Source organism: Nocardiopsis oceani, from assembly GCF_054777395.1.
The window spans coordinates 55,665-110,076 of the sequence record NZ_BAAHAR010000021.1 but is presented as its reverse complement, the minus strand read 5'-3'; the positions used below and the strand labels follow the sequence as shown (position 1 = coordinate 110,076).

At 70.6% G+C, this 54,412-nt stretch carries 56 protein-coding genes and 4 pseudogenes (2 of these 60 only partly in view); 34 read left to right on the top strand and 26 right to left on the bottom strand.

What is annotated here, in order from left to right; all coding sequences use genetic code 11:
* A protein-coding gene (locus ACYVDG_RS14290) for a hypothetical protein (protein ID WP_460751257.1) crosses the window boundary here: on the bottom strand, positions 1 to 240 show its 5' portion. Its footprint begins 144 nt before the window's first position; only the first 240 of its 384 coding nucleotides appear in the window; its start codon is at positions 238 to 240; its stop codon lies beyond the left edge, outside the window.
* Between the two features lie 113 nt (positions 241 to 353).
* Here ACYVDG_RS14290 and ACYVDG_RS14285 point away from each other — a divergent pair, with 113 nt between their 5' ends.
* Complete coding sequence (locus ACYVDG_RS14285; RefSeq protein WP_460751254.1) at positions 354 to 1,370, top strand: Gfo/Idh/MocA family protein; 1,017 nt, start codon at positions 354 to 356, stop codon at positions 1,368 to 1,370.
* On the opposite strand, the gene ACYVDG_RS14280 is transcribed toward ACYVDG_RS14285, so the two are convergent.
* A complete protein-coding gene (locus ACYVDG_RS14280) occupies positions 1,348 to 2,262 on the bottom strand; it encodes a GNAT family N-acetyltransferase (protein WP_460751250.1) in 915 nt (304 codons plus the stop codon). The two genes, ACYVDG_RS14285 and ACYVDG_RS14280, sit on opposite strands and share 23 nt — an antisense overlap.
* A 758-nt stretch (positions 2,263 to 3,020) precedes the next feature.
* Here ACYVDG_RS14280 and ACYVDG_RS14275 point away from each other — a divergent pair.
* Complete coding sequence (locus ACYVDG_RS14275) at positions 3,021 to 3,572, top strand: tyrosine-type recombinase/integrase (RefSeq protein ID WP_358508420.1); 552 nt, start codon at positions 3,021 to 3,023, stop codon at positions 3,570 to 3,572.
* Between the two features lie 35 nt (positions 3,573 to 3,607).
* On the opposite strand, the gene ACYVDG_RS14270 is transcribed toward ACYVDG_RS14275, so the two are convergent.
* The 3 genes from ACYVDG_RS14270 to ACYVDG_RS14260 are packed head-to-tail and all read right to left on the bottom strand — an operon-like array spanning position 3,608 to position 5,015.
* Positions 3,608 to 3,742, bottom strand: coding sequence for a hypothetical protein (locus ACYVDG_RS14270; RefSeq protein ID WP_358508418.1), 135 nt, complete (start codon positions 3,740 to 3,742; stop codon positions 3,608 to 3,610).
* Positions 3,739 to 4,362: a methyltransferase family protein gene (locus tag ACYVDG_RS14265; RefSeq protein WP_358508416.1), complete on the bottom strand. Its 624-nt coding sequence runs from the start codon at positions 4,360 to 4,362 to the stop codon at positions 3,739 to 3,741. Before ACYVDG_RS14265 ends, ACYVDG_RS14270 begins: the two co-directional genes overlap by 4 nt.
* A gap of 32 nt (positions 4,363 to 4,394) precedes the next feature.
* Complete coding sequence (locus ACYVDG_RS14260) at positions 4,395 to 5,015, bottom strand: class I SAM-dependent methyltransferase (protein WP_358508414.1); 621 nt, start codon at positions 5,013 to 5,015, stop codon at positions 4,395 to 4,397.
* A 43-nt stretch (positions 5,016 to 5,058) separates the two neighbouring features.
* On the opposite strand from ACYVDG_RS14260, the gene ACYVDG_RS14255 reads away from it, so the two are divergent.
* The 7 genes and pseudogenes from ACYVDG_RS14255 to ACYVDG_RS14225 all read left to right on the top strand — a co-directional run bounded on the left by ACYVDG_RS14255 (position 5,059) and on the right by ACYVDG_RS14225 (position 15,148).
* Complete coding sequence (locus ACYVDG_RS14255) at positions 5,059 to 5,451, top strand: ArsR/SmtB family transcription factor (protein ID WP_358508412.1); 393 nt, start codon at positions 5,059 to 5,061, stop codon at positions 5,449 to 5,451.
* Positions 5,444 to 7,411: a heavy metal translocating P-type ATPase gene (locus ACYVDG_RS14250; protein WP_358508410.1), complete on the top strand. Its 1,968-nt coding sequence runs from the start codon at positions 5,444 to 5,446 to the stop codon at positions 7,409 to 7,411. Before ACYVDG_RS14255 ends, ACYVDG_RS14250 begins: the two co-directional genes overlap by 8 nt.
* Positions 7,408 to 7,923, top strand: coding sequence for a signal peptidase II (gene lspA, locus ACYVDG_RS14245; RefSeq protein ID WP_358508408.1), 516 nt, complete (start codon positions 7,408 to 7,410; stop codon positions 7,921 to 7,923). Before ACYVDG_RS14250 ends, lspA begins: the two co-directional genes overlap by 4 nt.
* Positions 7,914 to 8,504 (top strand): cadmium resistance transporter, encoded by a 591-nt coding sequence (locus ACYVDG_RS14240; protein WP_358508406.1) that lies wholly within the window; start codon positions 7,914 to 7,916, stop codon positions 8,502 to 8,504. Before lspA ends, ACYVDG_RS14240 begins: the two co-directional genes overlap by 10 nt.
* A 142-nt stretch (positions 8,505 to 8,646) precedes the next feature.
* Positions 8,647 to 11,670: a Tn3 family transposase gene (locus ACYVDG_RS14235; RefSeq protein ID WP_358508404.1), complete on the top strand. Its 3,024-nt coding sequence runs from the start codon at positions 8,647 to 8,649 to the stop codon at positions 11,668 to 11,670.
* Between the two features lie 179 nt (positions 11,671 to 11,849).
* Positions 11,850 to 12,044 (top strand): annotated as a pseudogene (locus tag ACYVDG_RS14230) (DUF4158 domain-containing protein); the annotation flags it as partial.
* Between the two features lie 146 nt (positions 12,045 to 12,190).
* Entirely contained in the window at positions 12,191 to 15,148 is a 2,958-nt protein-coding gene (locus ACYVDG_RS14225) for a Tn3 family transposase (RefSeq protein ID WP_358508400.1), read from the top strand.
* Between the two features lie 107 nt (positions 15,149 to 15,255).
* On the opposite strand, the pseudogene ACYVDG_RS14220 reads toward ACYVDG_RS14225, so the two are convergent.
* The 4 genes and pseudogenes from ACYVDG_RS14220 to ACYVDG_RS14205 form a co-directional block, all read right to left on the bottom strand.
* Positions 15,256 to 15,649 (bottom strand): annotated as a pseudogene (locus tag ACYVDG_RS14220) (GNAT family N-acetyltransferase); the annotation flags it as partial.
* A gap of 101 nt (positions 15,650 to 15,750) precedes the next feature.
* Complete coding sequence (locus ACYVDG_RS14215; RefSeq protein WP_358508398.1) at positions 15,751 to 16,821, bottom strand: ArsO family NAD(P)H-dependent flavin-containing monooxygenase; 1,071 nt, start codon at positions 16,819 to 16,821, stop codon at positions 15,751 to 15,753.
* Between the two features lie 90 nt (positions 16,822 to 16,911).
* On the bottom strand, positions 16,912 to 17,991 hold the full coding sequence (gene arsB, locus ACYVDG_RS14210) for an ACR3 family arsenite efflux transporter (protein WP_358508396.1): 1,080 nt from the start codon (positions 17,989 to 17,991) through the stop codon (positions 16,912 to 16,914).
* Positions 17,991 to 18,302 (bottom strand): ArsR/SmtB family transcription factor, encoded by a 312-nt coding sequence (locus ACYVDG_RS14205; RefSeq protein ID WP_248772465.1) that lies wholly within the window; start codon positions 18,300 to 18,302, stop codon positions 17,991 to 17,993. Before ACYVDG_RS14205 ends, arsB begins: the two co-directional genes overlap by 1 nt.
* Positions 18,303 to 18,377: 75 nt before the next feature.
* Between ACYVDG_RS14205 and ACYVDG_RS14200 the strand changes: the two genes are divergently transcribed.
* The 3 genes from ACYVDG_RS14200 (at position 18,378) to ACYVDG_RS14190 (ending at position 19,769) form a co-directional block, all read left to right on the top strand.
* Positions 18,378 to 19,031: an arsenate reductase ArsC gene (locus ACYVDG_RS14200; protein WP_248772466.1), complete on the top strand. Its 654-nt coding sequence runs from the start codon at positions 18,378 to 18,380 to the stop codon at positions 19,029 to 19,031.
* A gap of 11 nt (positions 19,032 to 19,042) precedes the next feature.
* On the top strand, positions 19,043 to 19,462 hold the full coding sequence (locus ACYVDG_RS14195; protein ID WP_248772467.1) for an arsenate reductase ArsC: 420 nt from the start codon (positions 19,043 to 19,045) through the stop codon (positions 19,460 to 19,462).
* Positions 19,463 to 19,565: 103 nt separating this feature from the next.
* Positions 19,566 to 19,769, top strand: coding sequence for a DUF2180 family protein (locus tag ACYVDG_RS14190; protein ID WP_358508393.1), 204 nt, complete (start codon positions 19,566 to 19,568; stop codon positions 19,767 to 19,769).
* Positions 19,770 to 19,787: 18 nt separating this feature from the next.
* Here the strand turns inward: ACYVDG_RS14190 and ACYVDG_RS14185 are convergent, their stop codons facing one another.
* On the bottom strand, positions 19,788 to 20,834 hold the full coding sequence (locus ACYVDG_RS14185) for a tyrosine-type recombinase/integrase (protein ID WP_358508391.1): 1,047 nt from the start codon (positions 20,832 to 20,834) through the stop codon (positions 19,788 to 19,790).
* 128 nt (positions 20,835 to 20,962) lie between these two features.
* On the opposite strand from ACYVDG_RS14185, the pseudogene ACYVDG_RS14180 reads away from it, so the two are divergent.
* Positions 20,963 to 21,304 (top strand): annotated as a pseudogene (locus tag ACYVDG_RS14180) (recombinase family protein); the annotation flags it as partial.
* A gap of 15 nt (positions 21,305 to 21,319) precedes the next feature.
* The gene (locus ACYVDG_RS14175; protein WP_358508440.1) at positions 21,320 to 21,523 is read left to right on the top strand and encodes a helix-turn-helix domain-containing protein; all 204 of its coding nucleotides are present in this window, start codon (positions 21,320 to 21,322) and stop codon (positions 21,521 to 21,523) included.
* 69 nt (positions 21,524 to 21,592) lie between these two features.
* Here ACYVDG_RS14175 and ACYVDG_RS14170 read toward each other — a convergent pair whose 3' ends face one another.
* The gene (locus ACYVDG_RS14170; protein WP_358508389.1) at positions 21,593 to 21,895 is read right to left on the bottom strand and encodes a hypothetical protein; all 303 of its coding nucleotides are present in this window, start codon (positions 21,893 to 21,895) and stop codon (positions 21,593 to 21,595) included.
* A 20-nt stretch (positions 21,896 to 21,915) separates the two neighbouring features.
* On the bottom strand, positions 21,916 to 22,299 hold the full coding sequence (locus ACYVDG_RS14165) for an ArsR/SmtB family transcription factor (protein WP_358508387.1): 384 nt from the start codon (positions 22,297 to 22,299) through the stop codon (positions 21,916 to 21,918).
* A 116-nt stretch (positions 22,300 to 22,415) separates the two neighbouring features.
* On the opposite strand from ACYVDG_RS14165, the gene merA reads away from it, so the two are divergent.
* Both merA and merB read left to right on the top strand, forming a co-directional pair.
* Positions 22,416 to 23,855: a mercury(II) reductase gene (merA, locus tag ACYVDG_RS14160; protein ID WP_358508385.1), complete on the top strand. Its 1,440-nt coding sequence runs from the start codon at positions 22,416 to 22,418 to the stop codon at positions 23,853 to 23,855.
* Positions 23,856 to 23,882: 27 nt separating this feature from the next.
* On the top strand, positions 23,883 to 24,530 hold the full coding sequence (gene merB / locus ACYVDG_RS14155) for an organomercurial lyase MerB (protein WP_358508384.1): 648 nt from the start codon (positions 23,883 to 23,885) through the stop codon (positions 24,528 to 24,530).
* 37 nt (positions 24,531 to 24,567) lie between these two features.
* Here the strand turns inward: merB and ACYVDG_RS14150 are convergent.
* A pseudogene (locus tag ACYVDG_RS14150) lies at positions 24,568 to 25,335 on the bottom strand (Tn3 family transposase); the annotation flags it as partial.
* 53 nt (positions 25,336 to 25,388) lie between these two features.
* On the opposite strand from ACYVDG_RS14150, the gene ACYVDG_RS14145 reads away from it, so the two are divergent.
* On the top strand, positions 25,389 to 25,871 hold the full coding sequence (locus ACYVDG_RS14145; RefSeq protein WP_358508380.1) for a hypothetical protein: 483 nt from the start codon (positions 25,389 to 25,391) through the stop codon (positions 25,869 to 25,871).
* Between the two features lie 104 nt (positions 25,872 to 25,975).
* Here the strand turns inward: ACYVDG_RS14145 and ACYVDG_RS14140 are convergent, their stop codons facing one another.
* The 6 genes from ACYVDG_RS14140 to ACYVDG_RS14115 all read right to left on the bottom strand — a co-directional run bounded on the left by ACYVDG_RS14140 (position 25,976) and on the right by ACYVDG_RS14115 (position 29,545).
* On the bottom strand, positions 25,976 to 26,242 hold the full coding sequence (locus ACYVDG_RS14140) for a hypothetical protein (RefSeq protein WP_358508378.1): 267 nt from the start codon (positions 26,240 to 26,242) through the stop codon (positions 25,976 to 25,978).
* 71 nt (positions 26,243 to 26,313) lie between these two features.
* Positions 26,314 to 26,688: a DUF2784 domain-containing protein gene (locus ACYVDG_RS14135; protein WP_460751248.1), complete on the bottom strand. Its 375-nt coding sequence runs from the start codon at positions 26,686 to 26,688 to the stop codon at positions 26,314 to 26,316.
* A 68-nt stretch (positions 26,689 to 26,756) separates the two neighbouring features.
* Positions 26,757 to 27,230, bottom strand: a complete 474-nt coding sequence (locus ACYVDG_RS14130) for a Clp protease N-terminal domain-containing protein (protein WP_460751244.1) — start codon at positions 27,228 to 27,230, stop codon at positions 26,757 to 26,759.
* Positions 27,231 to 27,286: 56 nt separating this feature from the next.
* A complete protein-coding gene (locus ACYVDG_RS14125) occupies positions 27,287 to 28,291 on the bottom strand; it encodes a helix-turn-helix transcriptional regulator (RefSeq protein ID WP_460751241.1) in 1,005 nt (334 codons plus the stop codon).
* A gap of 43 nt (positions 28,292 to 28,334) precedes the next feature.
* Positions 28,335 to 28,547, bottom strand: a complete 213-nt coding sequence (locus ACYVDG_RS14120; protein WP_460751238.1) for a hypothetical protein — start codon at positions 28,545 to 28,547, stop codon at positions 28,335 to 28,337.
* Positions 28,511 to 29,545 carry an MFS transporter gene (locus ACYVDG_RS14115; protein ID WP_460751235.1) on the bottom strand — a complete coding sequence of 345 codons (1,035 nt, stop codon included), beginning with the start codon at positions 29,543 to 29,545 and terminating at the stop codon, positions 28,511 to 28,513. Before ACYVDG_RS14115 ends, ACYVDG_RS14120 begins: the two co-directional genes overlap by 37 nt.
* Positions 29,546 to 29,596: 51 nt before the next feature.
* Here ACYVDG_RS14115 and ACYVDG_RS14110 point away from each other — a divergent pair, with 51 nt between their 5' ends.
* Both ACYVDG_RS14110 and ACYVDG_RS14105 read left to right on the top strand, forming a co-directional pair.
* The gene (locus tag ACYVDG_RS14110; RefSeq protein WP_460751232.1) at positions 29,597 to 30,157 is read left to right on the top strand and encodes a CGNR zinc finger domain-containing protein; all 561 of its coding nucleotides are present in this window, start codon (positions 29,597 to 29,599) and stop codon (positions 30,155 to 30,157) included.
* A 193-nt stretch (positions 30,158 to 30,350) separates the two neighbouring features.
* Positions 30,351 to 31,514, top strand: a complete 1,164-nt coding sequence (locus ACYVDG_RS14105) for an epoxide hydrolase family protein (RefSeq protein ID WP_460751229.1) — start codon at positions 30,351 to 30,353, stop codon at positions 31,512 to 31,514.
* 11 nt (positions 31,515 to 31,525) lie between these two features.
* On the opposite strand, the gene ddaH is transcribed toward ACYVDG_RS14105, so the two are convergent.
* Positions 31,526 to 32,323, bottom strand: a complete 798-nt coding sequence (gene ddaH / locus ACYVDG_RS14100; RefSeq protein WP_460751226.1) for a dimethylargininase — start codon at positions 32,321 to 32,323, stop codon at positions 31,526 to 31,528.
* A gap of 144 nt (positions 32,324 to 32,467) precedes the next feature.
* On the opposite strand from ddaH, the gene ACYVDG_RS14095 reads away from it, so the two are divergent.
* Both ACYVDG_RS14095 and ACYVDG_RS14090 read left to right on the top strand, forming a co-directional pair.
* Positions 32,468 to 33,586 (top strand): NAD(P)/FAD-dependent oxidoreductase, encoded by a 1,119-nt coding sequence (locus ACYVDG_RS14095; RefSeq protein ID WP_460751223.1) that lies wholly within the window; start codon positions 32,468 to 32,470, stop codon positions 33,584 to 33,586.
* A 73-nt stretch (positions 33,587 to 33,659) separates the two neighbouring features.
* Positions 33,660 to 33,953 carry a YiaA/YiaB family inner membrane protein gene (locus ACYVDG_RS14090; RefSeq protein WP_460751220.1) on the top strand — a complete coding sequence of 98 codons (294 nt, stop codon included), beginning with the start codon at positions 33,660 to 33,662 and terminating at the stop codon, positions 33,951 to 33,953.
* Positions 33,954 to 34,031: 78 nt separating this feature from the next.
* Here the strand turns inward: ACYVDG_RS14090 and bioB are convergent, their stop codons facing one another.
* Positions 34,032 to 35,093, bottom strand: a complete 1,062-nt coding sequence (gene bioB, locus ACYVDG_RS14085) for a biotin synthase BioB (protein WP_460751216.1) — start codon at positions 35,091 to 35,093, stop codon at positions 34,032 to 34,034.
* Positions 35,094 to 35,433: 340 nt separating this feature from the next.
* On the opposite strand from bioB, the gene ACYVDG_RS14080 reads away from it, so the two are divergent.
* From ACYVDG_RS14080 to ACYVDG_RS14070, 3 genes are all read left to right on the top strand, one after another.
* Positions 35,434 to 36,858, top strand: a complete 1,425-nt coding sequence (locus ACYVDG_RS14080; protein WP_460751213.1) for a sugar porter family MFS transporter — start codon at positions 35,434 to 35,436, stop codon at positions 36,856 to 36,858.
* Between the two features lie 131 nt (positions 36,859 to 36,989).
* Positions 36,990 to 37,856 carry an AraC family transcriptional regulator gene (locus ACYVDG_RS14075; protein ID WP_460751209.1) on the top strand — a complete coding sequence of 289 codons (867 nt, stop codon included), beginning with the start codon at positions 36,990 to 36,992 and terminating at the stop codon, positions 37,854 to 37,856.
* A 5-nt stretch (positions 37,857 to 37,861) separates the two neighbouring features.
* The gene (locus ACYVDG_RS14070) at positions 37,862 to 38,260 is read left to right on the top strand and encodes a VOC family protein (protein WP_460751206.1); all 399 of its coding nucleotides are present in this window, start codon (positions 37,862 to 37,864) and stop codon (positions 38,258 to 38,260) included.
* A gap of 45 nt (positions 38,261 to 38,305) precedes the next feature.
* On the opposite strand, the gene ACYVDG_RS14065 is transcribed toward ACYVDG_RS14070, so the two are convergent.
* Both ACYVDG_RS14065 and ACYVDG_RS14060 read right to left on the bottom strand, forming a co-directional pair.
* Complete coding sequence (locus ACYVDG_RS14065) at positions 38,306 to 39,970, bottom strand: ABC-F family ATP-binding cassette domain-containing protein (protein WP_460751203.1); 1,665 nt, start codon at positions 39,968 to 39,970, stop codon at positions 38,306 to 38,308.
* 306 nt (positions 39,971 to 40,276) lie between these two features.
* Entirely contained in the window at positions 40,277 to 40,525 is a 249-nt protein-coding gene (locus ACYVDG_RS14060) for an SHOCT domain-containing protein (RefSeq protein WP_460751200.1), read from the bottom strand.
* Between the two features lie 183 nt (positions 40,526 to 40,708).
* Here ACYVDG_RS14060 and pabB point away from each other — a divergent pair, with 183 nt between their 5' ends.
* Both pabB and ACYVDG_RS14050 read left to right on the top strand, forming a co-directional pair.
* Positions 40,709 to 42,763, top strand: a complete 2,055-nt coding sequence (gene pabB, locus ACYVDG_RS14055) for an aminodeoxychorismate synthase component I (protein ID WP_460751197.1) — start codon at positions 40,709 to 40,711, stop codon at positions 42,761 to 42,763.
* Between the two features lie 106 nt (positions 42,764 to 42,869).
* Entirely contained in the window at positions 42,870 to 44,369 is a 1,500-nt protein-coding gene (locus ACYVDG_RS14050; protein WP_460751194.1) for an amidase, read from the top strand.
* A gap of 9 nt (positions 44,370 to 44,378) precedes the next feature.
* On the opposite strand, the gene ACYVDG_RS14045 is transcribed toward ACYVDG_RS14050, so the two are convergent.
* Positions 44,379 to 45,581: an erythromycin esterase family protein gene (locus ACYVDG_RS14045; protein ID WP_460751191.1), complete on the bottom strand. Its 1,203-nt coding sequence runs from the start codon at positions 45,579 to 45,581 to the stop codon at positions 44,379 to 44,381.
* A 58-nt stretch (positions 45,582 to 45,639) separates the two neighbouring features.
* Between ACYVDG_RS14045 and ACYVDG_RS14040 the strand changes: the two genes are divergently transcribed.
* On the top strand, positions 45,640 to 46,389 hold the full coding sequence (locus ACYVDG_RS14040; protein ID WP_460751188.1) for a TioE family transcriptional regulator: 750 nt from the start codon (positions 45,640 to 45,642) through the stop codon (positions 46,387 to 46,389).
* 88 nt (positions 46,390 to 46,477) lie between these two features.
* On the opposite strand, the gene ACYVDG_RS14035 is transcribed toward ACYVDG_RS14040, so the two are convergent.
* Complete coding sequence (locus ACYVDG_RS14035) at positions 46,478 to 47,437, bottom strand: NADP-dependent oxidoreductase (RefSeq protein ID WP_460751184.1); 960 nt, start codon at positions 47,435 to 47,437, stop codon at positions 46,478 to 46,480.
* A gap of 69 nt (positions 47,438 to 47,506) precedes the next feature.
* On the opposite strand from ACYVDG_RS14035, the gene ACYVDG_RS14030 reads away from it, so the two are divergent.
* Positions 47,507 to 48,469, top strand: coding sequence for a GlxA family transcriptional regulator (locus tag ACYVDG_RS14030; protein WP_460751181.1), 963 nt, complete (start codon positions 47,507 to 47,509; stop codon positions 48,467 to 48,469).
* A gap of 192 nt (positions 48,470 to 48,661) precedes the next feature.
* A complete protein-coding gene (locus ACYVDG_RS14025) occupies positions 48,662 to 49,357 on the top strand; it encodes a type 1 glutamine amidotransferase domain-containing protein (RefSeq protein ID WP_460751178.1) in 696 nt (231 codons plus the stop codon).
* 37 nt (positions 49,358 to 49,394) lie between these two features.
* On the opposite strand, the gene ACYVDG_RS14020 is transcribed toward ACYVDG_RS14025, so the two are convergent.
* The gene (locus ACYVDG_RS14020; RefSeq protein ID WP_460751176.1) at positions 49,395 to 50,120 is read right to left on the bottom strand and encodes a bacteriocin fulvocin C-related protein; all 726 of its coding nucleotides are present in this window, start codon (positions 50,118 to 50,120) and stop codon (positions 49,395 to 49,397) included.
* A gap of 498 nt (positions 50,121 to 50,618) precedes the next feature.
* On the opposite strand from ACYVDG_RS14020, the gene ACYVDG_RS14015 reads away from it, so the two are divergent.
* The 5 genes from ACYVDG_RS14015 to ACYVDG_RS13995 all read left to right on the top strand — a co-directional run.
* The gene (locus ACYVDG_RS14015) at positions 50,619 to 51,005 is read left to right on the top strand and encodes a nuclear transport factor 2 family protein (protein ID WP_460751173.1); all 387 of its coding nucleotides are present in this window, start codon (positions 50,619 to 50,621) and stop codon (positions 51,003 to 51,005) included.
* Positions 51,006 to 51,139: 134 nt separating this feature from the next.
* Positions 51,140 to 51,739 carry a PadR family transcriptional regulator gene (locus ACYVDG_RS14010; protein WP_460751169.1) on the top strand — a complete coding sequence of 200 codons (600 nt, stop codon included), beginning with the start codon at positions 51,140 to 51,142 and terminating at the stop codon, positions 51,737 to 51,739.
* A complete protein-coding gene (locus ACYVDG_RS14005) occupies positions 51,736 to 53,184 on the top strand; it encodes an FAD-dependent monooxygenase (protein WP_460751166.1) in 1,449 nt (482 codons plus the stop codon). Before ACYVDG_RS14010 ends, ACYVDG_RS14005 begins: the two co-directional genes overlap by 4 nt.
* A gap of 436 nt (positions 53,185 to 53,620) precedes the next feature.
* Positions 53,621 to 53,827 carry a hypothetical protein gene (locus ACYVDG_RS14000; RefSeq protein WP_460751163.1) on the top strand — a complete coding sequence of 69 codons (207 nt, stop codon included), beginning with the start codon at positions 53,621 to 53,623 and terminating at the stop codon, positions 53,825 to 53,827.
* 98 nt (positions 53,828 to 53,925) lie between these two features.
* Positions 53,926 to 54,412, top strand: partial view of a metal-dependent transcriptional regulator gene (locus ACYVDG_RS13995; protein WP_460751160.1) — the 5' portion only. 209 nt of this gene lie beyond the right edge of the window; 487 of the gene's 696 nt are visible here — the first part of the coding sequence; the start codon lies at positions 53,926 to 53,928; its stop codon lies beyond the right edge, outside the window.

The following is a 54,412-nucleotide window of genomic DNA, read 5'->3' as shown; positions in this document are numbered from 1 at the left end:
CACCCACAACCTGGTCTTGGCGCTCATGAGTCCCAGGACACGCGGCCCCTCCCGGTCGACGGTGCCCCGGTCCAGGGCGAACAAGTGCACGTCGTCGTAGTCGGCGCCCTCGATCGGCCCGAGGTCGATGTGGATGTCGAGCGGGGGGTCCAACAACCGCAGGTAGCGTTCGGGGGCGTTCAGGACGAGCAGCCGGTCCCCGGGTTCGACCCCCAACCTCCGGGCGAGTGTCTCCGACATTCCTCCTCCGTTCACGTATGTGGCCTCTTCGGCCACCGTACGGTTCCAACGCGCGCAAACCGAGGACCTTCCGCGTCTCGACCCCGACATGACCGTGTTTTTAGGATGCGGTTATGACACAACACAACGGCGGGCCGCGCTGGGGCGTGCTCGGGACCGGCGGTATCGCGCACTCCTTTGCCGAGGGCCTTCGGGCTGTACCCTCCGCCAGGATCACGGCGGTGGGCTCACGTACCCGGGACCGGGCCGAGGATTTCGGTTCGGCCTGGGGGATTCCCCGTAGGCACGGCAGCTACGCGGAGCTGGCGGCCGACCCCGACGTGGACGTCGTGTACGTGGCGACCCCGCACCCTTGGCACCACCCGAACACGCTCCTGATGCTCAACGCGGGTAAACACGTTCTGGTTGAGAAGCCTATGGCGATGAACGCCCTGCAGGTGTCGGAGATGGTGGCGGCCGCCCGCGCCAACGACCGCTTCCTGATGGAGGCGATGTGGACGCGCTACCTGCCCGCCTACCGGCTGGCCCGTGACCTGGTCGCCGAGGGCGCGATCGGGGAGCTGAGTTCGGTGTCGGCCGAGTTCGGCATCAACATCCCCTACGACCCCGACCACCGTCTGTTCAACGCCGATCTCGGCGGCGGTGCTCTGCTGGACCTGGGTGTGTACCCGTTGGCGCTGGCCTCTCACTACCTGGGGGAGCTGACCGTGGTGGGTGCGACCCGGCAGCTGTCCCCGGACCGGATGGTGGACACGGGCACAACGGTGCTTGCACGCGGGGAGAACGGCGTGACCGCCACCCTGAACTGCGCCTCTCGCTCGTCGCTGTCCAACTGGGCCGTGCTGGCGGGCTCGGCGGGCAGGATCGAGATCGAGAGCTTCTGGACCACCACCGGCTTCGTCCTGCACCGGGACGGCGCTGAGCCGGAGCGGTTCGACCGGCCCTTCCGGGCCAACGGCTACGAGTACGAGGCCGAGGAGGTAGCCCGGTGCCTGGCCGCCGGTGACCGGGAGAGCCCGGACATGACCTGGGCGGAGAGCCTGCGGCTGGCCGGGGTCATGGACCAGGTGCGGGACATGGGGGGCCTGGTCTACAGCAGGCCCACGGTCAAGGCCGTCCCTCTAGGGTGAGGCCGACCGCTTCGGTGGCGGATCCGTCCGCGGTGAGGTCCTTGGCGACCGGCGCCGGGGCGGTCCGCCCGCCAGCAGCGGGCGCGCGGTGTGCGCGGGAGGTCAGAATCCGGCCCAGGGTGGCACGGGCCAAGGGGAGCACGCCCATGCGCGCGACGACCAGCATGGCGTCTTTGGGACCCACATCGCGGGCGAAGCGGGCGTCCAGAGCGGTGTCACCGCTGCACGGGTCCACCCCGTAGATGTCTCCGTCGAACATGCGGTAGGCGTCGCGCACGAGCAGGGTTTCGGGGTCCAGCCGCGGGCCGTCGCCGAGCCATCCGGCGGCGTCGGTGGCGATGCGTCGCACCAGGTGCGGAACGGGTCGGTCCTGGCGGGGGAAGACGCGCGCGGGGCCCAACCCTTTGCGCCATCCGGCGTAGACGGCGGGGTGGCGGGTGCGCAGCACCACGTAGGTGTTGGCCAGGGGGTGGGCCAGGACCTCACGGCTGAGGAAGTGGGTCATCAGGGCGGCGGAGAGGCCGGCGCGCCGGTGGGACGGGACCACACCGGCGGCGTCCAGGTACAGGGCCCGGCGCGAGGCGAAGCGGCGCCGGTGGTAACCGCCCCAGGCGACGGGTTGCCCGTCGCGATCCAGTACCAGGGCGAGCGAGGAGACCTGGTCGAAGAAGCCGGAGGCCACGCGGGTGCGCCAGTATGCGGAGTGGTCGGCGCCGAAGGCCCGGGCCGCCAGGTCGCGTAGGACGGTGTGCAGCCGCTCCCGGCATTCGGGTGCCAGTTCCGACGGTGCGTCCCACCGGGCGATCCGGTAACCGGTCCGTAGCGGGCGCAGGACTGGGGGAGCACTGAGGCCGCGCAGTTCCGGGCCGGGGAGTCGGGTCTGGTCGGGCATGCGGAAGCCCCACTTCCATCACTCTACGAAAATAAATGACTCCCCAACGTAGCTTCTTTGGTGGCTTCCCGTGCCGACTTCGCCCAACCGGGGGTTTCCGGGGCTATCGGGACAGCGTTCCCTCGGCCTTCTCGGGGTCCGAGTAGGAACGGAACGGTGAGTCCCGGTAACTGTCACATCTGTTGACACCTCGCAGGCCATCATGTCGAGCGTCCTACTTCTGGAAATCGGTATTCCCGGAAGTAGACTGACCAGGTGACTTCTGGAAACACACCCCCTGTCGGGGAACAGCCCTCGTTTTCCACTTCTGGAAACACACGCGCTGGCCGACCGCGCCGAACCCTCGACCTCCCCGACGACCTGGCGGACGAGCACCAGGGGTTCGTCGCCAAGCTGGCCGCCTCCACCGACCTGGGAGAGGCGACCCGCGACAAGTACCGGCGCAACTCCGCCCACTTCCTGGACTGGCTTGCCCAGGCCCGCCAGGCCGGTGCCCTGGACGGAGACCCCCTCACCGACCCGGACGCGCGGGACTGGGCGGTGCGCGACTACCGCCGCACGCTGAAGAACACCCGCACCGCCCGGGGCACCCACCTGGCGGCGGCCACCATCAACAACCGGCTCGCCACCATCGACGCCTTCTTCGCCCTGCGCGGTTCCGGACGCCCGGCAGTGGTGCGCGAACACCTGCCCCGCCCCACCGCCCCACCGCCCCGTGGGCCCTGGACGCCCGCGCCAAGCTGCGGTTCCTGCGCACCGTGGCCCGCGACGCCTCACCCCGGGACCGGGCCATCTGCCACCTGGCCTACTACGCGGGCCTGCGCATCGCCGAGATCGTCGCCCTGGACGTGGCCGACCTGCGTCTGTCCGCGCGTCGGGGCAGTGTGCGGGTGCGCGGCAAGGGCAGGTTCGGCGGCAAGGACCGCGCCGTCCCGTTGCACGCAGAGGCGCGCTCCTCTCTGGAGCGCCTCCTGGACGACCTCGGCCGACCCGCCGCCGGGCCGCTCATCCGCAACCGCGACGGCCAGGCGCTGTCTACGCGGGCCGCGAACACGGTGGTGTGTGAGCTCGGTGCGATGGCCGGGATCGGACCGGCTGACGACGGCGAGGCGTTCGGCCCGCACGTGTTGCGTCACACCTTCGGTACGGATCTGGTGCGCGGTGGCGGCGACCTGTCCAAGGAGCCGGTGGACCTGGTGACGGTCGCCGAGCTGATGGGCCATAGCGACATCAACACCACCCGGCGTTACGCCCTGCCCACCGAAGCCGACAAGGCCGCCGCTCTGGATGCGCTCACCGTCGACCGGTGAGAGCACGGCGCACCGCACGATACCCCGTGCGCGTTCTAGGACAGCAGGAGGGTACCGACGACCACCAGGGTCGCGACGCTGATGGTGGGGATGACGGTCAGCGCGATACGGCCGACGCGCTCCTCCTCTGGTGTGGGCTCCTGATCGCTGGGGGCGCAGCAGCCGCTCACCGGGATCCCTTCGTGGTGCCGTGGTCGGTGAGACGGCCGATTCCGGGCAGGAAACGGCCGACGCGCGCGGCATAACCGGTGTAGGTGGTGCCGTGGGTGCGCAGAAGGTAGGGCTCCTCGATGGCGCGGACCTGCACCTGCACGGCGGCGGTGAAGACCGCCAGGGCCACCATCGACAGCACCGAGGACACGGCGAGCACCTGCCCGGCCAGCAGCACGCCCATGCCGGTGAAGACCGGGTTGCGCACGAGCGCGAAGACGCCGCGGGTGACCAGCTCGGTGCGCTCGTCCTCGTCCACGCCGATGCGCCAGGAGGCCCCCATCGCGGCCTGGGAGACGAGCACCAAGACCAGGCCGAACAGCATCAGGACCAACCCGGAGACTCCCACACTCGGCGGCGGGGCGGCCGTGGCCAGGTCGAACATCCCGGTCGCCGGTGCGGCCAGCCCTAGGACGAGCGCGCCGACGAAGAGCACACTTCCCCACCAGGGGGCGGTGAAGGCGGTGGTGTCCGGGCGGCGGAACCCGGTGTCACCGGTGCGCCGCCACGCGGCCAGGGCGCGCACACCGAAGGCCAGGGCCAGGCCAAGTAGGTAGAGGGTGAGAGCGGCCAGTGCCACGGGGGTCTCCGTTCAGGTGGGGTGGATGGGGTTCAGGTGCGGGTGGCGACGCCCAGGAGGTAGTCGCCGCCGATGCGGGTGCGCCAGTTCTCGCCGATGTGCAGGCCGTGGCGGGGCAGTTCGGCGAGGAACTCGCCCGCGCTGAACCGGTCGGCGCTGGGGTGGTCGAACAGCACCTGGTAGGTGGGGCGGGCCAGGGCGGTGGCGGTGACCTCGTCGAAGAAGAACCGGCCGCCGGGTGTGAGGACGCGGGCGACCTCGGCCAGGGCATCGCGCCAGTTGGGGATGTGGTGGATGATCGCGAAGTCGAACACCGCGTCGTAGGAGGCGTCCTTCCCGCCGCCGATGGGCCCGAAAGCGCTGGCCAGATCGGTGGCCGACCCTCGGGCCAGGTAGACGCGCTCGCCGTGGCGCTGAAGGCGGCGCCGTGCTCTGGCGAGCATCTTGGGGTCCAGGTCCACGGCGTCCACGGACGCGGCACCGAAGGTGTCCAGGATGAGCCCGGTGCCGTAGCCGGGCCCGCAGCCCAGTTCGGCGACGCGGGCCCCGGGGGTGCGTCCGCCCAGTTTGATGAGCAGGTTGGCCTCGTAGCGCTGGAGCAGTCGCCGGGGGCCGGAGTCGATCAGCGCCGACTCCACGCGGTTCATGAGCATGCCCACACCTTCCATAATCGCCGAAATGGGATATGATCGTTTCATGACGATGAATAGCACGGATGAGTGTCCGTCCACAACGAGTACGACCCTGAGCGCGGCCGAAGCCCTCTTCCACAGCCTCTCCGACGGCACACGGTTGGCCATCGTGCGCCGCCTGGCCCAAGGCGAGGCGCGGGTCGCCGACCTGGTGGCCCAACTGGGGCTGGCGCAGTCCACGGTCTCCAAGCACGTGGCGTGCCTGCGCGACTGCAACCTGGTCGACGGGCGCGCCGAGGGGCGGCAGGTGTTCTACTCCCTGACCCGCCCCGAACTACTGGACCTGCTGGCCTCGGCCGAGGTCCTGCTGGCCGCGACCGGCCGAGCGGTCGTGCTGTGCCCCACCTACGGAACCGACAACCAGACCACGACGATGACGGGGGTGCGCGGTGAGTGACGCCTGCGCATGCGACGGCGAAGAGTCCCGCACCGGCGAAGAAGCCGAAGAGCACGAGCCCGAGACGCTGTGGCAGGTGAGCGAGATCCGCTTCGCCGCCGTGGCCGCCCTGCTCCTGGGCGCCGGGTACGCCTCGGGCTGGGCCGGCGCCCCCGACCTGGTGGGACTGGTGCTCAAGACCGTTGCGCTTGCGGTGGCCGCCTGGACGTTCGTTCCCGGCACCGTGCGCCGCCTGGCCCAGGGCAAGATCGGCGTGGGCACCCTGATGACCATCGCCGCCATCGGCGCCGTGCTCCTGGGCGAGGTGGGCGAGGCCGCGATGCTGGCCGTGCTCTACACCATCGCCGAAGGCCTGGAGGAGTACTCCGTGGCCCGCACCCGGCGCGGCCTGCGCGCCCTGCTGGACCTGGTCCCCGACCAGGCCCGGGTGCTGCGCGACGGCGTGGAGCATACCGTGGACCCGGCCGACCTGGCCGTGGGCGACACCCTGGTGGTGCGCCCCGGGGAGCGCGTGGCCACCGACGGTGTCATCGCCTCCGGGCACACCAGCCTGGACACCTCCGCCATCACCGGCGAATCCGTCCCCGTCGAAGCGGCCCCCGGGGACGAGGTGTTCGCCGGTTCCATCAACGGCACCGGCGTGCTGGAGGTCACCGTGACCACCACCGCGGCCGACAACTCCCTGGCCCGCATCGTGTCCATCGTGGAGGCCGAGCAGTCCCGCAAGGGCGCCGGACAGCGCCTGGCGGACAAGATCGCCAAACCGCTGGTGCCCGGGGTGATGATCGCCGCCGTGCTCATCGCCGCCCTGGGGTCGCTGTTCGGTGACCCGCTGACCTGGATCGAACGGTCCCTGGTCGTGCTGGTGGCGGCCTCGCCGTGCGCACTGGCCATCTCCGTGCCCGTCACCGTCGTGGCCGCGATCGGTGCCGCCTCCAAGCACGGCACCCTGGTCAAGGGCGGAGCCGCCCTCGAAGCGATGGGGCGGGTCAGGACCGTTGCTTTGGACAAGACCGGTACCCTGACCCGCAACCGCCCCGCCGTCATCGAGACCGCTCCCGCCCCCGACCACACCACCGAGCAGGTGCTGGCGGTGGCCGCCGCGCTGGAGGAGCGCAGCGAACACCCCCTGGCCCGCGCCATCTTGGCCGCCGCCCCCGTACCGGAGCGCGCTGAGGGCGTGGAGGCCATCACCGGTGCCGGGCTCACCGGCACCCTGGGCGGGCGCACCGTGCGGCTGGGCCGCCCGGGCTGGATCGAGGTCGGCCCCCTGGCCCGGGACGTGGAGCGGATGCAGCACGCCGGGGCCACCGCCGTCCTGGTCGAGGACTCCGGCACCGTGATCGGCGCCATCGCGGTGCGCGACGAGTTGCGCCCCGAAGCAGGTGAGGTCGTGTCCTCCCTGCGCGGTGCAGGCTACCGGGTGGTGATGCTCACCGGCGACAACCCGGCCACCGCCGCCGCCCTGGCCGCCCAGGCCGGTATCGACCCCGGCGACGTGCACGCCGACCTGCGCCCCGAGGACAAGTCCCGCCTCGTGGGCGAGCTCCGCACGCATGGTCCCGTGGCGATGGTGGGCGACGGGGTCAACGACGCACCCGCCCTGGCCACCGCCGACCTGGGCATCGCCATGGGGGCGATGGGCACCGACGTGGCCATCGAGACGGCCGACGTCGCCTTGATGGGCGAGGACCTGCGCCACCTGCCCCAGGTCCTGGCGCACGCCCGCCGCTCCCGAGCGATCATGTGGCAGAGCGTGGGACTGTCGCTGGCCATCATCACCGGCCTGATGCCCCTGGCGCTGTTCGGCGTCCTGGGTCTGGCCGCGGTCGTGCTGGTACACGAGGTGGCCGAGGTCGTGGTCATCGGCAACGGCATCCGCGCCGGACGCACCCGCAAGCTGGGGCTGGCCCCCGGCGCCATCGCCGCACCGCGCGAGCGCGCGGAGGCCCAGGCGTGAGGCCGACGACACCGGCCGCGGCCGGCACGCTCCCCCGGTGGGGCGTGCTGGCCGCCGCGTCCGCGCTCACCGCCACCGACCTGGCCCTGAAGGCCTTGGCCGAACAGAGGCTGACCGGCGAATCCGGCCCGCACCTCCTGGGACTGCTGGAGTTGCGCCTGGCCTACAATCCCGGCGTCGCCTTCAGCCTGGGGGCGACCCTGCCCGCCTGGATCATCGTGGCCCTCACCGGACTCATCACCGCCGCCGTGGCCGCCTACACCTGGCGCACCGCTTCCACCGCCCCGTTCCTGGGCCGCATCGGCCTGGCCGGGGTGTTGGGCGGGGCGCTGGCCAACCTCATCGACCGCGGACTGGACGGCGTGGTCACCGACTACCTGCACACCGGTTGGTGGCCCACCTTCAACCTCGCCGACACCTTCATCGTCGTCGGCGCGGTGCTCATCGTGCTCACCGCCGCCCGCCACGGCGCGCCGGAACCGTCCGGCAAGGACCCCGCCCCGTGGACCTGATCATCATCGCCCAGGCCGTCGGCCTGTTCACCGTCACCAACATCGACGACATCGTGGTGCTCGCGCTGTTCTTTGCCCAAGGCGCCGGGCAGCGCGGGACCACCGCGAAGATCGTAGCCGGGCAGTACCTGGGCTTCACAGCGATCCTGGCCGCCACGCTGGCCGCCACCTTCGGCGCGGGTTTCCTGCCCGAGGCGGTGCGCGCCTACTTCGGGCTGCTCCCCCTGTTTCTGGGCCTGCGAGCGGCCTGGAAGCTGTGGCGCGGCGATGACGACGATGACGCCCCCGGTAGCAACAACGGTCCGGCCCTGCTCACCGTCGCCACCGTCACCTTCGCCAACGGCGGCGACAACATCGGCGTCTACGTCCCCGTCTTCATCACCGCCGACCACACCGGCCTCGCCGTCTACACGGCGGTCTTCCTGCTCCTGGTCGGTGTGCTGTGCGCGGTCGGCAGGTTCCTGGCCACCCGCGCCCCCATCGCCCGCGCGCTCAGCCGCTGGGGCCACGTTCTGCTCCCCGCTGTCCTCATCGTCCTCGGCATCGTCATCCTCATCGAAGGCGGCGCCTTTGCACTGTAGGACCAGCCCACCGGGTTCCTCGCCGGTATCTGGGCGATCGCGCCGAATCGACCACCCGATGGGCTTGCCCCTGGGACGATCCCCGTGCCACCTCCGCCCACCGCCCCAGGGCAGTGGCCCCCTCCACGGAAAGCACCCCCTCATGCCGGTCAACTTCCTCACCACCGCCCAGCGCGAGCGCTACGGCCGCTTCAACACCGTTCCCGATGAGTCCCAACTGGGCGCCTTCTTCCACCTGGATGCCGACGCGCGCCGCCTAGCGATGAGCGCCTACGGTCCGCGCAACCAGCTCGGTCTGGCCCTGCAACTGACCACCGTGCGCTTTTTGGGCACGTTCCTGGACGACCCCACCCAGGTGCCCGCCGCCGTCGTCGACTTTGTCGCCGAACAACTCGGCCTGGCCGCCGACGACCTCAAGGGGTACGGGGAGAAGAAGGGCCGCTGGGACCACCAGAAGCTGATCCGCGAACGCTACGGCTACACCCTCTTCGACCCGCATCAGTGGCTGTCGCTGGGCATCTGGGCCTACCGGCGCTCCTGGTCGGGCAACGAGCGCCCCAGCGTGCTGTTCGACCTGGCCACCAACCGCCTGGTCGAGGCCAAGATCCTGCTGCCCGGCGTGAGCACCCTGGAACGGCTCATCGCTGGGGTGCGCGAGCGCGTGGCCCTGCGCCAGTTCAAGCTCCTGTCCGCCGCCCCCACCCCTGAACAGCGCACAACCCTTCAGGCCCTGGTCAACGTGGCCGAAGGCGGGCGCGTCTCCCAGCTGGACCGCTACCGAAAAAGCCCCACCGACATCAGCGGCAAGGGCGTCGTCAAAGCCCTGGACCGCTACGCCGCCATCCGCTCCCTGGGCGCCTCCGCCTGGGACCTGTCCTCGGTTCCCCCGGGACGGATCGTGGCCCTGGCGCGCTTCGCCAAGGCCGCCCGCGCCCAAGCTGTCGCCCAGCTCGCCAACGACCGCAAGATGGCGACCCTGGTCGCCTTCGCCGCCACCCTGGAACCCACCGCAGCCGACGAGGCCGTGGAGGTGTTCGACCTGCTCATCGGCGATCTGATCCGTACCGCCGCCCACCGCGCCAACCGGGCCCGTATGCGCTCCATCAAGGACCTGGACGCCGCCGCCCTGGTGCTGCGCGAGGCCTGGCTCAAGGTCGTCGACTCCTTCCACGACCCCGACAGCGACGTGCGAGCGATCGTGGCCTGCATGGACACCGCACGCGTGGACAACGCCGCCACCACCGTCGGCGACCTGGCCCGCGAGCCCGACGAGGACGCCCAAGCCGAACTGATGGAGCGCGCCGCCACCATCCGCCGCTTCCTGCCCAAGCTGCTGCGCACCCTGGACTTCGCCTGCGGCGAGAGCCCCGCCGGCGCCGACGTGATCGACGCCCTGGACTTCGTACGGACCCTGCCCCAACGCCGCACCCGCGTCGACCCAAAGATCGTGCCCACCACCTTCCTCACCCCCGCCTGGCGGCGCCGCGTCTTCCCCACCACCGGGCCCAACGCCGGTGAGTTCGACCCCGACGCCTACACCGTCGCCGCCGCCGAACGGCTGCGCGAGTCGCTGCGCCGCCACGAGGTGTTCGTGCCCGGCCTGGGCAAGTGGGGCGACCCCACCGCCGGGCTTCTGGCCGGACCCGCGTGGGAGGGCGCCCGGGACGGCCTGTGCCGCGACCTGGGCCTGTCACCCGCACCCGGGGTGGACCTTCACCGGTGGGCCGATCGGCTGGACGGCGCCTACCGCCAGCTCGCCGACGGCCTTGCGGCCAACCCCTCGGTGCGCATCGAGCAGCGCGAGGGCCGCGACCACCTCGTACTGTCCGCCCTGGATGCCCTGGACGAGCCCGCCTCACTGACCGCGCTGCGCGCCGATGTGGCCGCCCGCGTCCCCGTCGTGGACTTCCCCGAAGTGCTGCTGGAGGTCCACTCCTGGACCGGGTGCCTGGACCGGTTCACCCACGTGGGCGGCCAGACACCCTCCCGCAAAGAGGACATGATCACCTCCATCGCCGCCGTGCTGTGCGCCCAGGCCATGAACGTCGGCATGCGCCCGATGGTCTCCGAGGCCAGCCAGGCCCTGTCCCTGGACCGGCTGTTCTGGACCGAGCAGAACTACATCCGCGAGGCCACCCTCACCCCGGCCAACGCCGACCTGGTCGACTACCACTCACGTTTGGACATCGTGGCCGCCTGGGGCGGCGGCGAGCTGGCCTCCGCCGACGGGCTGCGCTTCATCGTCCCGGTCAAGACCATCAACGCCGGACCCAACACCAAGTACTTCGGCAAGGGCAAAGGTGCCCGCGGGGTGACCTACTACAACTTCACCTGCGACCAGTTCACCGGCTTCCACGGCATCGTCATCCCCGGCACCCCCAAGGACTGGTACTACATCCTCGAAGGGCTGCTGGAGCAGGAGACCTCGCTGCGCCCCACCGAGATCACCTCCGACACCGCCGGGGCCTCCGAGATCGCCTTCGGTATCTTCCGTCTCATGGGCTGGCAGTTCTCCCCCCGCCTGGCCGACGCCGGATCGGCGACGCTGTACCGCACCGACCCCGCGGCCGACTACGGCCCGCTCAACAACCTCACCCGCACCCGGATCAACACCGGCCTGATCACCGACTCCTGGGACGAGATGCTGAGAGTGGCCGCCTCCCTGCGCTCGGGGGCGGTCAAAGCCAGCGAACTGTTCCGCTACCTGGCCGGAGGCGGCACCCCCACCCCGATCGGCCGGGCCCTGATGGAACTGGGACGCCTGGACCGATCGATCTACCTGGCCTCCTACTTCGACGACGAACTCCTCAGACGCCGGGTCAACACCCAACTCAACCGCCAAGAATCCCGCCACACCCTGGCCCGCAAGATCTTCCACGGCCACAAGGGCGAGCTACGCCAGCGCTACCGCGAGGGCATGGAGGATCAGCTCGGCGCGCTCGGCTTCATGGTCAACGTCGTCATCTTGTGGAACACCGTCTACATCGGCCGCGCCATCGCCCAGATCCGCGCCGAGGGCACCCGCGTGCACGCCGCTGACATCGCCCGCCTCAGCCCCCTGGGCAGCGAGCACCTGAACTTGTTGGGCCGCTACAACTTCAACCTCGCGCCCGAGATCGGTGCCGGGCGGCTGCGCCCCCTGCGCGCACCCCGCCCCGGCCAGTAGGGGGGGCGGACAAGATAAGCCAGAAAGGGGCAACGGCCTGGCCAGCGACCTCACCCTCCGCTGAGACGTGACGTTCTGCGCCCTTTCGGTTGCGATTTGGTGAAGCGTCGGAGGTGTCCTCTTCGACCGCACTACCGTGTTCGACGTTCGATGACCCCCTGGCCGGAAGAGGACTACCGGTGACCTCGATCGAGCGCACGGCCTACCCGCAGTTCAAGAGGTTGACCTCTGCGCGGATGCTGCACGTGTCCTTCACTCCCAACGCCGACGAGATCGGGTGGGCGCGCGAGCGCACCAGCGCCCCCGAGGCGCTGTTCGCCGTGGTGCTCGCGCTGAAGTGCTACCAGAAGATGGCGCGTTTCCCCCGCTCGGGGTGTCGGTAAGGAGCGTGTCACCAAGTGCCAACTAACCCGCGAGTAACTTACGGGTTCGCCGGACAACCCGCCCCAAGGCCCCCGAAGATCGGGGATAGCCGGGCGCACCGCCCGGCCAAGGACACGCGCGGGCAGGAGACGGTCGGGTGGCACGGGACCTGGACCTGGACGAACTCTTGGACAGCTTCACCCTCGGAGCCGACGAGCTCACACAGCTGCGGAACAAGAGCGGGGCGAGTCGGCTCGGGTTCGCGCTGACCCTGCGCTTCCTGCTCTGGCGCGGCCGGTTCCCGCGCGGCCGCGGCGAGGTGCCCGACAACGCTATCGTCCACGTGGCCGGGCAGGTCAAGGTCGAGCCTTCCGAGATCGCCTTCTACGACTGGCAGGGCCGTTCGGCCAAGCGGAACCGCACCGAGATCCGCGACTTCACCGGCTTTGGTGAGTGCTCGGTCGCCGACGCCGAGAAGGTTACGCTGTGGCTGGCCGAGAACGTGTGCGACCAGGAGCGCGACCCCGACCGGGTGCGTCAGCGCCTGCTGGAGCACTGCCGTGAGGAGCTGATCGAGCCGCCGGAGAAGACCCGCGTCGAGCGGATCGTGCGCTCGGCTCTGAGCCGGGCCGAGGAAGCGATGATGGCCCGCGCGGCGGGCGGGGTGCCCGCCGAGGTCGTGGAGCGGATGCTCACGCTGATCGGGCAGGCCAGCGACGACCCCGGCGAGGAACCGGCGCCCGGGGAGGGACCCGAGGTGTATGCGCAGATCAAGGACGCCCCGGGCAACGTCAGCCTCAAGACGCTGATCGCGGAGAAGACGAAGCTGGAAGCGGTGCGGGCCGTGGGTGTGCCGCACCGGGCCTTCGCGCGGATCCCGGCCACGATGGTGGCCGCGTGGCGGGACCGGGCCGCGGCTGAGGCGCCCTCGCACCTGCGCGGCCACCCGCCCCTGGTCAAGGTGTCTCTGCTGGGGGCGCTGCTGTTCTCGCGCGAGCGGGAGGTCACCGACACCCTGGTCGACCTGGTGATCGCTACGGTGCATCGGATCAATGCCCGCGCGGAGAAGGTCGTGACCGAGGAGTTCGTCCGCGACCTCAAGCGGGTCTCGGGCAAGGAGGACATCCTCTTCCGTATCGCCGAGGCCTCCGTGGGCTCGCCGGAGTCGCTGGTGCGCGAGGTGGTCTACCCGGCCGCCGGCGGTGAGCAGACCCTGCAGGATTTGCTGGCCGAGTTCCGGTCCAAGGGCACTAGCTACCGCCAGCACAAGCAGCGCGTGTTCAAGTCCTCCTACTCCAACCACTACCGCGCCGGGCTGCTCCAGTTGTTGGACGTGCTGGAGTTTTGCTCCTCCAACGACGTGCACCGCCCGCTGGTCAAGGCCCTGGAGCTGATCTGCCGCTACCGGGAGGTGTCCAACAACCGCCCCTACTACGACGCCGGTGAGCACATCCCCGTCGACGGGGTCGTCCCCTTCGAGCTGCGCGAGCTGCTGCACCGCACCGACAAACGCGGCCGGGTGCGGGTGCTGCGCACCGTGTACGAGTGCGGGGTCTTCCAGGTCCTGCGCGAGCAGCTGCGCTGCAAGGAGATCTGGGTGGTGGGCGCCGACCGGTGGCGCAACCCGGATGAGGATCTGCCGGCCGACTTCGCCGACAAGCGCGTCGAGAACTACCGCAAGCTCAACCAGCCGTTGGACTCGGGCGAGTTCATCGCTCGCCTGCGTGGCGACATGGTCAGCGAGCTGGCTCACCTTAACGACGCGCTGCCCCGCCTGGGGTGGGTGGAGGTCGCCGAGCGCAAGGCGGGGGCGATCAGCCTCTCTCCGTTGGAGGCGCGCGCTGAGCCGCGCAACCTGCGCAGGTTGAAGAAGGCGGTGCGCGCCCAGTGGGGTGTGGTCCCTTTGCTGGACATGCTCAAGGAGACCGCGTTGCGCACCGGGATGCTGGATGCCTTCACCGGGGTCGGCGCCCGCGAGGTGATCACGACCGAGGAGCTGTGGGAGCGCCTGATCCTGGTGATCTATGCCTACGGCACCAACACCGGGCTGCGTCGGGCGGCCGCGGGCGAGCACGCCTACTCCGAGGACGACCTGCGCTACATCCGGCGCCGCTACTTCACCGTCGAGGGGGCCCGGGGCGCTGCCCGTGCCATCGCCAACGCCACCTTCGCGATCCGCTCCGAAGCGCTCTGGGGGCAGGGCTCGACCGCGGTCGGGTCGGACTCCACGCACGTCAAGGCCTTCGACCAGAACCTGTTCACCGAGTGGCACTCGCGGTACGGGGGTCGGGGTGTGCTCATCTACTGGCACATCGAGGAGCGGTCGATGGCGGTGCACTCCCAGCTGCTGTCGTGCTCGGCCTCGGAGGTGCACGCCATGGTGGAGGGGGCGATGCGGCACGGCACCTCGATGAACGTGGAGGCCAACTACGTCGACTCCCACGGTCAGTCCGAGATCGGGTTCGGCATCACCCGTCTGCTGGGGTTCAAGTTGTTGCCGCGCATCAAGCAGATCAACCGCGTCAAGCTCTACCGGCCCGACCGCGGCGACCTTCAGACCTACCCGAACCTGCGCCCGGCGATGACCCGGCCGATCCGCTGGGACCTGATCGCCCAGCAGTACGACCAGATGATCAAGTACGCCACCGCGATCCGGCTGGGCACCGCCTCCACCGAGGCGATCCTGCGCCGCTTCACCCGCAACGCCTCCCACCCCACCTACGCGGCGATGCTGGAGGTGGGCCGGGCGGAGAAGACCGCGTTCTGCGCGCGCTACCTGCGCGACCGCGATTTGCAGTACGAGGTGGGCTCGGGGCTGAACGTGGTGGAGAACTCCCACGGCATCCACGGCGAGATCCTCTACGGCAAGACCGGCGAGTTGTCCTCCAACCGGCGCGAGGAGCAGGAGCTGACCATGCTCGCCCTGCACATCCTCCAGGCGTGCCTGGTGTACGTGAACACGCTGATGCTCCAACAGGTGCTGGCCGAACCCGAGTGGGAGAACGCGCTGACGGCCCAGGACCGGCGCGGGCTCACACCGCTGTTCTCCTCGAACATGAACCCCTACGGCGACATCCGTCTGAACATGGGCAACCGCTTGGCCTTGGGCGGCTGATCCACCTCATGTGAGGGCGGCTCAGCGGGCTGTGGGCGATGGGGCACCGGAGTGGTTCCCCCGGTCGCCGCAGGGTGGGCGGGCGCCGATACCTTCATGTTTGTGGGCTAGGGGGCCGGTTGGGCTTGCGGGCGTCGACGTTCGACCAGGACGGTGTCGCGCCAGGTGCCGTGGTGGGTGGTGCAGGGCCAGGCTGGCGCGGTTCTCGGGGAAGACCGAGGTCTGGGCGACCCCGGCGTAGACCGCGCGAGACGAGACCGGTGAAGCGGCGGCCCAGCGGTGCGCGGGGAGCCACCTGTCCTTCCGGTCCTCGACGGCGGGCGCCTCGGTCTCGAAGGTGGTGTGGCCGGTGGCGATGCCCTGGGCGTAGATACCGCGAACCGCTTCCAGGGCCGCGTCGGTCAGGGTGCGGGTGGTGACGCCGGCGAGCAGGTCGGTGGGGCAGCACGGACGTGCGTTCAACATGCCCATGACCGCGTCGGCGGCGTGGGGCAGGCTGGAGTCCCTGGACTACGCCGAACCCACCGATGCGCCGGGGGTCTACCGCGCCACCGCGCGCGGTGCGCGCGCCCACCTCACCGCGCGCGGTGCGCGCGCCCACCTCACCGGGTTCGGGGCGGCGCCTCGGACTCCAGCTCCCGGGTGATCTGGGCGACGGTCGCCTTGGCGGTGCGCGCCGCACCGATGAGGGTGGCCGAGGCGGGCCCGGTCCAGTCCCCGTAGCCCAGCAGGTGCAGGCGCGGTTCGGCCACCGACCGGGTCCCCTGCACCGCGACCCGCCCCTGTGCGCCTACTAGGCCCAAGGGGTGAAGGTGGTCGAGCACCGGGCGAAATCCCGTGCACCACAGAACGGCGTCGCACTCCAGTGCGGTGCCGTCGGCCCAGGCCACGCCGGTGCGGGTGAGGCGGTCGAACATAGGCTCGGCTTTGAGGGCTGCGCGCTCGCGTGCCCGGCGAACGCTCGGCACGACCACGATGTCGCCCAGGTCCGCCACGCCCGCAACGGGTGAGTGCTGTGCCCGGGTGGCGATGGCGAACAGGGCCCGCCCGTCGACGTCCTCGGGCAGGAACCGGGGCGGCCGGGAGGTGACCCAGGTGGTCGTTGTGACCTCGGAGAGTTCGGCGAGGATCTGCGCGGCGGAGTTGCCCCCGCCCACGACCACCACCCGCTGCCCGGCGAACCGTTCGGGGCCGCGGTAGTCCACCGTGTGGAGCTGCTGGCCCTCGAAGGCGTCCCGGCCCGGGACGTGCGGGATGTGGGGGGCGCTCCAGGTGCCGGTGGCGCTGATCACCCGCCGGGCCAGCCAGGTACCGGCGTCCGTGCGCAGCCGCAGCCGGTCCTCGGCCCGCTCGACCTGCCCCACCCGGACCGGGCGGTGGACGGGCAGGTGGTAGCGGTGTTCGTACTCGGCCAGGTACCAGGCCACATGAGAGGCCGAAGGGTACTCCTGCCCCTGCTCCTCGGGCATCCACCACCCCGGGAGCATGCTGTGCGCGGCCGGGGAGAACAGGCGCAGCGAGTCCCAGTACCGGGGCCACGCACCTCCCGGACGGTCGCCGGCGTCCAGGATGACGAATTCGGCCTTGGCGCGGCGCAGGAAGTACCCGGCGGCCAGGCCCGCCTGGCCGCCGCCGATGACGGCGACGTCGACCAGGTGGTGTTCGGTGGACATGTTCCTCCCCTTCTCGTCTTGCCAGGCGGTCCACAGCCGCGGGGAGCGCAGGACCGCGTCTTAGCGCTCTGCGCTCCCGAACGCGATCGTCTACCGGCGTGCGGGGGCGAAGCGCTTGCGCCAGGCCAGGGAGACGTAGACCAGGGCGATGAGCACGGGCACCTCGATCAGCGGTCCGACCACTCCGGCCAGGGCCTGGCCGGAGGTGACGCCGAACGTGGCGATCGCCACCGCGATGGCCAGCTCGAAGTTGTTGCCCGCCGCGGTGAAGGCCAGCGTGGTGGTGCGGTCGTAATTCATCCCGATCGCCTTGCCGAAGGCGAAGCTGCCGAACCACAGGATCACGAAGTAGGCCAGCAGCGGCACGGCGATGCGCACCACGTCCAGGGGCTGGCTGGTGATCCTCTCCCCTTGCAGGGCGAAGAGCAGGACGATGGTGAACAGCAGCCCGTACAGCGCCCAGGGGCCGATCCGGGGCAGGAACGCCGACTCGTAGCGCTCCCGGCCCATCCTGCGCTCGCCGAGCGTGCGGGTGAGGAACCCGGCCACGAGCGGGATGCCGAGGAAGATGACCACGTTGAGGGCGATCAGCCAGGGGGAGACGTCCAGTCCGCCGGTGTCCAGGCCCAGCCACCCGGGCAGCAGGTCCAGGTAGAACCAGCCCAGGACACCGAAGACCAGGACCTGGAAGACGGAGTTCAGGGCCACCAGGACGGCGGCGGCCTCGCGGTGCCCGCAGGCCAGGTCGTTCCAGATGATGACCATGGCGATGCAGCGGGCCAGGCCGACGATGATCAGGCCGGTGCGGTACTCGGGCAGGTCGGCCAGGAAGATCCACGCCAGGGCGAACATCACGGCCGGGCCGACGACCCAGTTGATGACCAGGGAGGACACCAGCAGCCGGGTGTCGCGGGTGACGGTGTCCAGGCGGTCGTAGCGGACCTTGGCCAGCACCGGGTACATCATGATCAGCAGGCCCAGGGCGATGGGCAGCGAGATCCCGCCGACCTCCATCGCCGCCAAGGCCTCGTTCAGGCCGGGGACCACCCGGCCCAGGCCCAGGCCCACGGCCATGGCGAGCAGGATCCACACCGCCAGGAACCGGTCCAGGACCGAGAGCCCCGCGACCACGGAGGTGCCCGCGACGGTCGTGTTGTCGGTCGGGGCCATCAGCAGGGCCTCCTGTTCTGGTCGGCGCCGGTGGAGCGGGCCGTGGCGGCCAGCCCGGACAGCCCCTCGGACAGGGTCTCCAGCGCCTCGGGGCGGAGCCGGTAGTAGGTGAACCGGCCGCAGGGCTCGGTCTCGACCACCCCGGCCTCGCGCAGGATCCGCAGATGGTTGGACAGGTTGGTCTGCCGCGCCCCGGTCTCCTCCATGAGGTGGTTCGTGCACAGGGTCTCGCGGGCCAGCAGCGTCACGATCCGCATCCGCAGCGGATCCGCCAACGCCCTGATCAGATCAGTATTCTCTGATATCAGCATGGCCTGATACTATCTCATCATTCGATGCTGATGCGACGCGTCAGTGGCCTCTTCTCTCACAGAGGAACCCCGACTATGACCACACCCGAGCCCCGACCGCTCCTGCACGAGCGCGTCGACATGGGCGCCGCCCGGCTGGCCGCACGCCACCAGGGGCGCTTTTCCACCGAGACCGTGCAGGCGCTCATCGTCGACTCCTACCAGCGCCTGGCCGCCACGGCCCGGGTCAGCGCCCACCTGAACGTGCTGGCCGAACGCCTGGCAGCCGAGCGCCTGGGCGCCCTGGCCGCCGTTCAGCAGGCGCCCGGTTCCCGCCCCGTGCGGGTGCTGTTCGTGTGCACCCAGAACTCGGGGCGCTCCCAGATCGCCGCCGCGCTGCTCGCCCACCGCGCCCCCGGTCAGGTCACGGTCTCCTCCGCGGGCACCGACCCCGTCGCGCAGGTGGAACCGGACCTGGCCCGGGTGTTGGGCGAGGTGGGGGCCGACCTGGGTCCCGCCTACCCCAAGCCGTTGACGGAGGAGGTCGTCCAGGCGGCCGACGTCGTCATCACCCTGGGCTGCGGCGACGCCTGCCCCGTCGTCCCGGGCCGCCGCTACCTGGACTGGCCCACACCCGACCCGCACGGCGCACCCCTCGCGGAGCTGCGCCGCATCCGCGACGCCATCGACACCCGCATCCACGACCTGGTGGATGACCTCGCTCTGACGTCCGCCACCGAGACGAAGTAGAGGCCACGACCATGACCGACTCCACCACACCGTCCGTGCTGTTCGTGTGCGTGCACAACGCCGGCCGCTCCCAGATGGCCGCGGCCTGGCTCACCCACCTGTCCCAGGGACGCGTCGAGGTGCGCTCGGCGGGGTCCGCACCCGCCGAGACCCTCAACCCCGCCGTGGTCCAGGCCATGGCCGAGGTCGGCATCGACATCACCAGTGAGCACCCCAAACTCCTGGCCATCGACGCCGTCGAAGCCTCCGACGTGTGCATCACCATGGGCTGCGGCGACACCTGCCCCATCTTCCCCGGCAAGCGCTACCTCGACTGGGAACTGCCCGACCCCGCCGGACAGGGCGTGGAAGCAGTGCGCCCCATCCGCGACGAGATCAAGAAGCGGATCGAGGAACTGCTCGCGGAGATCGCACCCGACTCCAAGCCCTGACACGGCACCCGGGACCCGGCGCCCCGGGTGCAGCCTCTGGCCGCACCCGGGACCCGGACCAGCGCGACGGCTCCAGAGCTCGAACACCGACGACAGGGGAACCATGCAGTGCTACGACTGCGCCCACGAAGGCAAACAGCGCACGGCAGTGGGCATCTGCCAAGTCTGCGGAGCGGCCCTGTGCGTCGACCACGCCCATGAGACCGCCCACGTCCTGAGCCGCCCCGCCAGCCCCGGGGCAGTGGAACGCGCAGAACCCGCACGCCGTCTGCTGTGCGAACGGTGCCGCCAGGCCCAGAACAGCTGAACGCGCAACGGACCCCTCTCACCGATCGCTGGTGAGGGTGTCCAGAGCACGGGCCTTGTCCGCCTCGCTGGGCAGGGTGTAGCGGCGGGTGGTGTTGAGGTCGGTGTGGCCCATCAGCTCGGCGACCAGGACCACGTCCACCGGCGCGGAGGCGAGGTCGCTGCGGCCGCGCACGAGGTCGGTGCCGAAGGTGTGGCGCAGCACGTGCGGCCCGAAGGCTTCGCCGTCGTCGGCGGGGCCGATCCCCGCCGCGGCGCCCAGGGCGGTGACCACCGCGTTGGCGGCGCGGGTGGACAGCGCCCCGCCGTCGCGGTTGCGGATCAGCGGGCCAGCGGTGGGTCGGCCGAGCCCGTCCAAGAGCTCCTCCAGGGTGGTCCGGGCCTGGGCGTGCAGGGGCACGGTGCGGTCCTTGCCGCCGAACCGCCCCTTGCCGCGCACCCGCACGCTGCCCCGGCGTGCGGACAGGCGGATGTCGGCCGTGTCCAGGGCGACGATCTCGGCGATGCGCAGGCCCGTGTAGTAGGCCAGGTGGCAGATGGACCGGTCCCGCGGGGTGGCGTCGCGGGCCACGGTGCGCAGGAACCGCAACAGCGCGCGCTGGTCCAGGGCGCGGGGGGCGCTGGGGCGTGCCAGGTGTTCGCGCACCACCGCGGGGCGGCCGGAGCCGCGCAGGGCGAAGAACGCGTCCACGGCGGCCAGGCGGTTGTTGATGGTGGCCGCGCCCAGGTGGGTGCCCCGGCCGGTGCGGGTGTTCTTCAGGTGCCGGCGCCAGTCACGCACCGCCCAGTCCCGCGCGGCCGCATCGGTGAGGGGGTCGCCGTCCAGGGCACCGGCCTCCCTTGTCTCGGCCAGCCAGGTCAGGAAGGAGGCGGTGCTGCGCCGGTACTTGTCCCGGGTGGCCGGACCCAGGTCGGTGGCGACAGCCAATCGTTCGGTGAAGGCGGTGAGTTCGTGCGCGAGGTCGCCGGGAAGGTCGGGGGTGTGGCGGGGCCGCCCGGTCCGTGTGTTTCCAGAAGTCGAATCGGAGGGCTGCTGCGGGCCAGGGGTCGTGTTTCCAGAAGTCACCCCCGCAGTCTACTTCCGGAAACGTCAGTTTCCAGAAGTACGACATCCGGCGCGGCCCCAGCTAAGTTACTCGCGGGTTAGTTGGCACCTGATGACACGCTCCTTACCGACACCCCAAGCTCGACCGCCAGCTCCGCGCGCTCGAAGCCGCGGGGTGCGTCAAGGTGTTCGCCGACGTCAAGTCTGGGAAGAACGCCCAGCGCCCGGAGCTGAAAGCGTGCCTGGCCTACCTGCGCCCCGGCGACACCCTCGTCGTCCCCGCCCTGGACCGGCTCGCCCGCTCCCTCCAGGACCTCATCACCCTCGTGGGCGACCTGCGCCGCGCCGGGATCGGCTTCCGCTCCCTGCACGAAGCCCTGGACACCACCACTCCCGGCGGGCGCCTGGTCTTCCACGTCTTCGCCGCCCTGGCCGAGTTCATCCGCGAACTCATCGTCGAGGGCACCCACGAAGGACTCGACGCCGCCCGCGCGGCCGGAAAACGCCTGGGACGGCCCCCGGCCATGACCCCGGAGCAGATCCGCCACGCCCGCGACCTGCTGAGCCGCCCCGACAACTCCGTGGCCTCCATCGCCCGCCTGCTCGGCGTCTCCCGGTCGACGCTGTACAAGCACGTGCCGGAGCTGTCCGGCGGACGCCGCACCGAACTTACCGGTGTTGGGGACCAGCGGTACAGCGGTTGGCGCTAAGCACTTGATCACGGCTGTCAGCTGCGGGTTTCGGCTTGCGAGAGACCTCGTCACGCGGCAGGGCGGAGGTCAGCGGCGGTGATCCTTGGCGCGGTCTTCGGTGCGTGTCGGTGAACAGCAGGCGTCGCGGCCGGAGCGGCGGCAACGGGCAAGAGTGGTGACCGCGACCACCACCAGGACGACGACGGTGGCGGTGGCGATCACCCATGGGTTACCGAGGAAGCCACCGATTCCGGTGAGGGCGCCAGCTGCGACGAGGGCGGGTCCGGCGCAGCAGACGATCATCAGGACGGCGGCGCCGATCCCGGCCGCCACCGTGCCGGTGCCGGAGGTTTCCTTGTCGCGGTGCGAGGGCCGGTCTGCGATGGGCATGCCGGGATCGCTCCCTTCGGTCAGTCCTGGTTTTCGGGGATGCGGGTGCAGCAGGTCAGGGCGGCGGCGTTGTCCGCGGCCAGCGAGCGGGCGAGCACGATCAGGTCGGCGACGCGCGGGTCGCCGACCGAGTAGCGCAGCTTCTTGCCGTCGCGGCGGGCGGTGACGTAACCGCAGTCGGTGAGGCAGGACAGGTGCACGGACACGCGCGGCTGGGAGATGCCTGCATAGGCGACGCAGTCGGCGGAGGTGCGCTCGCCGCGAAGGGTGTACTCCAGCAGCTTCAGGCGGGTGGGGTCCGACAGTGCGCGGAAGAACTTCGCCACCGTGTCCAGATGGGTGCACGGCACCTCCTCGGCGGCGTCGCGGACCGGGGAAACCAGGGCCGTGGTGCGGGTGGGCATAGGGCCTCCACAACTGGAATTATTCGCCTATCCGCATAGTATGGCCTCAAGAGCTATTCGGCAAAGCGCATAGAACGGTTCCGATCACACGGGGCCGCAGGCGAGGAGGTGCTGCGGTGAGCGCAGCGGACCACGGTTACGACCTGGCGGTCATCGGTTCCGGCGGCGGGGCGTTCGCCGCCGCGATCGCCGCGCGGCGCAAAGGGCATTCGGTGGTGATGGTCGAGCGGGCCACCACCGGCGGCACGTGCGTGAACACCGGGTGCGTGCCGTCCAAGGCGCTGCTGGCCGCCGCCGAGGCCCGCCGCAGCGCGCTGGAGGGACAGCGTTTCCCCGGCATCCGCACCGAGGCCGGGCCGGTGGCATTCGACGTGCTGATCGAGGGCAAGGACACGCTGGTCCAGGAGATGCGGGCACAGAAGTACACGGACCTGGCCGCCGAGTACGGCTGGGATATCCTGCCCGGCACCGCCCGTTTCACCGGCGACCGGGACAACCCCGCCCTGGACGTCGCGCCGGCCGACGGCGGCGGTAGCCGCCGCATCGAGGCCGCGCACTACCTGATCGCCACCGGCTCCGCCCCGTGGGCGCCGCCCGTCGACGGGCTTCAGGAGGCCGGTTACCTGACCTCCACCACCGCCATGGATCTCGACGCACTGCCCGAAAGCCTGCTGGTCCTGGGTGCCGGGTACGTCGGTCTGGAGCAGGCCCAGCTGTTCGCCCGCCTGGGCACCAAGGTCACCGTGGTGGCCCGTAGCCGACTGACCTCCGGTGAGGAACCCGAGATCTCGGCCGCATTGGAGGACGTCTTCGCGGACGAGGGCATCACCGTCCACACCCACACGCGTCTGACCGCGGTGCGCCGGAAGGCCGACGGGGCCGTGGCCACCGCGCGCACCGGTGACGGCCGCGAGCTTCAACTGCGGGCCGCCGAGCTGCTGGTGGCCACCGGACGTCGTCCGGTCACCGACGGCCTGGACCTGGACGCGGTCGGAGTCGAAACCGGTGAGCGCGGTGAAGTCGTCGTCGACGAGCAGCTGCGTACGGCCAACCCGCGGATCTGGGCGGCCGGGGATGTCACCGGGCACCCGCAGTTCGTCTACGTCGCCTCCGCCCACGGCGCCCTGATCGCCGACAACGCCTTCGACGGTGCCGGGCGCACGGTGGACTACCACCACCTGCCGCGGGTCACCTTCACGACCCCCGCGATCGCTTCCGCCGGCCTGACCGACGCCGAAGCCATCGCCCAGGGCTACACGTGCGACTGCCGCGTCCTGCCACTGGAGTACGTGCCGCGCGCGCTGGTCAACCGCGACACCCGGGGCCTGATCAAGCTCGTCGCCGACGCCGCCACCGGCCGCCTGCTCGGCGCGCACGTCCTGGCCGACGGCGCCGGCGACGTCATCGCCACCGCCGTCTACGCCCTGGCCAACGAGATGACCGTGCAGCAGATGGCCGACCTGTGGTGCCCATATCTGACCATGGCCGAGGGCCTGAAGCTGGCCGCCCAGACCTACACCCGCGACGTCACCAAGCTCTCTTGCTGCGCCTCCTGACCTCTTCCCCCTGAAAGGCACGACACTATGGACGTCGATCCCGGCCAGCTCGCCAACCGGCTCACCCGGGCCTTCAGCGCCGCGAGCAGCGCACAGACCCGCCCGTGGTTGTGGCGCGCCCTGCTGAAACTCCTCAGCCAGGGCCGGCCCGTCACCACCGGCGACCTCGCCGACGCCACCGGCCGGAGCGAAGAAGAGATCCGCGAGGCACTGACCACGCTGCCGGACACCGAATACGACCCGGTCGGCCGCATCGTCGGCAGTGGCATCACCCTCAGCCCTACCCCGCACCGCTTCACCGTCGACGGACGCCAGCTGTACACCTGGTGCGCCCTGGACACCCTGATGTTCCCCACCGTCCTGGGCCGCCCCGCCCAGGTCACCTCCCCTTGCCACACCACCGGCACCCCCGTCCGGCTCACCGTGGAGGACGACCGGATCAGGGACCTTGAGCCGGCCACCGCGGTCGTTTCCCTCGTCATCCCCGACGACATGACGTCCGTGCGCTCGGCGTTCTGCAACCTGGTTCACTTCTTCGCCTCCGCCGGGGCCGCCGCTCCGTGGCTGGCCCAGCACCCCCAGGCCACCGCCGTGCGCGTGGAGCAGGCCCTCGCCGTCGGCCGCCCGCTCACCACCACGTTCCAGGACCCGGACCAGGCCGGGTGCTGCCGCTGACCCCCGCTTGCCGGACAGCCCGAGGACGACCACAGGCTCACTCCTGACCGTCGTCGTCCTCGTCCAGTTCGACCGCTTCCGGGTCGCGCAGCGGCCGCAGACCGCCGCCCGCCGGGGTGGAGGCGGTGAAGCTGTAGCGGCCCAGGACGTTGAGGTTCTTGTGCTTCAGAGGGGACAGCCGTGCCACGTCCTCGTCCCGGATCTCGTGGCCCTCGGCCCGCAGCTGGGCGACCGCTGCGTCGATGTACCGCGTGGTCCAGAGCACCACGGCGTTGAGGACCAGGCCGAGCGAGCCGAGCTGGTCCTCCATCCCGTCGCGGTACGCCTGGTGAATGGTGCCCTTCTTGCCGTGGCAGATGTCGCGGGCGAGCTTGTGGCGGGACTCCTGGACGGTGAGCTGCTTGTACATCTGCCGCCGGTAGGTGTCGTCGACCGGGTCGACGACGGCGAGCAGGTGCAGGGTCTTGGCGATCCGCCCGTACTCGGCGAACGCCTGCCCCAGCGGGGTGGGGTGGGCCTCGCGGCCGAACATCCGCAGCAGGTCGTAGGCCCGAACCTGGTTGGTGACCAGCGAGCCGGCCACCCGCAGCATGTCCGGCCAGGCCGTGAGGACCTTCTTCACATTGACCTTGTTGCGGGCCAGCGCCTCCAGCGGCCCGTACCCGCCCGCCGCCTCGGCGCCGGGCATCTGGGCCTTCCAGAACCGCTGGTCCTCCAGGTCCTTGAAGCGCGGGGAGAAGCGGTAGCCGAGCATCTTGAAGATGCCGAAGACCATGTCGGAGAAGGCGTGCTGCCCACCGGCCACCGGCTGATGATCAGCATCTGACACCCCCTCCCCCGAAGAAGGAGAACCCCCGCGTGTTCCACGAGACCGTCGCCGTTGACCCCCGCCACCTCGCCGCCCTGCTGGATACCCTTGCCCGCACCGACCCCACCCCGCCACCGCTCCCGGCCGCCCTCCAGGAACTGGCGGACGCCCTGCACGGCCAAGCCCCCGACGCGACCACCTGGCTCGTCCCGGCCGAGGCGCTGTGGACGGCCCTGTACTACGCCAACGCCTTGGACGTGTTCGGCCTGGACGAGTGCGACGCCGCCACCTACACCCACCCCGCCCTGCGGGCCGAGGACCACGTCCAGCGCCAGCTCCTGGCCCAGGCGCCGCGCACCGACGCCGCCATGGAGGCCGTGGCCGAGGCCGGCTGGTCCTGCTCCAGGCCCAGCGCGAGTTGCACGCCTGCTACCTCTACGAGAGCGCGAGCGGCGCTGCCTGACCTGCGAAACGACCTACCCGTGCCCGACCGGGCGCGAACTGGGCCTGGGAGAACAACCCTGACCACGTAGCTACTCACGGGTTACTTGTCCTGTTGCCGGACCTTCGGGAGTGCGGCCTGAAGATGCCCGTTGCCCCTTTCCGGCGTATCTTGTCCGCCCCCCAGTAGGGCCCCTCACTCCTGGGAACCCTCGCTTGCTGCGGCGAGGGTGCGCCGTACCTGCTCGTGGGAGACGGACGAGAACGCCGCGATACGGCGCAGTCCCCACCCCTCGGATCGGGCGTCGCCCATCGCCGCGGCCGTCGCCTGGTCAAGGGTCTGGTCCAAGACCGCTCGCAGCTCGGCGAGCTTGCGCAGCCGCACCGCCGGGGCCAAGTCCGCGAACTCCGCGCACACCCGCTCCACGTCGGCTCTGACGAAGTCCACCGCGTCACCGTCCATGCCGACAGGGTGGCGTGTCCCACTACGGGTGTCAACAGATGTGACAGCTGTCGGGACTCACCGTTCCGTTCCTACTCGGACCCCTTCTCCGACCGCTTCCGGTACATCTTCCAGGCGAGTACCCCGTAGCCGATCGCGACGATGCCCGCGATGACGAACCGCGACGTCATCAGGTGGTCCTCCGGGTAGAAGACGCCCGTGATGTGGTAGTCGATGAACCCGTACTCCATGATCTCCCGGCCGGTGTTGGCCCGCGACCAGTTCTCTATGTCGGTGAGGGGGCACGGCCAGCCGATGGTGACGATCCCGAGCGCGTAGGCGCCCACCGGAAGGTGCACCCAGAAAGTCCAGGCCCATTTCCAGGTCAGGAGCGCGCCGAAAACCACGTAGGCGTAGAAGAAGTAGTGGAGGACCATTGCGGTGTGGCCGATGAGGAGGTCTGTCATGGCAGCCAACCTAGAAGGAGAAGGTGTTCCCGCTCATCGGTGTTCCTACCCAGGTTGTGTGAGTACACCTACTCATGTCTCCCGTCGTGTGGGGGTTCACCCGTCAGTTTGGCGAGGATCTCCCTGTGGGCCTTGGCGGTGTCGACGTCCAGGCGGCGCAGGACTCGAGCGGCGACCCCGTCCCCGAGGTTCAGCAGCCCCAGGAGCAGGTGGCCGGTGTCGATCTCGGCGTGCCCGAGGCGGCGGGACTCCTCCAGGGCGTGGCCGAGCACCCGCTGTACCCGCGGGCTGAAGGGGATCTCGCCCTCGGGTACCTGGTGGCCCGGGGGGATGATGCGCACGAACTCCCGGCGCACCGCGTGCGGGGTGAGGCCGACCAGCGCCTGTTCCTCGTGGTCCTCCGCCTCGCGGACCAGACCGGCGAGCAGGTGCTCGCTGCCCAGGTAGCTGTGCCTGACGGCCTGGCACTCCTGCCCGGCGAGTTCCACCGCCCGTAGCGCACGGTCGGTGAGCGGGGGATCGTGCCGTGGTGTCTCAGTCACGAGGTGCCTTCCCTGGGTGGGGCGGGCCTCAACGCTTAGCACACGGGGCAGCGGTTCTACGGTCCTTCGGGTACTTGCCCGCCCGCTTGCTCCTGCGCTCCTGCCGGTTCCTGCCCGGCGCGGGTGAAGCGCTCACCCAGGCGGGCCATTGCCTCGCGCAGCTCGCGCGGTTCCTCGACCTCCATGTCCATGTCGAGCATCCCCAGGAAGCAGGCCATGTCGTTCATGTCCTCGCCCGCGCACATCAGCACACAGGAGTGCTCGTCGACCGCTTCGATCCGCCCCATGGTGGACGCGTAGGTACGCTCGGCCTCCTCCGCGGAGACGAACAGGCGAACCCGTGCCTGGTTCGACCACATGTGCAGGTTCAACCGCTGCGCCAGGTAGGCGGCCACCCCCTGTTCGGGAGGGTCGCGCGGGGGCACGCGCGGTCCCGTGGGGGTGCGGGGGCGCATGCGGTCCACCCGGAAGGTGCGCCAGTCCTCGCGGTCGGTGTCCCAGGCCACCAGGTACCAGCGCCGCCCCAGGGACACGAGCCGGTGCGGTTCCACGAGGCGGCGGGTGGCCACCCCCTCGTGGCTCTGGTAGTCGAAGCGCAGCCGCTCGCTGTCACGGCAGGTGGCGGCCACCAGTGTGAGGGTTTCGGAGTCCACGGTGGGCCCCTCGCCCGGCATCGGCACGGTGAAGGAGCCCAGGGCGTCCACCCGTCGGCGCAGCCGGGAGGGCAGCACCTGCAGGAGTTTGGCCAGGGCCCGCACCGAAGTCTCCTCGATCCCCGAAACCCCGCCCTGGGCCGCGGTCCGCAGACCCACCGCCACCGCGACGGCCTCGTCGTCGTCCAACAGCAGCGGAGGCAGGGCGGCACCGGCGCCCAGCTGGTAACCGCCGCCGCAACCCATCGTGGCCCGGATCGGATAGCCCAGTTCCCGGAGCCGGTCCACATCGCGCCGGACCGTGCGCGCGCTCACCTCCAGGTGCTCGGCGAGGTCCACGCCGGGCCAGTCCTTGCGGGTCTGGAGGAGGGACAAAAGCTGGAGCAGCCGGGCCGACGTCGACTTCATGTCCCGATTCTGCCAGTCATGCCGGTCAGTTCCGGTCCGCAATTCAGCCGCTGCCGAGGTGGGCGTCCTGGCGCCGCCTGGGATCGCGGTCGGGGCGCACCGCCAGATAGGCCAGGGCGGCGCAGACCTGGACGGCCGCGGCCACCGCCAGGCAGGCGGGCAGGGACAGGTCCGCGAGCGGACCGGCCAGAGCGGCGCCCGCGGCGAAGGCGCTGACCTTCAGGCTCGCGGCCGTGGTGAACACCTGACTGCGCAACCGTTCGGGCGCCTCCCGGTGCCGGACCGCGAACAGGCTGGTGAGCTGGGCCCTTCGGCCGCACCCACCACGGCGACCGCCAGGACCAGCCAGGGGCCGGAGGGTGCCAGGAGTACACCGCCCACGCCCGCGGCCTGAACCAGCACACACACCAGGACGAGGGTCTCAGGGCGGGTCCGCAATGGTCGGCGTGCCAGCACCAGGTTGGCCAGCAGGGCAGACGCGGCCATCACCGACAACAGCATCGCGCCCCGCTCCGCCCCTCCCAGTAGGCGCTCACCGAGAAGCGGAGTGCTGACCACGAGCATTCCGGTCCCCGCGATGGAGACCGTGGAGGCCAGCGTGACCCGCAGCAGCGCCCGGTTGCCCACTACCGCGCGCGCACCGGCGGCCAGCTCACCGAGCACGGGAGAGGGGTCGGGGCGATGGACCTGGGCGGGCAGGGTCCAGGCCGCGGGCACCGCGAAGGCGATGAGCACCACCGAGGCCACCACCGCGGCGGGAGCACCCGCCCAGGCCGCCACGACCCCGGCCAGCGCCGGGCCGACCAGGCTGGCCGTGCTGAAGGTCATCGCGTCCCAGGCGTTGGCCCGTGCCAGGCGCTCCGGAGCCAGCACCCGGGGCAGCTGCGCGGTCCACCCGCCCGACAGCGCAGGCCCCAGAAGACCGATGCCCAGCGCCAATGCCACCACGGGAGCGAAGGGAACGCGGTCCAAAAGCAGCGCCACCGCGGCCAGTCCCGCCGCGTAGACGCCGAGGATCGCGGCCAGGAGGCGGCCGGGACGCGACGCCCGGTCCAGCAGGACGCCCACAGCGGGTCCGCCGACAGCAGCGGCTGCGGTGATCCCGGCCAGCAGCGCCGAACCGGTGGTCGCGGCGCCGGTGGCCGCCACTCCCAGGAGCAGCAGGGCGGGCCCCGACATCTCGTCGCCGGCGCGGGCCGCGGCCGCGGCCGCGGCGAACAGGTACCGGGCAGCCCGTAACGCTTGGTCATCCACAGGACGCTACGAGGTAACGCCATACTACGCCATGGGAATTACAATGCCACCATGAAGCCACCCAGCGTGGTCGCCATAGGCGCGACCCAGGCCGTCGTCGACCGCGCCACCGACCTGATCGGCACGCTGTCCGCCGCGGACGTCACACCCGCTGACGTCGCCGTGGTCCTGCGCGAGCACGGGGAGCCCGACCCGGCACCCACGCCCGAGGACGTGGCGTCGCTGCGCGCGGCCGCCGCCGAACTGCGGTCAGTGCTGGCCGCCGACACCGTGGACCTGGCCGCCGAACGGGTCAACGCCCTGCTCGCCCGCACCGCGTACCCGCCCCGGCTGTCCAACCACGGGGGCGCGCACCGTTGGCACCTGCACGTGGACAGCGACGACGAACAGGCACCGTTGGCCGAGTGGTTCCTGGCCTCCACCAGCCTGGTGCTGGCCCAGCTCATCGGCGAACGGCAGCGCCCGCCGGGCGGGGTGTGCGCGGCGCGCGGCTGCGATCGGGTGTTCGTGGACACCGCGCACGGAAGCCGGCGCCGGTACTGCTCGCCCCGCTGTGCCGGCCGCGAACGGGTGGCTGCCCACCGCCGCAGGGCTGCCAACGCCCGAGGCTGACCCGGCTCAGCCGGTGACGGCCACCGTCTCCACCTGAGGATTCCCTTGTGCCGAAGGCTTAGCTGGCCCAACCGGTCGGCTGTATCGAGCGTTCCGTCACCAACGGCGGCGCGTGATGCGTTTGGTAGAACGCCGAGCAGTTCGGCGGGGATAGAGGACAAGAATTGACCTCCACTTTTTCTATCGTGGAAGTATGACGAACAGCAGCGAGATCCGTCCCTTCCAGATCGACATCCCCGAGTCCCAGCTGAAGGACCTGCACTCCCGGTTGGACGCCGCGCGGTGGCCCGCCCCGCTGCCCGGCGACGACTGGGACACCGGCGTAACGGTGGCCTGGCTCCGCGACCTGGCCGATTATTGGCGCCAGGGCTACGACTGGCGCGCCGCGGAGGCCGAGCTCAACTCCCACCCGCAGTTCACCACCATGGTCAACGGGCAGAACATCCACTTCCTGCACGTGCGCTCGCCCGAGCCGGACGCGCTTCCTCTCCTACTCACCCACGGCTGGCCCGGCTCGGTGGTGGAGTTCCTCGACCTCATCGGGCCCATGACCGACCCCCGCGCCCACGGCGGCGACCCCGCCCAAGCCTTCCACGTCGTGGTCCCTTCCCTGCCCGGGTTCGCCTTCTCAAGCCCGATCAGCGCAGGCGACTGGACCTTCACCGGCATCGCCCGAGTCTGGGTCGAACTCATGGAGCGGCTCGGGTACGAGCGCTTCGCCGTCCACGGCAACGACCTCGGAGCAGGCGTATCACCCGAGGTCGGCCGGGTCGCCCCCAACCGGGTCGTGGGAGTGCACGTCAACGGAGGTCCCAGCCGTCCGACGCCGCCGGAGTACGTCCCCGAGGAGGTGTCCGCCGCGTTCACCGACCTCGAGCGCGACCGCACCGCCCGGATCGGGGAGTTCATGGAGCGTGAGTTCGGCTACATCTCCATTCAGAGCACGCGGCCGCAGACGGTGGGTTACGGGCTCGTCGACTCCCCGGTCGCCCAACTGGCCTGGATCATGGACAAGTTCCGCGAGTGGACCCATCCCCGCCATACCCTGCCCGAGGAGATCATCGGCAAGGACCGGCTGCTCACCAACGTGATGCTGTACTGGCTGACCGGTACGGCCTCCTCCGCCGCCTTCGTCGGTTACGCCCAAGCGAACGCGTGGGGTGAGGCCGAGAGCAACTCCGGGGTGCCCACAGGCGTGATCGTGTTCGCCCACGACGTCGGCATCCGGAGCCTCACTGAGCACGAGCACACCATCACGCGTTGGACCGACGTCGACCGGGGAGGTCACTTCGCCGCCCTGGAGGAGCCGGACACGCTGTTGGCCGATATCCGGGAGTTCTTCGCGGGCCTGCGCTGAGGAACTGCGGATCAGCCCCCCGGAAGCGGCGGGCGGTCGGGGACCAGCACGCTCAGGCAGGTCACGCACGCCTCCAGCTTCTCGAACTCGGAGATGTCCACCGGCAGGACCCGCCAGTGGTCCGCGGTGAGCTGGTGGATGGTCTCGGGCGCGGCGGCGCTCACCAGCACGTCCCGTCCGCCCAAGGGCAGCACGTGTGCCCCCGGCTCTTCGAGGGCGCGCCGGATCGGCGGCAGGGCGGTGGTGTCGACCAGCTCGGGGAGGCCGACCAGGGAGCCGTCGGGAAGCGCGGTGACCGCGGACTTCAGGTGCAGTGCCCTGCCCAGGCCGACCCGTTGGATCTTGCGCCCCAGGGGCGCCAGGAGCTGCTCGAGCTGTCGGGCGCCCTCCTCGTCGGTCCGGTCGCCCACCCCCACGTAGACCTTCTCGCCGACTTGGAGGACGTCGCCGCCGTCCAGGGTTCCGGGTGCTTCGATCCGGGCCACGCGCAGGCCGAGGGTCTGCGCGGCCGCCGCTACACCCTGGGCCTCGCCCCGGCGCTCCTGCGCACCGGACCGGGTCACCACGGCCAGGTCCTCGCAGACCACCAAGGGGTCTTCCACGAACACCGAGTCCGGGTGCTCCGGCGCCGGATCGACCTCGTGCACGCGCCAGCCCGCTGAGGCCACCGTCTCTTGGTAGATGGTGTACTGGCGTACGGCCAGCACCGGATCCACCGGTGTCCGGGCGATGTGCGTGACGATGCCCTCCTCCAACCGGGGGCTGGGGCGGCGCATCAGGGCGACACCGTGGTAGTTGTATCCGTCCACGCGACCTCCTGGAATAGGAAAGAGAAGGGGGCCGGGTCCCGTCGGGGATGCCGCAGCCTATCGCGCCCACTTACCCGGTTACCGGGACCGGCACGCGGACCGAACGGCTTGTCCGGAGGCCCCGGCCGGGGCAGGGTGGGGCGCATGGACGCAATCGTGGTCGGCGGCGGGATCGTGGGAGCCAGCGCGGCCTTCCACCTGACCAAGAAGGGCGTGTCCACGGCGCTCGTGGACCCCTCCCGATTGGGGCAGGTCACCGCGGCCGGCGGGGGAGTGGTCTTCCCTTGGCCCTTTCCCTGGGACGCGCCGCCGGTGTGGGACTTCAAGGCGCGCGCGGCCGAGCACTACCCGGGGCTCATGGCCGAACTCGCCGAGGACGGGCAGGCTACCGGCTACGAGGTGGTCGGCGGGATGTCGGTGGACCGAGAGGGCGGCGACGGCGGGTTCGAGCTGCTGCGCTCCCTGTCGGAGCGCCCGGAATTCGCGTCGATGGGGCGTGTGGAGCGGCTGGCCGAGGGCGAGCCGCGCACGCACTTCCCGCTGGTGCCCGAATCCTACGGCGGGCTGCATGTCGAGGGCATGGCCCGGCTGAACGGCCGGTTGGCCCGGGCCGCGCTGTTCAGCGCCGCCGAGGAACGGGGACTGCACTACTTCAAGGGCGATGCCCGGCTGCGATGGGACGGGCAGCGGGTGACCGGGGTCCGGGTGGGCGGCGAGGAGTTGACGGCACCGGTGGTGATCGTGGCCGCGGGCGCGTGGTCGGCCGACCTGCTTGCGGAGACCGGCGTGGACCTGGGCGTGCGCCCGATCCGCGGGCAGATCACCCACTTCGCGCTCCCGGGGACCAACACGCGGGGCTGGCCGGTGGTGCGGTTCGGTGAGCGCGACTACTTCGCCCTGGCGTTCGGCCCCGACCGGGTGGTCACCGGAGGCACCTTGGAGCCCGAGGCGGGCTTCGACCACAGGGTGACGGCCACGGGCCTGCTGCACAACCTGTCCACCGCGCTGGAGGTGCTGCCGGGGCTGGCCGATGCCACCGTGGCCGAGACCCGGGTCGGTTTCCGGCCCGGCACCCACGACGGCGAACAGCTGCTCGGGCTGGTCGAGCGTCTGCCCGGGGTCGTGGTGGCCACCGGCCTGGGCACGCAGGGGCTGACCTTCGGGCCCTTCCAGGGGTTGGTCGCGGCCCGCTTGGCCATGGGGGAGGACCCCGGTGTGGACCTGTCCGCCTTCGTCCCCGACCGTGCCCAGGTCCCGGTCTGAGTACCGGTACCCACCTGCCGTTTGAGTAGGAGTGCTCAGGCGGGGGCTGGCCCGTCGCGGGCACGATGGGGGCATGAACACGCCGACCCCTCAACCACGTACCACCCCGCAGTTCTACCTCCAGGCGATGGTCGCCTTCGCCGTCTCGGCCGCCGGTGTCGGTGCCGGGATCATCTACCTGCCCGTCGACCCTTGGATCCGCGCCTTCCTGGGCGTGAGCGTGCTCTTCGTGATCACGTCCACGTTCACCCTGGCCAAGTGCGTCCGTGACCGTCAGGAGGACGTGGCCATGGCCGAACAGGCGCAGTACTACCAGCAGGTCCCCCTGTGGCAGGGGGAGCAGGGCCAGGTCCAGGCGCGGTCCTGAGCCCAGAGGTCCTGAGCACCCCAAGTCCGGTCGGTGCCGTGGGGGACACGGCACCGACCCCACCGGGCACGCCAGCGGTCAGGCGTTGGGCGGAAGAGCGGTTCCAGCGCCCCGCTGGCGTGTCCTGAGCAGGTCGTGACGCTGGTCCGGAAGCGTCGGCTCGCCGGCGCCCTGCACCACGAAACCCGCGTCGGCGATCATCTCCAGGTCGTCCTTGCCCGCCTGGCCCTCGCTGGTGAGGTAGTCGCCGAGAAAGATCGAGTTGACGACGTGCAGGGCCAGGGGCTGGAGGGAGCGCAGGTGGATCTCGCGGCCGCCCGCCAGGCGTACTTCCACGTCGGGGAAGACGAACCGGGTGGCGGCCAGGATGCGCAGGCAGCGCTGCGGGGTCAGGTCCCAGGTGCCCTCTAGGGGTGTGCCGTCGAAGGGCATGAGGAAGTTGACCGGTACCGAGTCCGGGCTGAGCTCTCGCAGGGCGAACAGGGCGTCGATGAGGTCGTCGTCGGTCTCCTTCATGCCCGCGATCAGGCCCGAGCAGGGGGAGAGGCCGGCGTGCTTGGCCTGTTCGACCGTCTCGACCCGGTCGGCGAAGTCGTGCGTGGTGCAGATGTCCGCGTAGCGCTCTTCGGAGGTGTTGAGGTTGTGGTTGTAGGCGTCGACCCCGGCCTCGCGGAGTTGGTCGGCCTGTCCGTCGGAGAGTAGTCCGAGGCAGGCGCACACCTCCACGCCGGGGTATTCGTCCTTGATGCCCTCGACGGCGGGTGCGAGGCGGGACACGTCCCGGTCGGTGGGTCCGCGTCCGCTGGCCACCAGGCACACGCGGCTCGCCCCGGCCTTCACCCCGTGGGCCACGGCCTCACGGGTCTCGTCGGGCTTGAGCCAGGTGTACTTGACGATTTCGGCCTGTGAGCCCAGGCGCTGGGAGCAGTAGAAGCAGTCCTCGGGGCAGAGGCCGCTCTTCATGTTCACCAGGTAGTTGAGCTTGACGCGGCGCTCGAAGTAGCGCCGACGGACCCGTGCGGCGGCGGCGACCAAGTCCATCAGGTCGTCGTCGCTGCTGGTCAGCACCTCCAGGAGTTCGTCGCGGGTGGGCGTCTCACGGCGAAGGGCCTTCTCGGCCAAGGGGTCGAATGTCGTCACGCATTCGATCCTGGTGCCTGGGAGCGCACCGGCACAGCCGACGAACCCGCCAAGAATCCGCTCGAAGTCTTGTGTGCCTGGTGGGGTGCGCACTGACCAGGGTGTGTCCGCATCCGGCCACGACGCGGGTTACCATCAATAGTCATCCCATTCAGTGACTTATGGCACCCCCGATGACACCTTAGGGAAATCTTCAGTAGTAAGGTCCCCACCGTCCAGCTGAGAGCCAGGCGTCCGCGCATGTTTGGCCACGTCAGCGTTGCGTTCACGCGTACCCAAGACCCGTGCTGCATCGTGGTGCCAGCCCGGGCCGTCGGGCGTGCTCAGGGGAGGAAACAGAGTGAGTCGAGTCAAAAACGGCGGGGGAGGCGTGTCCGGCCAGGACGCCAGCCTCGTCCACGTGACCATGATCGCGGCGGCCGCCGCCATGGGCGGGTTCCTTTTCGGCTACGACAGTGCTGTCATCAACGGCGCCGTCGATGCCATCCAGGACCGGTTCGACGTGGGAGCGGGGGTTCTCGGCTTCACCGTCGCCTCTGCCCTGCTGGGTTGCGTGGTGGGTGCCGCCGCGGCGGGAGGGGTCGCCGACCGTCTCGGCCGGATCCGGGCCATGCAGATCGCGGGTGTGCTGTTCGCGGTCAGCGCCATCGGTTCGGCCTTGCCGTTCGGCATTTGGGACCTGACGGCCTGGCGGATCCTGGGCGGTGTGGCCATCGGCCTGGCCTCAGTGATCGCGCCGACTTACATCGCCGAGGTCTCACCAGCCGCCTACCGCGGCCGGTTGGCCTCCCTGCAACAGCTGGCCATCGTGCTGGGCATCGCCAGTTCCCAGCTGGTCAACTACGCGATCGCGCAGGCGGCCGACGGCAGCGCGCAGAACATGCTGGGCCCGGTGCAGGCATGGCAGTGGATGCTGGGCATCGAGGTGCTGCCCGCCCTGGTCTACCTGGGACTGAGCCTGGTCATCCCCGAGTCTCCCCGCTACCTGGTCCGGGTGGGGCGCGTGGACAAGGCCCGTCAGATCCTCAGCGACGTCGAGGGCGGCGGAGAGGCCCGCATCGACCGGCGCATCGGCGAGATCCAGACGGCCCTGGGCTCGGAGGTGCGCCCCAAGCTGCGCGACCTCACCGGCCGCTACGGACTGCTGCCGATCGTGTGGATCGGTATGGCGGTCTCCGCCTTCCAACAGCTGGTGGGCATCAACGTCATCTTCTACTACTCGAGCTCCCTGTGGCAGTCGGTGGGTGTAGCCGAGTCCGAGTCGCTCCTGCTGAGCCTGTTCACCTCAGTGGTCAACATCGTGGGTACGGTCATCGCGATCCTGCTGGTGGACCGCATCGGCCGCAAACCCCTGCTCCTGGTGGGTTCGGCCGGTATGACGGTGGCCCTCGCCCTGGCCGCATACGCGTTCAGCAACGCCGTGGTCCAAGGCGACGAGGTGTCCCTGTCGTTCGGCTGGGGTGTGGTGGCGCTGATCGCGGCCAGCTCCTTCGTGCTGTTCTTCGCCCTGTCCTGGGGTGTGGTCGTGTGGGTGCTGCTGGGCGAGATGTTCCCGCTGCGCATCCGGGCCGCCGCCATGGGTGTGGCCACCGCGACACAGTGGCTGACCAACTGGCTCATCACCGTGAGCTTCCCGAGCCTGCGTGACTGGGATCTGGCCGGCACGTACATGATGTACTCCGGTTTCGCCCTGCTGTCGTTCTTCTTCGTTCTGAAGTTCGTCAAGGAGACCAAGGGCAAGACCCTGGAGGAGATGAAGGGTTAGCCGACCATCGGGGCTCTGACGCTCTTGCTTACAACGCGCTCCTGAGGAGGCACGTGGGAGGGGGTGACCGGCGCCGGTCACCCCCTCCCCGGTCTATAGGACTCGCGCGGAGGCGGTTGTAACCTGACACCGTGGACGGCGGGGAACGGGGCCCGGCCTGGGATTTCGCTCTGGCGGCCCCGAACAGCGCACCGGGGGTGGCCACGATGGTCGGCTACCGGGGTCTCGACGTGCCCGACACGGTGCACCTCGGGCTCCCGTCAGCCTCCCTCACCTTCATCCTCAGCCTCGACCAGGGTGTCGAGGCCGCCGACACTCTGGACAGGATGGCCTACGCACGGCCCAATCCCATACTCCTCAGCGGCCTGCACCTGAGGGCGAGCCACGTCCAGCAGCGCCCGGGACAGGCGGGGGTCCAGCTCGCCGTGCACCCGCTCGCCGCCCGCACCCTTTTCGGCGTACCGGCTTCTGAGCTGAGCGTCAGCGACTACGACGGCGCGGCACTCCTCGGCCGACGTGCGGCCCAGGTCCAGGACCGCCTGACCGGTGCCCGCGGCTGGGACGAGGCGTTCGCCCTGATCAGCCGCTACCTCGTCACACAGCACCGCGACAACGAGGACGCGGCGCCGCGACACGAGGTACTGCACGCCTGGCACCTGCTGAGACGTACACACGGACGGTTCCCGGTGGGGGCGCTCGCGCGTGAGGTGGGAGTGAGCGCGCGCCACCTGGGCACGCTCTTCCGGCGCGAGGTCGGCCTGACACCGAAGAGCACCGCTCTGCTCATGCGCTTCGAACACGCCCGCGCCCTGATGACCGAGAGCGTACGCCGACACGGCCGTGTCGACCTGGCTCGCGTGGCGGCCGAGGCCGGATACAGCGACCAAGCACACCTGGGCGGGGAGTTCGTCCGCTTCGTCGGTGCGCCGCCGAGGACCTGGCTGGCAGGAGAGTTCCGAAACATCCAAGACGGCGCTCACATCTCCAGCGCAGAATGAGACGCATGAGTAACACGAATCCCACCGTCTGGGTGACGCTGCAAGCGACCGATGCTCCCAAGCTCATCGACTACTACGTCGAGACCTTCGGTTTCGTCGTCGCCGCCCGGCACGACGACGGCGACACCGTGGCACACGCCGAGCTCCTGTGGCCCGAGGGCAGCGGCGGCCTCATGCTGGGCTCCCACCGCCCCGGTCGCGAATGGTCGCGTGCGCCCGGAACCGCGGGCACCTACGTCGTGGTGTCGGACCCGGACGCCCTGTACGAGAGGGTGGTGGCCAGCGGAGCCGACGTCATCATGGCCCTGGGAAACACCGATTACGGCTCTCGCGAGTTCGCGGTGCGCGACCCTGAAGGAAACCTGTGGTCGTTCGGCACCTACCCGGGCGAGCCGATGCCCTGATTCCGGGCCCGTGGCCACCGCGGTGGCCACGGGTGTTCGGTCAGGTCAGGCTGAGGAGTCGGCCCCGAACAGGTCTCGCACCTCCTCGGCGGTGGTTTCCCGCAGTTCCTCGTCGAGGAGGAGCCAGCGGGTGATGCCGACGGCCTCCAGGAAGGGCAGGTCGTGGCTGGCCACCAGGAGCGCGCCCTCGTAGGCCTCCAACGCGCCGGTCAGCTGCCGCACGCTGGACAGGTCCAGGTTGTTGGTCGGCTCGTCCAGCATCAGCAGCTGCGGGGCCGGTGCGGCGAGCATCGTCGCCGCCAACGACGCCCGGAAGCGCTCGCCTCCGGACAGCGTCCCTGCGACCTGCTCGGCCCGCGACCCCTTGAACAGGAACCGGGCGAGCTGGGCCCGGATGTGCTGGTCGGTGACGCCCGGGGCCAGTCGGGACACGTTCTCGAAGACGCTCAGCTCCTCGTTCAGGACGTCCAACCGCTGCGGCAGGAAGCGCAGGGGCACCGACACCTTGGCCTCACCCGACACCGGGGCACTCTCCCCGGTGACCGTGCGCAGCAGGCTGGTCTTGCCCGCCCCGTTGCGCCCGACCAAGGCGATCCGCTCGGGTCCGCTCACCAGCAGGTCCCCCTCGGTCAGCCGCCCGAACCGGGGCCGCAGCCCGCTGAGCGCCAGAACCGCGCGACCGTTGGGGACCGCGGTGTGCGGCAGGTCCACCTTGATCTCTGCGTCCTGGCGGACCGCGTCGGCCGCCTCCTCCCTGCGTTCGCGCGCCTCGTCGAGCCGGTCCTCGTGGATGCCTCGGAGCTTGCCCGCGGACTGCTGGGCGGACTTCTTCAGCTCGTTGGCGACGATCTTCGGTATCCCGCCCTGGGCGTCCAGCCTCCTGCTCTGGCGCTGGCGCTTGGCGAGTTTGAGCTGGGTCTCCTCAAGTTCGCGCTTCTGTCGGCGCAGGTCTGCGTCGGCCGCGCGCAGGGTGCGTTCGGCCGCCTCCTGCTGGACCGCCAGGGCGTCCTGGTAGTCGGACCAGCCGCCCCCGAAGATCGTCACGGCGCCGGTACGCAGTTCGGCGATGCGGTCCACACGCTCCAAGAGTTCCAGGTCGTGGCTGACCACGATCAGGGAGCCGGAGCGCCAGGTCTCCACGGTGTCGTACAGGCGGCGGCGGGCGTACAGGTCGAGGTTGTTGGTCGGCTCGTCCAGCAGGAGCACGTCGGGGCGCTCCAGCAGTACCGCGGCCAGGCGCAGCAGGACGGTCTCGCCGCCGGAGAGCTGGTCGACGGTGCGGTCCAGCTCGATGCCGTCCAGACCGAGCGAGCCCAGGGTCGCCAGGGTGCGCTCCTCGATGTCCCAGTCGTCACCTACGGTCTCGAAGTGTCGTTCCGAGGCGTCCCCGCCCTCGATGGCGTGCAGCGCGGCACGTTTCGCGGCGATACCCAGGGCGTGGTCGACCCGCATACCGGTGTCGAGCGTGACGTTCTGCGGCAGGTAGGCGAGGCTGCCGCCGACGGTCACCGAACCGCGGGCCGGGGCCAGACGGCCGGCCAGCAGCCGGAGCAGGGTGGACTTTCCAGCGCCGTTGGTGCCGACCAGGCCGGTGCGGCCCCTGCCCAGGGTGAGGGACAGGCCGTCGAAGACGACGGTGCCGTCGGTCCACTGGAAGGACAGGTCGGAGCACGCGACGGCGGCACTCGTGGCGGTGCTGGTTTTTGACATGGGTGTTCTCGCAGACGGAAGCGGTGTGGAAAGGGCTTCGTATGCGAGCACCACGCGGCGGTCAGCCGGGAGGAGTGGCGAGAGAGTCCTGGACGAAGGGACGGCTCATACACCGAGGTTCCATGCACGCGACGGGAAAGCCGGATACCGGCGCCGTACCGCGTGATGATCGCGAACCTCAGATGCGCAACGTCCACCTCGTTCGTAGACAACAGGACGAGGAGTACTGTACCCATCCCGCCCCAGGTGTCAACCGTCTTTCGGGGCGCGGAAATCGAAGAGGGGGCGCGGCGGCTCGAGTGGGGCTCAGTACTCCTCGAGGTCGATCTTGCGCTGGAGGTACTCCTCGCGGCTGATCTCACCCCGGGCGTAGCGCATCCGCAGCTCCTGCGCGGCGGCGTCCAGTGACGGGCGTTCGGGGCGCGGGGGCGGCTCGGCGGCCCGTTTGGTGTAGCGCTGCTTGACGGCCTGACCGACCTCGGTGACGGTGAGCACGAAGAAGAAGGCCAACCCCATAACGACCACGATGGAGATCGCGGCAACGAAGACGTTCACGGCCCACTCCTTCGACTGCGCGAGGTGCGCACTACCCCTTGTCCTCCCTGTTTACCCGCCCCGGCGCCGCACCGCCAGGGTTGCGCCGCTGCCCAGGGAGGAAGCCTCCGCGCCCGAGTCCACCCGAAACGCCGTAACCTGGGATATCGCGACCCGGAAGCCACCGCACCCAGAAAGGGCGGGATGCGCGTTCTGCTCGTGGACAACCACGACTCCTACACCTTTAATGTGTTCCAGCTCCTTGCCCACGTGCTCGGCGAGGAGCCCCGGGTACTCACCAACGACGACGAGCGCTGGTCGGACTTCGACCCCGCCGCGGTCGACGCCGTGGTCCTCTCACCGGGGCCGGGACGCCCGCAGACACGCCGCGACCTGGGCCGGATCCCCGAGCTGCTGGAGCACACCCGCCTGCCCGTACTGGGGGTATGCCTGGGGCATCAGGCGATCGCCCACCTGGCCGGGGCCACCGTGTCCTCGGCGCCCGAACCCCGGCACGGCCACCTGACCCGGGTGCGGCACAGCGACAGGGGACTCTTCGCCGGGCTGCCGCAGGACTTCACCGCCGTGCGCTACCACTCGCTGGCCGTCCCCGAACCCCTCCCCGAACCCCTGGTCGCCACCGCCTGGGCCGAGGACGGCGTGATCATGGGCCTGGAACACCGCGAGCTCCCGCGCTGGGGCGTACAGTTCCACCCCGAGTCGATCGCCAGCGAGCACGGCGCCGACCTGGTCGCCAACTTCCTCGACCTGGCACGGGACCACTTGCCGCAAGGTCGCTCGGCGGCACCCGTTGCGACATCCCAGAACGCCGCTGCGGGGGGATCCACGGCCCCCGCGACCCCGGACACGCCCGCACCCGGCATGCACACCGCTGTGCTGCCGTTCGCGGTGGACACCGAACGCGCCTTCGCCCACCTGTACGCGGACGCCGACCACGCCTTCTGGCTGGACAGTTCCCGCCCCGAGGGCCCTGCCCGCTTCTCCTTCCTGGGTGAGGCTTGCGGCCCCGAGGCCGAGGTGCTCACCTACGACGTCGGTGACGAGGGTGTGCGCGTGCGCTCCGCCACCGGCACGCGCGTCGAGCGCGGGAGCGTATTCGAGGCGCTGGAACGGCGTACCGGCCACCCGCCCCGCGACACCGGCTTGCCCTTCGGATTCACCGGCGGCTATGTGGGCTACCTCGGCTACGAGCTCAAGGCCGACTGCGGGGCCGCCCGCGCGCACACCGCCGCCACCCCGGACGCCGCGTGGATGCGCGCGGACCGCTTCGTCGCCGTCGACCACCACGAGGACCGCACCTACGTGGTCTGTGCTGACCGCGGCCCTGACGCCCAGGCCTGGGTCGAGGCCACCCGCTCCGCGCTGGTGGACCTGCCGCCGCTGCCCGAACCCGCTCCCTCCGCGGCCCCCGTCGACCTCCACGATCTCCTGGAGCGCCCGCGCGAGGGGTACGTGGACGACGTCAAGGCGTGCCTGGGCCACCTCACCGAGGGCGAGAGCTACGAGATCTGCCTCACCAACCGGGTGCGGCTGCCCGACCTCGGCGGCGGTGACGGCCTGGACTACTACCGCCGCCTGCGGGCCGCCAGCCCCGCGCCCTACGCGGCGCTGCTGCGGGTGGGCGGGGTGACCGTGCTGAGCGCCTCGCCCGAGCGGTTCCTGCGCGTGGACTCCGAGCGCGTGGCGGAGAGCCGCCCCATCAAGGGCACCGCACCCCGCCACCCCGACCCGGCCACCGACACCCGTGCGGCCGCGGAACTGCGCACCGGCGCCAAGACCCGCGCCGAGAACCTGATGATCGTGGACCTGCTCCGCAACGACCTGGGGAGGGTGTGCGAGGTCGGCAGCGTCGAGGTGCCCGCCTTCATGTACACCGTTTCCTACGCCACCGTGCACCAGCTGGTCTCGACCATCAGGGGGCGGCTGCGCCCCGAGGTGTCCACCATGGAAGCCGTGCGCGCCTGCTTTCCCGGGGGTTCGATGACCGGGGCGCCCAAGCTGCGCACCATGGAGATCATCGACCGTCTGGAGTCCTCCGCGCGAGGGGTGTACTCGGGCGCGCTGGGGTACGTGTCGCACACCGGCGAGGCAGACCTGAGCATCGTCATCCGCACCGCCGTGAGCGCCGGGGGAGAGATCACCGTGGGTGCTGGGGGAGCGATCGTGCTGGACTCCGACCCCGAAGACGAACACGAGGAGATGCTGCTCAAGGCCGCCGTTCCGGCCAGGGGCCGGTGAGTACACGCGAACCCGCAGCCCTTTGTGTGTGGAGGGTTCCAACTCGTCAGTAACAACAGGCCCACAGAAGCTAGAACACGTTCCAGTCCGGTGTTAGGTTCCGGGCATGCGACTTGACGAGTACCTCAGACACGACGCTGTCGGGCTGGCCGAGCTGGTGCGGAACAAGGAGGTCACCTCCGCCGAGCTGCTGGAGGCGGCCATCGAGCGGGCCGCGCAGGTGGACCCCGCCCTCAACGCGATCATCCGCCCCATGTACGAGGAAGGGCGCCGGGTGGCCGCAACCTCCCCCGAAGGCCCCCTCGGCGGAGTCCCCTTCCTGCTCAAGGACCTCTTCCAGGACTACGCCGGGTTCCCCACCTCGGCGGGTAACCGGGCCCTGCGGCACGTGCCGGTCGACCGCCACGCCGAGGTGGTCCGCCGCTGGCTGGAAGCCGGACTGGTGCCCTTCGGCAAAACCAACACCCCCGAGTTCGGTGCCAAAGCCATCACCGAGTCCGTCGAATTCGGCCCGGCCCGCAACCCGTGGAACCTCGGCCACACGCCCGGCGGGTCCTCGGGTGGCTCAGCGGCTGCTGTGGCGGCCGGTATCGCACCCGCGGCCGGGGCCAACGACGGCGGCGGATCCATCCGCATCCCCGCCGCCTGCTGCGGACTCTTCGGCCTCAAACCCGGGCGCGGCCGGGTTCCGTTCGGCCCGAACTGGGGCGAGCCCATGCACGGCGCCTCGGTCAACGGGGTCGTCACCCGCACCGTGCGCGACAGCGCCGCACTCCTCCAAGCCATGGCGGGCCCCGAGCCCACCTCGCCGTACCCGATCGCGCCGCCGGAGCGCCCCTACACCGAGGAGGTCGGCCGCGAGCCGGGAAGGCTGCGGATCGGCTTCACCTCCCGCTCCCCGCTGGGCACCCGGGTGCACCCCGAAGCGGTACGGGCGGTGCGCGAGGCCGCCGCGCTGCTGGAGGGGCTGGGCCACGAGGTGGTGGAGGCCGAACCGGCCATCGACGGCCGGGCGCTGACCGAGGACTTCGTGACGCTCTGGTACGGATCCATGGCCGCCCTGGTGGACGGGGTCAAGGCCGACACCGGCTGCTCGAGCGACGCCTTCGAAGCCGACACCCTCATGCTCGCCGCCATGGGACGGGTCCGAACCGCCGCCGACTACGTACGGGGCAACGAGCGCTGGAACGAGCACGTCCTCAAGCTCGCCGACTTCCACTCCCGCTACGACCTGCTGCTCACCCCGACCATCGCGGGTCCGCCGGTGACCATCGGCCGCCTGGACACACCGCCGTGGCTGCGCGCCGCCCAACGCCTCCTGGTGCGCACCCGCACCGAGCGGGTCGTCACCGCCACCGACATGGTGACCACCGAGGTGATGAACAACCTCACCGCCACTCCGTTCACGATGACGGCCAACCTGACCGGGACGCCCGCCATGTCGGTCCCCCTGCACTGGACGGAATCCGGCCTGCCGCTGGGCGTGCAGTTCATCGCCGCTTCGGCGGGCGAGGGTCTCCTACTGCGGTTGGCCGCCCAGCTGGAGGAGGCCAGCCCTTGGGCGGGGCGCCGCCCGACCGCGGTTGGCTTCCCCGCCGGTGTGTGACCCGCTGAGTCAGCTCTCGACGGTGTCCTTGACGAACACGATCCCGTCGCTGGCGGCCAGGTGGTCCGGGTCGAAGGAGGCATAGCCGAACCAGGGGGACACACGGCGCATGGGTCGCGTGTCCCCGAGGGCGGCGGCCAGTCGCCGGGTATCGACGACACAGCGGTCCTCGGGGAGCGCGTACAGGAGCCCTTCGAGGGTGTCCGGCGGCGGTGCGTCCACCCCTCGGTGCCGGATCGTGCCCAGAGCCGTGGACACGAAGGCATAGTCCCCGCCGGTCCGGGCGCTGACCAGGGCACCGGCGCTCCACCACTCCACCGGCCCCTGCCACATCCCCATCGAGCTCTTCTCCCGTTGGAAGTGGGCATTCTGGGCGAAGGCCAGCACCGGCCCGCGTTCGGCGAGGGCGAGGAGGTTGTCCGCCATCATCCGGTCCCGCACGCCCAGCAGCCGGTTCATGCGCGAGGACGAGGTGTCGGCCATCCAGCGGTGGTAGCGGAGCAGGCCGACGGCGGTGCGCCCGTACAGCCGAGCCCGCTCCCAGTCCTCCCTCGAGGCCGCCGTAATCAGGTACGGCGTCTGTTCCTCGAGCAGCGCCACCAGATCGTCGGCGACCGGCCGCAGCTGGGCGGCCTCAGCCGACTGCCCTACGGACTGGGCCGGGTCCATCATCGCGTCGGGGTGGGTCCAGAGCTGGTCCGCGCCGAGCAGGTGGTCGAGTGTCTGCGCGGTGCAGGGGAGCAGGTCCGCGTCCACGTGCTCCGCGAGGAAGTCGTGGAGTGCGGACAGGGCCTGCCGGGGGCTCGCGGCCCCGGTGATCTCCAGCGGTGCGTCGAACCCGGCGAAGCGGACCTGTTCGGAAGCGGGTCGGCCCTCGTTGAAGGTACGCATCCAGCGCACGAGTGCGCGGTTGGCCTCGGAGTCACCCAAGCCGTGGCTGAACCCGCGCTCCATGACCGAGTCGAGGCTGCCCGCGCCGGAGGTGACGTAGGCGTCCACGAGCAACCCCGTCAGGCAGTCGCTCTCGATCGCGACAGTCCGGTAACCCTCCTGCTCCACGAGCTCTCGGAAGAGGTCGTTGCGCACCTCGAGCAGGGTGTCCTCGCCGTGCGCGGGCTCTCCCAGGGCGAGGATCCGGGGTCGGCCTTGGAGCAGCGCCATGACGGCCGCGGCTTCGACGGCGTGTGCCGTGTCCTTGATGTCGATATCCATGCCTTCAACGGTATCGTTGAACCAACGGTGGAAACTTGAGCGCGATATCATCGCGAATATGGCAGAAAAGTTTCAAAGCAGGTCGCGACTGCGGCCAATCGATCTGGCGCGCGGGCACGGTCTGTCCACGCAGGCGGTCAGGAACTACGAAGCGGACGGCATCCTTCCGGAGGCCGCCCGCACGCCCCACGGCTACCGCACCTACACCCCGCTGCACGCGGCGGCCCTGAGCGCGTTCCTTGCCCTGGTGCCCGGCCACGGCCACCAGAGGGCGACGTCGATCATGCGGTCCGTGAACCAGAACGCGGCCGAGGAAGCGTTCCGCCTCATCGACGAGAGCCACACCCAGCTGCTCGACGACCGGCGAACCCTCCAAGCCGTGGAGAGCGCTCTTCGCGATCTCGAGCCGAAGGCGGCACGCGCGAGCGGCACGGCCGCCAGATCCGCCCCGGAGCGCACCAACAGAGACACCTTCATCGGGCCGCTGGCCCAGCGGCTCGGGATCCGGCCCGCGACACTGCGCAAGTGGGAAAGTGCCGGGTTGGTGCGCCCGCGCCGCGACCCGCACACCGGCTACCGCGTCTACGACGAGGCCGCCGTAAGGGACGCCCGGCTGGCCCACCAGCTCCGGCGCGGCGGCTACCTGCTGGAACAGATCGCCCCGCTGATCGACCAGGTGCGGACCGCGGGCGGGCTGGAGCCGCTGGAGGCCACGCTGTCCGACTGGCACGGTCGGCTGTCCGCGCGCGGCCGGGCGATGCTGGCCGGGGCCGCGGAGCTGGAAGCCTACCTCCGCCAGCGGGCATGACCCGGCCCAGGGCGTGCCCCGGACCGGCCGGGGACGGTCCCGGGCCAGGCTCTGACTACTGAGAGCTGACGATCCCGGGACCCCTAGGTCAAGACGGCACGGTCAGGACCATCTTGCCGGTGGTGCGGTCCCGTTCGCCCAAGGCGTGCGCCTTGGCAGCCTCGGCGAGGGGAAAGGTCGCCTCCACGTGGGCGCGTAGAACGCCCCGGCCCACCAGGTCGGCGATCGCGTTCATGCCCTGGTGGTCGGACTCCACCAGCAGCGTCTCCACCCGGACCCCCGCACGCGCGGCCCTGGCGGCCTCGTCCGGGTCCTGGCCGGGCAGGATCGACACCAGGGTCCCTCCCGGGCGCAGCACGTCCAGGGAGCGGGCCCGGGTGTCCCCGGAAATGGGGTCCAGCACCACGTCGACGTCCTTGACCGCCTCGGCGAAGTCGACCTCGCGGTAGTCGATCACCTCGTCGGTGCCGAGCTCGCGCAGGAACCCGTGCTTGGGCTTGCTGGCGGTACCGATGACGTACGCGCCCAGGGACTTGGCGATCTGCACCGCCACGTGGCCGACCCCGCCCGCGGCGGCGTGGACGAGCACCCGCTGCCCCTCCTGCACACCAGCGGTGTCGACCAGCGCCTGGTAGGCAGTGAGGGAGACCAGTGGCAGGGCACCGCCCTGGACGTGGTCGATCCCGTCGGGCTTGTGCGCGAAGGCCCGCGCGGGCCCGGTGACGTACTCGGCGTGCGAACCGACCCCGTGAGGGTAGGGCAGCATCCCGAAGACCTCGTCACCCGGCTTGAAGAGCGTGACGCCGTAGCCCACGGACTCCACGACCCCGGACACGTCCCAGCCCAGGACGAGGGGGAGGCGGTTCAGGAACAGCCCGCCCGCGCGGTGCTTCCAGTCGGTCGGGTTGACCCCGGCGGCGCGGACCGAGACCAGGATCTGACTGGGTCCCGGTGCGGGGCGGGGTACGCGGACCTGCTGGAGAACGTCGGGCCCGCCGTGGCTTTCCTGCTGGATGGCGACCATGGTCGCGCTGTGATCGTTGGTCATGTTCCCAGGTTGCCGGGTCTGTCCCGGCCGCGCCATGGCATGATTGTCATCTTTGGATAGGATCATGCCATGGCTGTTCCACACCGTGTCGCGGTCCTGGCCCTAGAGGGCGTCTACCCCTTCGAGCTGGGGATGCCCGCCCGGGTCTTCGGTGCCGTGGGCGAGCACCGGTACCAGGTGTTGACCTGCGGCATCGACGAAGGTCCGGTACGCACAAACGCCGACTTCAGCATCGCCGTCGAGCACGGCCCCCGCGCCTTGGCCACCGCCGACACCGTGGTGATCCCGCCCTTCGACTGCGAGCTCCTCACGCGCGACCTGTCGCCCGATCTCGTCACCGTGCTGGAGTCGGTGCGGCCGAAAACGCGCGTGGTGTCGATCTGCACCGGGGCGTTCGTCCTGGCCAGCGCCGGATGGCTGGACGGGCGCCCAGCCACGACGCACTGGGGCCTCACCGAGCTGTTCCGGTCCTGGTTCCCGCGGGTCGACCTCGACCCCGACGTGCTGTTCGTCGACGACGGCGACATCCTGACCTCAGCTGGGGCCGCCTCGGGCATGGACGTGTGCCTGCACCTGGTCCGCACCGACCAGGGGAGCGAAGTCGCCAACCGGGTGGCCCGGGCGTGCGTGGTGCCGCCCTGGCGTGACGGCGGCCAGGCCCAGTACATCGAGCAGCCGGTGCCCGAGGAGGGGCGCGAGGGGACCGCCGCCACGCGAGCCTGGGCGCTGGAGCGCCTGACCGAGCCGCTCACCCTGGCCGCACTGGCCGAACACGCGCACATGAGCCTGCGCACCTTCATCCGCCGGTTCAACGAGGAGGTCGGGATGAGCCCGGGGAGGTGGATGACCCAGCAGCGCGTGGTGCGGGCCCGCCACCTCCTGGAGTCCACCGACCTTCCGGTGGACGACATCGCCGGGCAAGTCGGCTTCGCCACCGGCACGTCGCTGCGCCAGCACATGCGCGCCGCGATCGGCGTGTCCCCGCTCACCTACCGGCGCACCTTCCGAGGGGCCATGGCCGAGACAGGCTGAGGTCAGGGCCCCGGAACAGTGGCCCATCAGAATCCCGATGGCTGACATTGGGTGCCTCATTGGAAAATGACTACCGAGGGAACTAGCGTCGGTGACGTCGTGGTTCTGACGCTCCGTGAGCGGAGGTTCGGCAACCGGCGACGCGCAACACCATCCAGGCCATCAGCCCGCGCACCTTCGGAGTGACACAGCATGTCCAAGATCCTTTTCGTGATGACCGGCGCCGATTCCTGGACCCTGGCCGACGGCACTAAGCACCCGACCGGTTTCTGGGCCGAGGAGGCCGTGGCCCCCTACGAGGCTTTCAAGGAAGCGGGGCACGAGATCGTCGTCGCCACCCCCGGCGGGGTCGTTCCCCCCGTCGACCAGGGCAGCCTCGCCGCCGGCGCCAACGGCGGCCAGGAGAAGGCGGACCAGGTCAAGGCCGCCCTGGACTCCTTCGACGAGCTCCGCCGACCCGTCAAGCTGGAGGACGTCAACCCGGCCGACTACGCCGCCGTCTTCTACCCCGGCGGGCACGGCCCCATGGAGGACCTGGCGGTGGATCCCGTCTCCGGGCGTCTGCTCACCGCAACCCTGGACGCGGGCACGCCGCTCGGGGTGGTCTGCCACGCTCCGGCCGCCTTCCTGGCCGCCGAGCGCGCCGACGGGAACAACGTCTTCTCCGGCTACCGGGTGTCGGCGTTCACCAACACCGAGGAGGCCCAGGCCGGGCTGGCCGACAAGGCTGCGTGGCTGCTCCAGGACCGCCTCGTCGCCGCGGGCCTGGACTTCCAGGAGGGCGAGCCGTGGGCCCCGAAGGTCGTGGTGGACCGCAACCTGGTCACCGGCCAGAACCCGGCCTCCTCCGCCCCGCTGGCCCAGGAGCTGCTCAAGCAGCTGGGCTGACCATCGGGCCGACCAGGTCCACTGCACGGGCCGGACCTCAGGGTTCGGCCCGCTCCCGTAGGCCGTCCCGGGTGTAGACCCATGCGGTTCCGCAGGTGAAGGGGACCTCCCGGCAGCCCTTGGACAGACACGGCTCCCAGGCCCCGCAGCGCCCCCTCTTCGCCGGGTTGGTCGCGTGCGGATCCGGTTCGTCGGGTCCCAGAGTGGCCAGCAGGGCGTGGGCCTCCTCCGTGCCGAAGGCGGAGACGGCCAGTCCGCGCAGTTCCCGTTCCCGGGCCGGGTCCAGGCCGTCACGGAACACCAGCCGGTCGGAGAGCATCCCCCGCGCCAGGTCGACCACCTCGCGCTGGGCCGGCGTGAGCCGGGGATGTGCCCGCTCGTAGCGGCGCAGGTGCTCCAGCCACAGGTCCCGGCGAGCATCGGGGGAGAGCTCGGAGAAGACGAGACGGCGCCGGACCAGCGGATGGGCGGCGAACTCGTCATAGTCCCGGGGGAGCCTGGCGCGGTTGGCCTCCACCCACTCGCGGGCCAGGGCGTGGTCGGAGCGGGCCAACGCGGGTGTGCGCCCGGCGAGGGCCAGGGACACGACCACCATGCTTCCGGCGATCAGCCCCGGCAGGCGGGGCCGCCGAGGAGTATCCGGGGTGGGGATGCGGGCCCGTTCCCAAGGTGCGCGTCGGCGCTGGCGGCTCAGCTCGCCGAGGGCCTCCAGAACCCGCAGTGTGGCGAGCGCGCCCAGCCCGCGGACGAAGGGGTGGATCATCGATACCCCGCTCCAGCAGCGGACCCGGGTTCCGTGATGGCGAACCAGTGTGGGCACCCATGGGGCGTTGGGCCCCCACTGCCGCAGCCGCCATTCCCGCACGTCCGGATGGGTGAGCGGCAGTGTCTCCAATCTCCCGCTCGAGACCGCCTCCACCGTGGCGGAGATATCCGCGCACCTGCCACAGGAGGAGTCGAAAGCCAACACGTACCGAGCCCGAACGTCCTTCAATGCATTCCCTTCCCGACCACCACCTCCCAGTCTTGAGGCGCGAGAGCCCTTGTGGGGCGGGTTTTCGGAAGTTCACGCAACTAATCGACGGCGCCGAAGCGCAGAAACGACACGAACACGGATGAATCCGTTTCCCCGCCGCCGCTTCCTGCGTTAGCCGGCCCACCTGGAGGGCGGGGTCGTCCCCGCTGAGTAAGAGCACCGGAAAAACCGAAGGCCGGTGGCTGCCAGTGCGTCGTAGGATCCCCGCAACCGAATGGAGGGCCAATGGGCAACGGGCACGGCGGGTGCGACGAGGTCGAGCAGGCGATCGCGGCGGAGCTGCGGTTGCACTCGCCAGGGGTGCGTACCTCGCGGGAGCTGGCCGGGGAGCTGCTGGACCCCGAGTTCGTCGAGGTGGGCAAGTCGGGGCGCCGGTGGGACCGGGATCGGATGCTCGCCGACCTGCCCGCGATGGCCTCCGGCGAACCGATCCGGGTCCTGGACCTGCAAGGAACCCGGATCGCACCCGGGGTCGTGCACCTGACGTACGCCACCTCGGCGGGTGAGCGCCATGCCCTGCGCAGCTCGCTGTGGCGGCGCGGCGCCGACGGCCGGTGGCGGATGTTCTACCACCAGGGCACACCTTCGGCGCTCCCACAGGGCTCATCGTAGAACCCCTTCACCTGAGTTCAAGGCAGCTGGGAGCCGAGACCGCGCCCCGGGCCACTCCTGCCCGGCCCGGGCCCAGCCCTGCCGTAGCATATAGTCGAGTTCGACTAATCTATTTCGACTATAGGATGAAGCCGGTGGCACCCAGACGCAAGAACACCAACCCGCTGGCCCTGGCAGTCATGGGACTGCTCCAGGAACGGCCCATGCACCCCTACGAGATGGCCTCCACACTGCGCGAGCGCCACATGGACACCACGTTCAAGCTCAGCACAGGCACCCTCTACAGCACCGTGGAGGCACTCGTCCGCGACGGCTGGATCCTGCCCCACGCCACCGTCCGCGAGGGCAACCGCCCCCAGCGCACCGTCTACGCGCACACGGAGCTGGGGGAGCGCGAATTCCTCGCCTGGCTCGACTCGATCATCCGCACCCCGTCACCGGAGTACCCCGTCTTCCTGTCCGCCGTCGCCTACCTCGGCGCCCTCGGCCCCGGCCGTGCCCAGCAGGCGCTGACCCAGCGCGCCGACCTGCTGCGAGAGCAGATCGAGGCGGCGCGCACCGACCTCGAGGAGGTCACCGCCGCCCACGAACTGCCCCGGCTGTTCCTCATCGAGGTCGAGTACGCCGTGCACATGAGCGAGGCCGAACTCGCCTGGGTCACCCGCACCCTCGACGAGATCCGCACCGGGAGCCTGCCCTGGCCCGCCGCCCCGGCCACCGAGGAGGCCGAATGAGCACACGGACCGACACCGACGTCCTCGTCGCGGGGGCCGGGCCCGCCGGGCTCATGCTCGCCATCGAACTCCACTCCCGCGGCGCGCACGTGACCGTGGTGGAAGCCCAGTCGGAGCGCTCGGGTTTCAGCCGCGGCTTCACTCTCAATTCCCGCAGCCTGGACCTCCTCGCCCGCCGCGGCCTTGCCGAACCGTTCCTGGAGGAGGGGTGGCGCACACCGCACGCGCCCTTCGTGAGCCTGCCGGTCACGGCCGACCTGACCGGGGCCGCCACCGACCACCCCTTCACCCTGGGCATCGCACAGAACCGGGTCGAGGAACTCCTGGAAGAACACCTCCTCGACTCCGGCACCACGGTCCTGCGCGGTCACCCGCTCAGCGATCTCAGCCAGGGTCCGGACGCGGTCACCGCCTCCCTCGACACCCCGAGCGGTCCGCGCACCCTGCGCGCCGCCTACCTGGCGGGATGCGACGGCAGCCGCAGCACCGTACGCAGACGGTCCGGAATCGACTTCCCCGGAACCGGGGCCAGCACCTACACCCTCATGGGCGACGTCGTCCTCGGCGACAAGGAGGAGATCGGTTTCGGCGTCACCGAAGGCCCCGGCGGCCAGCTCTTCGCCGTACCGCGCCCCGACCACGTGCGCCTGGCCGTCGAGGACCCCGCACCGCCGGGCGACGTCCGGGAGGCGGTCACCCCGGAGCGGTTCCGCGAGGTGGTGGAGGGTGTGCTCGGCCGCTCCCTGGACATCGAACGGGCCCTGTGGCTGACCAGGTTCGGCGACGCCGCGCGCCAGGCAGCGACCTACCGGCAGGGGCGGGTGCTGCTGGCCGGCGACGCCGCCCACATCCACCCGCCGTCCGGGGCCACCGGGGTGAACGTGGCCCTGGACGACGCGGTCAACCTCGGCTGGAAGCTGGCCGCCGAGGTGGCGGGGACCGCACCGGAGGGCCTCCTCGACAGCTACCACGGCGAACGCCACCCCGCCGGGGCCGCGGTCCTGGCCAGCACCCGCGCCCAGGCGCTCCTGGGTCAGGCCGGACCGGAGCTGGAACCGGTGGTCGAGCTACTCACCCGGGTCTTCTCCCACCCCGACGCGGGCCGTGCCCTCGCTGAGGCCGCCACCGGCCTGGACACCCGGTACGAGACGCACGCCCGGGATCCGGAGGCACACCCCTGGGTGGGGAGGATGGTCCCCGATGTGTGCGGCCGCACCTCCGTGGGAGACACGTCGCTGTCCCGACTACTGGCTGAGGGAAGACCAGTCCTCCTTGGCGCACCCACCGAGACCGAGGGCCTCACCCTGGCCGAATGGGAGGGGTCCGGTACGGCCTCGGCTGTTCTGGTGCGCCCCGACGGGCACGCGGTCTGGGTACGCACCGAGGACGGGCGTGAATCCGGACCTCTGGGGGAAGCACTCGCCCGCTGGTGCCCGCGCGGCTGAGTTCGAGGGCCGGACTCGGGACGGTGAGTTCGACATCACCCTGGAAACGCAGGTCCAAGCGCATTTCGGGCTCAGATTTCAGGTCCCAGACGGCCGAGCGCGGGTAGTGTGTGCGCAGAGTGGCGGCCGTGAGGCCAGCCGGGATTGCGCCACGGACAGGCCCGCAAGACGCAGCGGTACGGCCTGTTCCGTCCCCAGACCGCGCATATCGATCTCCGCCTGTACCCACCGGGCCTGGACCACTTCAGCGTGCTCCAACAGACTCCACTCGGCCGGAGCCAACCACGTGCCCCACAGGCTCCAGAGTGCCCGGAGCCGGCGCGGAGCGAATAAGTAGGCGATTCTTCAGAGCCACATCCAGAGACCCGGCCCGGACCATGAGGGTGCGGGGCGTCAAGCTGGAGCGGAGAAGACGACAACAAACACGAGGTGCCCGATGACCAGCGTCTGCCCGCACTGCGGTTGGCCCGACGGCCAGCCCTTCTCGGTGCTCTCCCAGCACCGGACCGGAGCCGGACTCACCGTGTGGTCGCGGTGTGCCTGCGGGTCGACGCAGGTCCGCGAGGTCGGTGTCGCGGGCACCCGGATCATCTCGCGCGGCCGCCCCACCCAGGCACACCAGAACCCGCCCTGCGCCGCCTGAGACCAGACGGGCGCCCCGCGCCCTCGGCCGCGCGAGTTGTCCACAGGCGCGGCGGCGGTGATCGTGGGCCCCCGCCGGTCCGCGATACGGTTACGGGCATGGGGAACACACCGGCACGGCCGTCCACTTCGGCCGAGGACTACGTGAAGGTCATCTACGACCTCCAGGAGCGAGGCACCGGACCGGTGACCATCTCCGGGATGGCCGAGCGGCTAGCCGTGTCCAACTCATCCGTGTCCGGGATGCTCCGCAAACTCAACGAACTCGGTTTCGTTGAGCACCAGCGCTACGGAAACGTCAGCCTGACCGACACCGGGACCAAGGCCGCCCTGGCGGTACTGCGCCGCCACCGGCTCCTGGAGACCTACCTGGTGGCTGAGCTAGGCTACTCCTGGGACGAGGTCCACGACGAGGCTGAAATCCTCGAGCACGTGGTTTCGGACAAGTTCGTTGACCGCATCGCCACCCACCTGGGCGACCCGGTGGTGGACCCGCACGGCGACCCCATCCCCACCAAGGAGGGCTCCATAGTCGAGCGGGAGTCCGTGCTTCTCTCCGACGCCGAGGCCGGGACCTCTGGGGTGA

Excerpts from the sequence above, each read along its gene's own strand:
- ACYVDG_RS14170 (WP_358508389.1), bottom strand. The coding sequence starts at position 21,895 with ATGCCCATCGCAGACCGGCCCTCGCACCGCGACAAGGAAACCTCCGGC.
- ACYVDG_RS14040 (WP_460751188.1), top strand. The coding sequence starts at position 45,640 with ATGGCAGAAAAGTTTCAAAGCAGGTCGCGACTGCGGCCAATCGATCTG.
- ACYVDG_RS14045 (WP_460751191.1), bottom strand. The coding sequence starts at position 45,581 with ATGGATATCGACATCAAGGACACGGCACACGCCGTCGAAGCCGCGGCC.
- ACYVDG_RS14025 (WP_460751178.1), top strand. The coding sequence starts at position 48,662 with ATGTCCAAGATCCTTTTCGTGATGACCGGCGCCGATTCCTGGACCCTG.
- ACYVDG_RS14205 (WP_248772465.1), bottom strand. The coding sequence starts at position 18,302 with ATGCTGATATCAGAGAATACTGATCTGATCAGGGCGTTGGCGGATCCG.
- ACYVDG_RS14000 (WP_460751163.1), top strand. The coding sequence starts at position 53,621 with ATGACCAGCGTCTGCCCGCACTGCGGTTGGCCCGACGGCCAGCCCTTC.
- ACYVDG_RS14135 (WP_460751248.1), bottom strand. The coding sequence starts at position 26,688 with ATGACAGACCTCCTCATCGGCCACACCGCAATGGTCCTCCACTACTTC.
- ACYVDG_RS14020 (WP_460751176.1), bottom strand. The coding sequence starts at position 50,120 with ATGATCCACCCCTTCGTCCGCGGGCTGGGCGCGCTCGCCACACTGCGG.
- ACYVDG_RS14110 (WP_460751232.1), top strand. The coding sequence starts at position 29,597 with ATGAAGCCACCCAGCGTGGTCGCCATAGGCGCGACCCAGGCCGTCGTC.
- ACYVDG_RS14140 (WP_358508378.1), bottom strand. The coding sequence starts at position 26,242 with ATGGACGGTGACGCGGTGGACTTCGTCAGAGCCGACGTGGAGCGGGTG.
- ACYVDG_RS14190 (WP_358508393.1), top strand. The coding sequence starts at position 19,566 with ATGCAGTGCTACGACTGCGCCCACGAAGGCAAACAGCGCACGGCAGTG.
- ACYVDG_RS14070 (WP_460751206.1), top strand. The coding sequence starts at position 37,862 with ATGAGTAACACGAATCCCACCGTCTGGGTGACGCTGCAAGCGACCGAT.
- merB (WP_358508384.1), top strand. The coding sequence starts at position 23,883 with ATGGACGTCGATCCCGGCCAGCTCGCCAACCGGCTCACCCGGGCCTTC.
- ACYVDG_RS14035 (WP_460751184.1), bottom strand. The coding sequence starts at position 47,437 with ATGACCAACGATCACAGCGCGACCATGGTCGCCATCCAGCAGGAAAGC.
- ACYVDG_RS14065 (WP_460751203.1), bottom strand. The coding sequence starts at position 39,970 with ATGTCAAAAACCAGCACCGCCACGAGTGCCGCCGTCGCGTGCTCCGAC.
- ACYVDG_RS14260 (WP_358508414.1), bottom strand. The coding sequence starts at position 5,015 with ATGCTCATGAACCGCGTGGAGTCGGCGCTGATCGACTCCGGCCCCCGG.
- ACYVDG_RS14005 (WP_460751166.1), top strand. The coding sequence starts at position 51,736 with ATGAGCACACGGACCGACACCGACGTCCTCGTCGCGGGGGCCGGGCCC.
- ACYVDG_RS14030 (WP_460751181.1), top strand. The coding sequence starts at position 47,507 with ATGGCTGTTCCACACCGTGTCGCGGTCCTGGCCCTAGAGGGCGTCTAC.
- pabB (WP_460751197.1), top strand. The coding sequence starts at position 40,709 with ATGCGCGTTCTGCTCGTGGACAACCACGACTCCTACACCTTTAATGTG.
- ACYVDG_RS14050 (WP_460751194.1), top strand. The coding sequence starts at position 42,870 with ATGCGACTTGACGAGTACCTCAGACACGACGCTGTCGGGCTGGCCGAG.
- ACYVDG_RS14255 (WP_358508412.1), top strand. The coding sequence starts at position 5,059 with ATGACGATGAATAGCACGGATGAGTGTCCGTCCACAACGAGTACGACC.
- ACYVDG_RS14195 (WP_248772467.1), top strand. The coding sequence starts at position 19,043 with ATGACCGACTCCACCACACCGTCCGTGCTGTTCGTGTGCGTGCACAAC.
- ACYVDG_RS14105 (WP_460751229.1), top strand. The coding sequence starts at position 30,351 with ATGACGAACAGCAGCGAGATCCGTCCCTTCCAGATCGACATCCCCGAG.
- ACYVDG_RS14095 (WP_460751223.1), top strand. The coding sequence starts at position 32,468 with ATGGACGCAATCGTGGTCGGCGGCGGGATCGTGGGAGCCAGCGCGGCC.
- ACYVDG_RS14285 (WP_460751254.1), top strand. The coding sequence starts at position 354 with ATGACACAACACAACGGCGGGCCGCGCTGGGGCGTGCTCGGGACCGGC.
- ACYVDG_RS14090 (WP_460751220.1), top strand. The coding sequence starts at position 33,660 with ATGAACACGCCGACCCCTCAACCACGTACCACCCCGCAGTTCTACCTC.
- ACYVDG_RS14200 (WP_248772466.1), top strand. The coding sequence starts at position 18,378 with ATGACCACACCCGAGCCCCGACCGCTCCTGCACGAGCGCGTCGACATG.
- ACYVDG_RS14215 (WP_358508398.1), bottom strand. The coding sequence starts at position 16,821 with ATGTCCACCGAACACCACCTGGTCGACGTCGCCGTCATCGGCGGCGGC.
- ACYVDG_RS14280 (WP_460751250.1), bottom strand. The coding sequence starts at position 2,262 with ATGCCCGACCAGACCCGACTCCCCGGCCCGGAACTGCGCGGCCTCAGT.
- ACYVDG_RS14015 (WP_460751173.1), top strand. The coding sequence starts at position 50,619 with ATGGGCAACGGGCACGGCGGGTGCGACGAGGTCGAGCAGGCGATCGCG.
- arsB (WP_358508396.1), bottom strand. The coding sequence starts at position 17,991 with ATGGCCCCGACCGACAACACGACCGTCGCGGGCACCTCCGTGGTCGCG.
- ACYVDG_RS14165 (WP_358508387.1), bottom strand. The coding sequence starts at position 22,299 with ATGCCCACCCGCACCACGGCCCTGGTTTCCCCGGTCCGCGACGCCGCC.
- ACYVDG_RS14235 (WP_358508404.1), top strand. The coding sequence starts at position 8,647 with ATGCCGGTCAACTTCCTCACCACCGCCCAGCGCGAGCGCTACGGCCGC.
- ACYVDG_RS14125 (WP_460751241.1), bottom strand. The coding sequence starts at position 28,291 with ATGAAGTCGACGTCGGCCCGGCTGCTCCAGCTTTTGTCCCTCCTCCAG.